Genomic DNA, 56,635 nt, shown 5'->3' with positions numbered 1-56,635 from the left:
TGCGCCCCAGCCGCCGGGGCCGGGGTTGCCCTTGCAGGCGCCATCGGTGAAGAGTTCTACGCTATCGGTCATCGGTTATTGAGCCTGAATCAAAAGAGGTTTTACGGTTCGCGCTGTTCGCGGTTGACCTTGGCCAGGGGCATCGGCACCAGCTTGGCGAGCGGTTCGCGGCGCACTTGCTGCACCGGCCGCAGCCCGACCGCGATCTTGCGCGCCACTAATAAATAGAAGCCCCCACCCGACAGTTGCCAGGCACCTGCGCGGCGTTCCCAGCCGGCGAGGCGCCCCTGCCATTTGGCGGACGCAAGCGGCGGACGATAGCACCCGAAGCGGCGTTTCTCCAGCGCGAAACCCAGCAGGTTCAGCCAGTCGCCCACCCGTGAAGGCGCGATGCAGCGCGCCTGGCGCAAACCGTCCTGGGCGAACACATGGCGCAGGCCCCAACTGCTCCAGGGGTTGATGCCGACAATCAGCAAATGGCCACCGGGACGCACGCTGCTGGCGGCTTCGCGCAACAAACCGTGGGGAGACAGGCAAAAATCCAGGCCATGCTGCAACACCACCACATCGGCGGCGTGTTCGCTCAACGGCCAGGCCTGCTCCTCGCAGACGATTTCCACACCCGGCAACGGCGCCCCCAGGCGTACATTGCGTTGTACCTGCGGTGCGCACGGCGGCGTTTCGGCCGACGGGCCGTAATGCACCAGGTAGCCACCAAAGAACCGGCCCAGCTCGTCGTCGAGCATGCGCCGCTCTTCATCCAGCAGAAATTGCCCAAGCGGCCCGGACAACCATTCGCGGGCTGCGCCGATCAGGGCCAGCCACTCAGGATCGGCCTGGGCGAACGCTTTATCAGTCATTGCATTCTCCAACTCGCCTAGACGTTCTAAGATGCACCAATGTGTTCAGCTTGGCGAATCGAAGAATGATACAGATCAGTGCCCTGCCCGCCTTCACCGATAACTACATCTGGTTGTTACAGGATGAGCAAACCCACCGTTGCGCCGTGGTCGACCCCGGTGATGCCGCGCCGGTAATCGCCTGGCTTGAGCAGAACCCGGCCTGGGTACTCAGCGACATCCTGGTCACTCACCATCACCATGATCATGTCGGCGGTGTCGAGCAACTCAAAAAGCTCACCGGCGCCAACGTCTACGGCCCTGCGAACGAAAACATCCCGGCTCGGGACGTCGACTTGCAGGACAACGACCGCATCACCGTGCTCGGCTGGGACTTCGCCGTGTACGCCGTGCCCGGCCACACCCTCGGCCACATCGCCTACTACCATCAAGGCGTGCTGCTGTGTGGCGACACCCTGTTTGCCGCCGGTTGCGGTCGCCTGTTCGAAGGCACGCCGCAACAGATGCACGCGTCCCTGGAACGCCTGGCTGCCCTGCCTGCCGACACCTTGGTGTACTGCACCCATGAATACACACAAAGTAACCTCAAGTTTGCCCAAGCCGTGGAACCGGATAATGCCGACATCGCTGAACGGGTCGCGCGAGTCGCTCAATTGCGCGCCCGTGGCGAGATGACGCTGCCGTCCAACCTGGCCCTGGAAAAACGCACTAACCCTTTTCTACGCACCTCTGAAACATCCGTTAAACAAAAAGCGGACGAACGGAACGGTCGCGACAACCGCTCTGGGGCCGAGGTATTTGCTAGCTTGAGGGCTTGGAAAGATAAGTTCTAAGCGGACGCAATCTGATACGTAATTTCTGAATGGTTGACCGGAACCGAAGCGCTTTCTAGAATCGCCCGACATTTTTGCCCGGAACTTACTTCCAGCCAATGTCGTCATCTATTCGTAAATCCATTTCTTCAGACGCATTGACCCGCCTGGCTCAAGCCGTGGCGGTGGCCGTTTCCGCAACTCTGGCGGGCTGCCAATCGACTCATTACGCTGCACAATCCACCGTGCAACCCAAACCCAATCTTGCTGCCAAGATCAAGCAAAAACCTATTTGGCTCTCAGAGAAGCCCAGCCCCGAAGTGCCCCAGGATGTCTGGGAACGCATGCGTCGGGGCTTTCAATTGCAGGACGGCGTAGGGGTCAACCCGCGCATCGAGCAACAACGCCTGTGGTTCGCCAGCAACCCGTCCTTCCTGGAGAACGCCGGCGAACGCGGCAGCCTCTACATTCATTACATCGTCGAGCGCCTTGAAGAACGCAACATGCCCCTGGAGCTGGCGCTGCTGCCGGTGATTGAAAGTGCCTACAACCCGATGGCCTATTCGCGCAGCGATGCGGTTGGCTTGTGGCAGTTCATTCCGTCCACCGGGCGCTATTTCAACCTGCGCCAGACCCGCGCCTACGATGGCCGCCGCGATATCACCGCCTCCACCACCGCCGCCCTGGACTACCTGACCCGTCTGCATGACATGTTCAACGGCGACTGGCTGCTGGCTCTGGCGGCCTACAATGCCGGTGAAGGCACGGTGAGCCGGGCCATCGAGCGCAACGAGAAGCTCGGCCTGCCGACGGACTACTGGAACCTGCCGCTGCCCCAGGAAACCAAGGACTACGTGCCCAAATTCCTGGCGTTGTCCCAGGTGGTGCTGGCCCCCGAGGCGTATGGCGTCAACCTCAACCCGATTGCCAACACACCGTATTTCGAAGTGGTTGAAGTCAAGCAAAGCATGGACCTGTCCCGGGTCGCCGCGCTGGCGGAAATCGATGAAGACGAGCTGTTCCAGCTCAACCCGGCCCTGAAACAACGCACCACCCTGGACGGCCCCCAGCATTTGCTGGTGCCTACCTCCAAGGCGCAACTGCTCTCCAGCACCCTGTCGACGATGAAGCCGGAAGAATTGTTGAGCATGCGCCCGAAAAAGCCGGTGTTCGACGAAGTCGAGACCAAGGCGGTGGCCGGGCGTACCCGCAGCTACAAGGTGCGCACTGGCGATAACCTCACGCTGATCGCCAAGGCCAACAAGGTCGATGTGCATGACCTGCAGCGCTGGAACAAGCTCAACGGCCAGGCACTCAAAGTCGGCCAGACCCTGGTGATGCAGGACACGCGTAAAGCCGCCGCGACCAAACCGGTGCAGTACAAGGTCAAGAAAGGCGACTCGCTGTACATGGTCGCCAAGCGCTTCAACGTCGAGATGCAACATCTCAAGCGTTGGAACCCACGCACCGGCCAGGCGCTGAAGCCTGGGCAGATGCTGGTGGTTTCCGGGCCGCGCTGATACCTCAAGAACACTGAAGAGCTAATTGTGGGAGGGGGCTTGCTCCCGATAGCGGTGGGTCAGTTAGCCTATGTACTGACTGGCACAAAGCTATCGGGGGCAAGCCCCCTCCCACATTGGATCTTCACTGCTCTCAGCAGCCTTTTTCCATCCGGAACAAGCTGTTACTGTACCGATCATAAAGCCCAAGCCGCCCGGATCGGATCTCTGACTTGAAGCGTTCCCTCCTTCTACTAATAAGTCTGGCCTTGAGCTTTGCTGCGAACGCGACGATTACCGAGAGTCACGGTTACGCGCAGTTCGGCACGCTCAAGTACCCGGCCAAATTCACCCATTACGATTGGGTAAACCCTGCAGCGCCGAAAGGCGGGACACTGCGGGTGATGGCCTTTGGTACGTTCGACACCCTCAACCCTTATACCTTCAAGGGCACCAGCCCGGTTTCCACTGGTAACTTCCTGCAGTACGGCGTCAATGAGCTGAACGAACCGCTGATGGTCGGCACCGGCCAGTACGCCCCTTCCGGCGATGAGCCGACGTCCAGCTACGGCCTGATTGCCCAATCGGTGGAATACAGCGAGGACCGCAGCTGGGTCGTGTTCAATCTGCGCCACGAGGCGCGTTTTCACGATGGGGCACCGATTACTGCCGATGACGTGGCGTTTTCCTACCGAACCCTGTTGACCGAAGGCCACCCGCAATACCGCACCAACCTGCAGGAAGTGGCGCGGGTCGACATCCTCAATCGCCATCGCATTCGTTTTGTGTTCAAGCGCGCCGGCAACCCGCTGCTGATCCTGCGCCTGGGCGAGTTGCCCGTGCTGCCCCAGCATTACTGGAAGAACCGCGACTTCAAGGCCACCACCTTCGAGCCGCCACTGGGCAGCGGGCCGTACCGCATCAGCAAGGTCACCCCCGGCCGCCAGCTGGTGTTCGAACGGGTCAAGGATTACTGGGGCAAGAACCTGCCGGTCAACCAGGGTTTGTATAACTACAACAAGGTCGAGGTGGAGTTCTACCGCGACAGCGACGTCGCCTTTGAAGCCTTCAAGGCGGGCGAATTCGACATTTATATCGAACACCAGGCCAAGAACTGGGACACCGGCTACCACTTCCCGGCGGTGAGCCGCGGCGAGGTTATCAAGGCACAGATCGCCCACCGCATCCCCACCCAGAGCCAGGGCCTGTTCATCAACACCCGGCGTCCGGCCTTCAGCCAGACCCAGGTGCGCGAAGCCCTGGGGTTGATGTTCGACTTCGAATGGACCAACCGCACCCTGTTCAGCAATGCCTACAAACGCGCCTTGAGTTACTACCCCAACAGCGAATTTTCCGCCACCGGCGTCCCGGTCGGTCACGAGTGGCTGATGCTCTCGCCCTACCGCGACCAACTGCCGGCCAAGCTGTTTACCCAGGCCTTCAGCCTGCCCCAGACCGACGGTCGCGGCATCCCCCGCGACACCCTGCGCCGCGCCCTGGGCCTGCTCGGCGAGGCCGGCTGGAAGCTGTCCGGCCAACGCCTGTTGAACCAGGACGGGCAACCGCTGCGCCTGGAAATCCTGCTGGTCAACCCGAACCTGGAGCGCATCCTGCAGCCCTATGTCGAGAACCTGATCAGTATCGGCATCGACGCGCACCTGCGCACCGTTGACCGTGCGCAGTACAAGCAGCGCCTCGACCAGTTCGACTTCGACATGATCCTGGTCACCCTCAACCAGACCCTCAGCCCAGGGCTGGAACAGTGGCAGTACTTCCATTCCAGCCAGGCTGCCATCAAGGGCAGCAAGAATTACGCCGGCATCGCCAACCCTGTAGTCGACCACCTGCTGGAACAACTGCTCGCGGCCCAGACCCGCGAAGAACAACTGGCCGCCGGCCGCGCCCTGGACCGGGTGCTGCTATGGCAGCACTACAGCATACCCAATTGGTACCTCAACTATCATCGCCTGGCGTACCGCAATCGGTTCGCCTTTGTCACCACGCCGCCCTACAGCCTGGGCTTGAGTGCATGGTGGCTGAAAGCTTCGGAGAAAGCCCAATGATGTCTTTGCGCAGCACTCTATTCGCCAGCCTGTTGCTGTGCAGTGCGGCCCAGGCCGCCCCGCAACATGCGCTGACGCTGTATAACGAGCCGCCCAAGTACCCCGCCGATTTCAAGCATTTTGACTATGTGAACCCCGACGCCCCCAAGGGTGGCACCTTCCGTGAGTCGGCCATGGGCGGCTTTGACAGCCTCAACCCCTACATCAGCAAAGGCGTGCCCGCAGACAATCTGCCGTTGATCTACGACACGCTGGCCATGCAGAGCCTGGACGAGCCCATCACCGAATACGGCCTGGTGGCCGGCAAGATCGAAAAGGCCCCGGACAACAGTTGGGTGCGCTTTTACCTGCGGCCCGAGGCACGCTTCCATGATGGCCACCCGATCCGCGCCGAAGACGTGGTGTTCACCTTCCAGACCCTGATCAAGGATGGCACCCCGCTCTACCGCACTTACTACGCTGACGTGGATGAAGTGGTCGCCGAAGACCCGTTGCGGGTGCTGTTCAAATTCAAGCGCACCAACAACCGTGAGCTGCCACTGATCCTCGGGCAATTGCCGGTACTGCCCAAACATTGGTGGGCCAGCCGGGATTTTTCCAAGGGCAACCTGGAAATTCCGCTGGGCAGTGGCCCGTACAAGGTGGCTGAGGTCAAGGCCGGGCGCATGATTCGCTACGAGCGGGTCAAGGACTACTGGGCCAAGGACTTGCCGGTCGCCAAGGGTTTCTACAATTTCGATAATCGCATCACCGATTATTACCGTGACAGCACCGTGTCCCTGGAAGCCCTGAAGGCCGGGCAGTTCGATTATTGGCTCGAGTTCAGCGCGAAAAACTGGGCCAACGCCTACAACATTCCGGCGGTAGCCGAGGGCCGCTTGATCAAGGAAGAAATCCCCAACGGTAACCCCACCGGTATGCAGGGTTTCGTGTTCAATACGCGCAAACCGATGTTTCAGGATGTACGGGTGCGCAAGGCCATCAGCCTGTTGCTGGATTTCGAATGGAGCAACAAACAGTTGTTCAATGGCGCGTACACCCGCACGCGCAGCTACTTCGAAAACTCGGAAATGGCCGCCACCGGCTTGCCCGGCCCGGATGAACTGGCGATTCTCGAGCCCCTGCGCGACAAGATCCCTGCCGAAGTCTTCACTCAGTCCTTCGAGCCTTCCAAAACCGACGGTAGCGGCATGATCCGTGCGCAGCAGCGCGAGGCGTATCAGTTGCTGCAAGAGGCCGGCTGGAAGATCGTCGACGACAAGATGGTCGACACCACCGGCAAACCGGTCACCATTGAATTCCTGCTGGCCCAGACCGAATTCGAGCGCATCCTGCTGCCGTTCAAGCGTAACCTGGCCGACCTGGGCATCGACCTGGTGATTCGCCGGGTTGACGTGTCGCAGTTCATCAACCGCCTGCGCTCGCGGGATTTCGACATGCTGGTGGGCAGCTTTCCGCAATCCACCTCCCCAGGTAATGAGCAGCGTGAGTTCTGGAAGTCGTCCAGCGCCGACAAACCCGGCAGTCGCAACTACATGGGCCTGAAAGACCCGGCCGTCGACCAACTGGTCGAACAACTGATCGACGCCGACTCGCGCAAAAGCCTGATCGCCCACGCCAGGGCGCTGGACCGCGTGCTGCAGTTTGGTTACTACGTAATCCCCAACTGGCACATCAAGACCTTCCGTGTGGCGTATTGGGACCACCTCGGCCATCCGCAAGTCTCGCCGCGCTATGACGTCGGCACCGCCACCTGGTGGGCCAAACCCGACGTCAAACCGGCGATCCCCCTGGACACCACACAAAGCGCCGAAGCGGCGAGCGGAGGCGATTGAATGCTGGCCTATATTGTTCGTCGCCTGTTGCTGATCATCCCCACGCTGTTCGGCATTCTGCTGATCAACTTCGTGATCATCCAGGCCGCCCCCGGCGGGCCGGTGGAACAGATGATCGCCAAGCTCGAAGGCTTTGACGGCGCCACCAGCCGTATCGCCGGTGGCGGCGCCGAAGTCGCGGTGGCCGGTTCCAGCTATCGCGGCGCACAGGGGCTGGACCCGGCGCTGATCAAGGAAATCGAGAAAATGTACGGCTTCGACAAGTCGGCGCCGGAACGCCTGTGGATCATGGTCAAGAACTATGCCCGGCTGGATTTCGGCGACAGTTTTTTCCGTGACGCCAAGGTCATCGACCTGATCAAGGAAAAGATGCCCGTGTCCATTTCCCTCGGGTTATGGAGCACCCTGATCATGTACCTGGTGTCGATCCCCCTGGGCATCGCCAAGGCCACGCGCCACGGCAGCCATTTCGATGTGTGGACCAGTTCGGCGATCATCGTCGGCTATGCAATCCCGGCGTTCCTGTTCGCCATCCTGTTGATCGTGGTGTTTGCCGGCGGCAGTTACCTGGACTGGTTCCCCTTGCGCGGGCTGACGTCGAATAACTTCGACGAATTGAGTTGGGACGCCAAGGTGCTCGATTACTTCTGGCACCTGGCCCTGCCCGTGACCGCCCTGGTAATCGGTAACTTCGCCACCATGACCCTGCTGACCAAGAACAGCTTTCTCGACGAGATCAACAAACAGTACGTGGTCACCGCCAAGGCCAAGGGCCTGACCAACCACCGCGTGCTCTACGGCCATGTGTTCCGCAACGCGATGCTGCTGGTGATCGCCGGTTTTCCCTCGGCCTTCATCGGCATCTTCTTTACCGGTTCCCTGCTGGTGGAGGTGATCTTTTCCCTCGACGGCCTCGGCCTGATGAGCTTTGAAGCGGCGATCAACCGCGACTATCCGGTGGTGTTCGGCACGCTGTTTATCTTCACCTTGCTGGGGCTGATCGTGAAACTGATCGGTGACCTCACCTACACCCTGGTCGATCCGCGTATCGACTTCGCCAGCCGGGAGCATTGAGATGAACCTGTCCCCCCTCAATCGCCGCCGGTTCGAGCGGTTCAAGGCGAACAAGCGTGGCTGGTGGTCGCTGTGGCTGTTCCTGATCCTGTTCGGGCTGAGCCTGGGCGCCGAGTTGATCGCCAACGACAAACCGCTGGTCGTGCACTTCGACGGTGACTGGTACTTCCCGGCGCTCAAGCGCTACCCGGAGACCACCTTCGGCGGCGAGTTCCCCCTGGAAGCCAACTACAAGAGCCCGTATATCCAGGAACTGCTCAAGGCCAAGGACGCCTGGACCTTATGGGCACCGATCCCGTTCAGCTACCAGAGCATCAACTACGACCTCAAAGTGCCGGCCCCGGCGCCGCCGTCCAGCGTCAACCTACTGGGCACCGATGACCAGGGCCGCGATGTGCTGGCGCGGGTCATCTACGGTTTTCGCGTGTCGGTGCTGTTTGCGCTGACGCTGACCGTGCTCAGCTCGATCATCGGCGTGATCGCCGGCGCCCTGCAGGGTTTCTATGGCGGTTGGGTGGACCTGGCCGGGCAACGTTTCCTGGAGATCTGGTCCGGGTTGCCAGTGCTGTACCTGCTGATCATTCTCGCCAGCTTCGTGCAGCCCAATTTCTGGTGGCTGCTGGGCATCATGCTGCTGTTCTCGTGGATGAGCCTGGTGGACGTGGTGCGCGCCGAATTCCTGCGCGGGCGTAACCTGGAGTACGTGCGCGCGGCCCGTGCGCTGGGCATGCAGAACGGCGCGATCATGTTCCGCCATATCCTGCCCAATGCGATGGTCTCGACCATGACCTTCATGCCGTTCATTCTCACCGGCGCCATCGGCACCCTCACCGCCCTGGACTTCCTGGGCTTCGGCCTGCCGGCCGGCTCGCCGTCACTGGGTGAACTGGTGGCCCAGGGCAAATCCAACCTGCAGGCGCCGTGGCTGGGCATGAGTGCGTTTGCCGTGCTGGCGATCATGTTGAGCCTGCTGGTGTTTATCGGCGAGTCCGCTCGCGATGCCTTCGACCCGAGGAAATGAGATGAATCAGGACAATCTGATCGAAATCCGCGACCTCAGCGTCGAGTTCGTCACCGGCGAGCATCACCATCGCGTGGTCAATAACGTCAGCTTCAATATCAAGCGCGGCGAAACCCTTGCCCTGGTCGGCGAAAGCGGCTCGGGCAAATCGGTGACCGCCCATTCGATCCTGCGCCTGCTGCCCTACCCGTTGGCGCGGCACCCGTCCGGCACCATCCACTACGCCGGGCAAGATCTGCTGACGCTCAAGGAAAAGACCCTGCGGCATATTCGCGGCAACCGCATCGCGATGATCTTCCAGGAGCCGATGACCTCGCTGAACCCGCTGCACTGCATCGAAAAACAGATCAACGAAGTGCTCGGCCTGCACAAAGGCCTCACCGGCAAGGTCGCCACCCAGCGCACCCTGGAACTGCTGGAGCTGGTGGGCATCCCCGAGCCGCACAAGCGCCTCAAGGCATTGCCCCACGAACTCTCCGGCGGCCAGCGCCAGCGGGTAATGATCGCTATGGCCCTGGCTAACGAGCCGGAGCTGCTGATCGCCGATGAGCCGACCACGGCCCTCGATGTGACAGTGCAATTGAAGATCCTGGAACTGCTCAAGGAACTGCAGGCGCGCCTGGGCATGGCGTTATTGCTGATCAGCCACGACTTGAACCTGGTACGCCGGATCGCACACCGGGTGTGCGTGATGCAACAGGGCTGCATCGTCGAACAGGCCGATTGCGAGGCGCTGTTCCAGGCGCCGCAACACCCTTACACCCAGGAATTGCTGGCGGCGGAACCCAGCGGCGGGCCGGCCACCAACGCCGCCGGGCCACCGCTGTTGGAAGTGGACGACCTGAAAGTCTGGTTCCCGATCAAGAAAGGCTTTTTGCGCAACACCGTCGATTACGTCAAGGCCGTGGACGGCATCAACTTCAGCCTGCCCCAGGGGCAAACCCTGGGCATCGTCGGCGAAAGCGGCTCGGGCAAGTCCACCCTGGGCCTGGCGATCCTGCGCTTGATCGCAAGCCAGGGCGGCATTCGCTTCGAAGGCCAGCAACTCGACCGCCTCACCCAGCAACAGGTACGCCCGTTGCGCCGCGAAATGCAGGTGGTGTTCCAGGACCCCTTCGGCAGCCTGAGCCCGCGCATGTGCGTCAGCGAGATCGTCGGCGAGGGCTTGCGCATCCACAAGATGGGCACGGCGGCCGAGCAGGAAGCGGCAATTATTGCCGCCCTCAAGGAAGTCGGCCTGGACCCGGAGTCGCGGCATCGCTACCCCCATGAATTTTCCGGCGGCCAGCGTCAGCGCATCGCCATCGCCCGCGCCCTGGTGCTCAAACCGCGCCTGATCCTGCTGGATGAGCCGACGTCGGCGCTGGACCGTACCGTGCAACGCCAGGTGGTGGAACTGCTGCGCGGTTTGCAGGCCAAGTACAACCTGACCTACCTGTTCATCAGCCATGACTTGGCGGTGGTCAAGGCGCTGAGTCACCAGTTGATGGTGGTCAAGCAGGGTCAGGTAGTGGAGCAAGGCGATGCCGGGGCGATTTTCGCCAGCCCACAGCACCCCTATACTCGGCAATTACTGGAAGCGGCCTTTCTGGTGCCCGCTTGACGTAGGAGCCCTCGCCATGTCGTTGAACACTCGCGCCCACCCTTCGCACTCGCCGCGTTTCTGGCGCGACGAGCGCTTGCCGTTCATCGAGGCGCGCACCATCGCCGACGGGCGCAAGGTGACGTACACGCGGCATGCCCATGAACATTTTTCCATTGGCGCAATCACCCGCGGGCGCAGCTATTACCAGCATGGCGCGCAGACCTTCCAGATCAGCGCCGGCACCGTGGTGTTGATGAACCCCGGCGATGTGCATGCCTGCAATCCCATCGAAAACGAGCATTGGTCCTACCATATGCTCTACCTCGACACGCCCTGGCTGACCGACCTGCAGTATCAACTGGGCTTCAGTACCGACCAGGGTTACCGCCCGTTCAACACCCCCCATACGCGGGACCCGTCGTTGTACAACGGCTTGCTGGCGTTGTACCGCCTGTTGGTGGATGAGCGGGCCGAACTGCTGCACAAACAGAGCGCGCTGGTGAGCTACTTCAGCGAGGTGCAGCAGCGCCTGAACCCTTCGCTTGCACCGGTACGGGAGGTCAATCACAGGCTGGAGCGGGCCGCCGACTACATCCGTGAACACTGCACCGAGGCCTTGAAGCTCGAGGACATTTGCCAGGCGGCAGAACTGTCGCCGTCTTACCTGATCCGCGCCTTCAAGCAGTATTACGGGCTCACGCCCCATGCCTTTCTGGTCAATCGCCGTATCCAGTTCGCCCGCACCCAGCTGCGTAATGGCGAGCTGATCGCCGACGTGGCCCTGGCCGCAGGCTTTGCCGACCAGGCGCATTTCCAGCGTGCGTTCAAACAGCATTTCGCCGCCACGCCCGGGCAATACCGCGAAATACTCAAGCCATCAGCAAATAACCCACACTGGCCACCAGCAACGCGGCCATCGAGCGGTTGAATACCCTGACACCCTGGGGATTGTGCAGGTAGCGCCGCAGAAACGTTCCGGCATAGGCCCAACACGCCACCGACAGGTAGCAGATCACCAGGTAGAGGCCGGCGAACAACCAGACTTGCCCGGCATCGCCGTCCGCCGCGAACAGCCCCATCCCCGCCACACAGGCCAGCCAGGCCTTGGGGTTGAGCCACTGCATGATCGCGCCGTATACCATCGATGGCGCCGTGGCGGCGCCATCGGCCTGCAATTGGCCATCATCCACGGCGAGCTTCCAGGCCATGTACAGCAAAAAGGCCACCCCGCCCCACTGGATCAACTGGGTCAGGATCGGCCAGCGCAGCAGCACCTCGTGCAGGCCCAGGCCAATCAGTATCAACAGCAGCGTGAAGCCAAGCGCAGCGCCGAACAAGTGCTTCTGGCTGGCGGCAAACCCGAAGCGCGCGCCGCTGCTCAGGGCGACCACGTTGACCGGCCCTGGCGTAATGGAGGTGGCGAGGGCGAAGGCAGCCATGGAAATGATCAAGCTCATTGCGGTTCCTTTTCGTGATGCCAGACGGGATGGCATCACGCTATAGGCTGGAGCGAACTCGGTATTGAACAAAACGCCCCTCAAGCTGCGCGAGGCATCCAGGCTCAGCGCTGCGCGGGGATCCGGATATCACCGCTGCGGCACTGGCTTTTCACACTGCGCGGGCAACCGGCGAAGGCCAGGTCCTTGGTCAGGCATACCCGCACTTCAGACAGCACTTTGCCTTTGCAGATGACGGCCATCCCGTGATTGCCCATGCGTGGGTTGCTGTCGCGAAACAGCGCCTCGATCTCGCTGGCCGCTAATGACGGCGGCGTATTGAACGGCTGCAGTTGTGGCGGGATGACCACCGCCCCCAGTGCCGTATCGGTTTTCTCCAGGTATTCCAGCGGCACGAGCCCGCTGCAGGTGCCGTGCTTGGCCCATTCATGCTTGAGCAGAGCACGGGTGGGAAACAGCGTCGCGCCCTTGCGCATTTCCTCGTTGGTCAATCGCACGTCAGGGGCACAGGAGGCCGGCCACCCGCCTCGCGCGTACTGCGGCCACAAGCCATGCAGGACAAACCCATAGCCCTTGCCCGAACACTGTTCATTGTCCGGGTGTGTCAGGCAAAACGTCGGCGACCATGACAGCGACAATACATAGAAATCAAATTCCCCTGGCTGCCCTTGGCTGCGCGGCGCTGCCGTTGCCCCGGTGACGATCAGCAGCCACCCCACCATCCAGTATTTCATCGCGATATCCGTTTAAACAAAGTGAGTCACCACGCTATCGCAACGGCTAGGGATGTTGAGAGTAACGTTGCAGCACCTTGTCCAGGATTCGATCCGTCTTCAGCGCCTCGATTGCCAGCGAAGGGTGCTTGGCTTCCCCCCGGATATGGGCATTCATCGCAAGCACGTGGTGCCATTGGATGTGCGCATGACAAGGCACTTCCAGCACCTCGTCAACCGCCCCTTCAAGACGCAGCGGCTGGTCTTCGAATACCGAGAACGTGATGCGCCCATGACTGCCGATCAGCTCGACCCGGTCTTCGCGGCGGTCTGCCACGAAGTTCCAGCAGCCCATGCCCAACGCACCGCTGGCAAAGGTCCAGCAGGCGGTTACTGCATCTTCCGCCGCGTAACGCCCGGCCTGCCGCGCGGTGAAGCCCGAGACTTCGACGATATCTCCCGCCAGGTACTGGAACAGGTCGAACCCATGGCTGGCCAGGTCAGCAAAATAACCGCCGCCGGCAATCGCCGGATCCGTGCGCCAATTGGCGGGATTGGTGTCGGCCTCCGCTGCGGGCTTGCATAGAGTCCAGGTCAAGTGGCGTAGCTCGCCGATACGGCCTTCCTGCAACCAGCTGCGCACTTGCTGGAAGCGTGGCAATGAGCGCCGATAGTAGGAGACGAACAGGTGCAGCCCGGCGCGCTCGAAGGTGCGTTGCATCAATGCGCTCTGTTCGGCGTTCAACGACATTGGCTTTTCGACGCAGCAATGCTTGCCTGCCGCCGCCACCATCAAGCTGTACTCGAGGTGGCTGTCGGGTGGCGTGGCGATGTACACCGCGTCCACCTCGGGGTCGTCGATCAGGGCCTGGGCGTCGGTATAGAAGCGGGCAATGCCATGGCGTGTCGCATAATCGCGCACGGCGTCCTCGCGCCGCCCCATCACGGCCACCAGGGCAGAGCCTGGCGCTTTGTAGAAAGCGGGTCCACTCTTCAATTCAGTGACACTGCCACAGCCGATCATGCCCCAACGTACGGTGCTCATCTGCTCTCCTCGTTCGTTTATGTCAATCGGGCAGTATCCACATACACGCCCTGGCGCGCCATAACCACTTAGCATGACAATTGCATTACACTTTTATGACAGAGATTTCGTTACGGGCACAGATGATGAAAATACGGGCCACGGTCATATGCGAACACGAGGGGCATATCCTCTTTGTGCGCAAGGCAAGATCGAAATGGGCGTTGCCGGGCGGTAAGGTCGAACGCGGCGAACGCCCAGTGGGCGCGGCAGAACGCGAGCTGGAAGAAGAGACCGGGTTGAACGTTGATGGCTTGCTGTACCTGCAGGAGCTGAAGGCCCGCGACACCCTGCACCATGTGTTTGAGGCCTCGGTGGTGAACATCGACGAGGCGCGGCCGTGCAACGAGATCGTCGACTGCCAGTGGTACGCCTACAACGCTCTCGATGAATTGGACACGACTGACGCCACACGGCACATCGTCAACTCCTTCCTGCGCCGCCTCTGACGCGACGGCCTTGCCGACGCTGTTGTGCCAAATTCCAGGCAAAAAAAATCCCAAGTAGCTGATGGAAACTTGGGATTTAAAAATGCATAAACCGTGGGAGGTGAACGCACGGCTATAGTAGCGATTGCAAAAACACGTCACAAGATTGTTTTCTTCCTTTCGTCGGATTGGAAGCGTCGTAAGTCATTCAATAACCACATGTTTTTTAAGGAAAGAGGCTAATTTGTGCCACTTTTTGGTGCAAGTTAGGGGCAAGGCTTTGAACTTAATCCGCTTATAAAAAAGGGTTATTAGTTATTCCACTTTCACAGTTTTCAATAACGGGTTGTTCAATCGCCTGCATGCGCGCTGCAGCGCCCAACACTCCAGCACGAAGTTGCGCAAGCTGTCAGCTAATCGGGGCTTAGGCGCTCATGAAGTCAGTATGCCCTGCTTTTTTCGTAGCGAACGTCATCACCCTCAACACGGCCGGCCCTCAGCCACCCCAGGCGCTGATAGAACCCATTAGCGCGGACTTCATCGCGGCCATCAGTAACCAGGTACACGCGCTCGTGATGCACAAACAACGCGGCCTCGGCCACTGCCATCAACCGCCGGCCCAGGCCCAGGTTCTCGTGGGAAGGTAAGACGAACATCGCGAACACCTCGCCGGTCTCAAGATCGACCATGGAAAAGGCCGCTGCCTGGCCGTCCACTTCTGCGACCCATGCGCACGGAGCTGCGCGCAGCGCGTCGGCCAGTACCTGCGGCGTAATCCCCAGATCAGCCATCTGTTCAACGCTCAAATGGTTTTGCACCACCGAGGTACGAATTTTAATGAGCGTGTCGAGGTCTTCGGCGGTCGCCACTCGAATAAGCACTTGCATATATGCCTCCTGATCAAGCACGCGATTGTATGCAAATACTTACATAGCATTTGTCGTGGATCTGTAAACCACTCGGCAGCACGGTAGGAAAAACGCTTATTTACGCGCCACTTTATACCGCACGCAATCCTGGTAAAAACTCTGGCGAATCGCCTCGGGTTTGAGCCGTGAACGGCTGTCATAGGTCTGCTCGGTAATACCCATGGCCATCATGCGCATCCACGATTTGTTGAATTTGATGGTCTGGATCTTTTGCCGCGCGGCGTACAGCGACACCCCCGAAAGCTTCAGCTCCTGAGCCCTGGCAGCCGTGCCTGCGCCCCAACTGCACATATATTTGTCGCCCTCGCGCAACTCCCGAGCCTGCGCGGCTGCCGCGCCGCCGGCCAGGGAACAGGCAATCAGCATGATTCCAACAGTGCGCATTAGCTTCCTCACCTAACCACCTGAAATAAAAGTGATTCTGGCGAGAATTTTGTTACAGAGGGGCCATCAGATTGCCTTATCTCAGGCCCATGCCACTACCAACAGGCCAGCGCCCAACACCAGACACAGCGGCGAATAAAAGTAGGTGTCCAGCCTGGCGAACCTTGAGCCCACCACCTTTTTGAAAAAACCCACCAGCTCCGAATCGCCGATCGCCCTGGCAAACATCACCACAGCAATCGCACTGATCCCCCATTGCAGCGCCCCATGGGACACCGGCGAAAAATACAGCCCGGCGCGCAGACAGACGAGCAGCGCAATCGCCACCAGCCCCATGGCGACCAGAAAGGTGCCCAGCGCCGAGGGTTTGAACGCCGGCCTTGGCCCGCTGGCGAATTCGCCCGGTAATTGAGGAATGGCGGCCAGGCTGCCGAGTTTGCCGCCCGCGGCCCAGTACAGATGCACCATGCTGATGCAGGTGAAAATTGCGACGATCCAGCGCGCAACGACGAAGCTCATGGCGGGCGTCCCCAGAAATGGTGGGACTGAGCATAGACGCCCTGATATTTTTTGCAGGTATTTCGTCGGCAGCTGATGTTAAAGTGCCGCCCCATGAAACTTGCCCGAATCGACCGCTCGCTCATTGCCTGGATGCTGTATGGCTGCGTCCTATTCAATGTGTTCGCCTGCAGCATCGGGCACGGGCAAATGGTCGGGATGCAGCTCAACGGCATCAGCGGTCAGTTCTGTACGGTCGACCCGCGCACGCAGGCGCCCGTGCAATCAAACTCTACCGATGAGAGCCTGCCAACACTGTCCAAGGCGTTCGGTTGCCCCCTGTGCTCCACCGGCGGCATGGGCCCCGCGCTCAGCAGTCACCTGAATGTAGCGGTGTTGCCACAGCCGCACGCCCCGCCTGCGGCCGTGGTACTTGCCGCTGACATCCCCACCCGTCTCACCTGGCCCACAGCCCACCCGCGCGCGCCGCCCGCCTTCGCCTGATCCCTGCGCTGTCCCTGCGCACAGCCCCCTGTTTCCATCCGGAAATACGCGCGGTCGTGCGTCGTTTTCACGCCAAGTTTTCAGGATTCAACCATGAAACACTTACCCTTGCTGGCGGGCCTGTGCGGCTGCCTGCCTGTTTGCGCCCCAGCCCTTGAGCTGGCCCCGACCACCATCGAAGGCGAGCAAACCGTCGATCCCGGCCTGGCCCTGGATCAACCCAGCGGCATGGCGTCGCGGCTGGGATTGAGCGTGCGCCACACCCCGGCGTCGGTGGCCATCGCCACGCGCAACGACATCGAACGCCATGGCGCCAAGACCTTTCGCGATGCGGCCAATACCCTGCCCGGCGTCAACGCCAGCGCGCCACCGGGTTTTGGCGGGTTCGTCTCATACCGTGGGTTCACCAGCAGCCAGATCACCCAGATGTTCAACGGTATCAACGTCGCCACCGGCCTCGCGCGACCGGTGGATGCGTGGATCTACGACCGTGTCGAACTGGTCGGCGGTCCCTCCTCCCTGATCAATGGCGCAGGCTCCGTAGGCGGTTCGCTGAACTACGTGACCAGGCTGGCCAGCCGTGAGGAGCACGCCGTCGAAGGCCAGTTGACCTATGGCAGCCATGACACCGCCGGCCTGGCGCTGGGCCTCAACCATGCGCTTACCGAGCCTGGGGCCGCCGTGCAGCATTACGCGCGCCTGGATGTCAGCCGCAACACGCAGCACAGCTATATCGACCGCGATCAACGCGAAGCCTGGAGCGTGGCGTTTTCCCTGCTCAGCGACCTGACCCCGGACCTGTCCCATACCCTGGCGCTGGAATATCAGGACGAGCACGAAGACAGCCCCTACTGGGGCACTCCCGTGCTCAACCCCAAGGCCGGCGAGTTGAAGATCGACAGGCACAACCGCTTCAACAACTACAACGTCGCGGACGGTCGCTATGAACAGCGCACACGCTGGGCACGTTCAATCATTGACTACCGGATCAACGACAGCACCACCCTGAAAAACACCCTCTACCACCTCGACAGCCAGCGCGATTACCGCAACCTGGAAACCTACCAGTACAACGCCGACAACAGCGCGGTGAACCGCTCCACCGCCTATCAGGTGCGGCATCAGGGTGAGCAGAACGGCAACCAGTTCGAGCTGCGCCATGAGGACACCGTCTTCGGCCTGGCCACCACCTGGTCCGCAGGCTTCGAATACAAGGTCAACAGCACCACCAACAGCCCGTTGAACTTGCCGGGCAACAGCACAGTCGAGCCGAACGGCTATCAGCCCGGCCATTTCTACGACATACCGGGCACCCGACCCGGTTTCGTCAAAGACAAGACCAGTGCAGTGACTACAAAAGCGCTGTTCGTGGAAAACCGCTTGGGCTTGACCGACACATTGTCGCTGCTCACCGGCCTGCGCTACGACGCCATCGACCTGGACGTGACCAACCACAGAACGGTGACAGCCGCCAACCCAAGGCACCTCCAGCGCAGTTGGGAACCGGTGACCGGGCGCGTGGGTTTGACCTACCAGTTCGTGCCATCCGCCAACGTCTACGTGCAATACAGCACCGCCGCCGAACAGCCGAGCACCACGACTCAGGTGTTCGACGTATCGACCGGCAAGCAATGGGAAATAGGCAGCAAGTTCGACTACCTCGAGGGTCGTGGCGCCGCGACGCTTGCCGTCTACAGGATAGAGCGCAAGGACTTTGCGGTGACCGACCCACTGGACCCCACCCGCAGCATTCGCGTGGGTGCGCAGTCATCCAGGGGCATCGAACTGGCCAGTTCGCTGCGCATCACCCCCCGATTGCTGGCTGAAGGCAACGTCGCCTGGGTGGACGCGCAATACGACGACTTCAACGAGAAAACTGCCAGCGGCTCCGTGGTGTCGCGTCAAGGCAATACACCGACCAACGTGCCCAAGCGCGTGGGCAATCTATGGCTGACCTATGACTTTTCAGAAAATTGGCAAGGCGGCGTAGACGCGCGCCATGTCGCCCAGGTGTATGCCGACAATGCCAACACCCAGACGGTGCCGGCCTACACGCTGTTTGGCAGTTTTCTGCGCTATAAAGTGGACACACACACCTCGATAACTGGCCGGGTGCGCAACCTGACCAATGAGGTGTATGCCGAATTCGCCCACGTTTCACCGGCGTATTACCTCGGCTCACCGCGAACGTTCGAGGTTGCTGTACAAACCCGATTCTAAAGCTGGAATACAAGCAATGTGGGAGGGGGACATCCTGGTCGGCCCAGAAGCCGCCATCGGGGGCAAGCCCCCTCCCACATTTTGATCTCCATCAGGTAGCAATACTGTCGATCACTTGAGGGCCGACTCAACCTTGAGTGCCACATCCTCTGCCAACCACGCCTTCCACACCTCGGGATGAGCCTTGAGAAACGCCTGGGCCACGTCCCGAGGTGGCGTATGGTTCTCACTCATTTTCGCCAACGCCTGATTAAGCGGCTCAATAGGAAACTCAACCTTCTCGAAAAACTGCGCAATCTGCGGATGCTCCTTCTGGAACGGCGTAGACACGCCGATGCTCAATTTCGAGGCCAGCGAGCGCGTCGGCTTGGGATCAGGATTGTCCGCATCCGTCAGCGTCTTCCAGGCCTCGGCGTCGAACGGCGGCTCCTGCAGCTGAATCAATTTATAGCGGCCCATCAACGGCGTGGGCGACCAGTAGTAGAACAGCACCGGCTTGCCCCGGCGGATCGACGACGCAATCTCGGCATCCAGTGCCGCCCCCGAGCCGCTGCGAAAGTTCACGTAGCTGTCGTCCAGGCCGTACGCCTTGAGCTTTTGCTTGTTGACCACTTCCGAGGTCCAGCCGATGGGGCTGTTGAGAAAGCGCCCTTTGCCGGGAGACTCAGGGTCCTGGAACACATCCTTGTAGCGCGCCAGGTCGTTTACGCTTTTCAGGTCAGGGGCCAGGGGCTTGATGTTTTTGCTCGGGTCTCCCTTGACCACGTATTCCGGCACCCACCAGCCTTCGGTGGCGCCCTTGACCGTATCGCCCAGGCCCACCACCTTGCCTTGCGCCTCGGCCTTGACCCAGACGGGGCTGCGGCCCGCCCACTCTTCACCGATCACCTGGATATCGTTCTTGGCCAGGGCGGTTTCCAGGGTGATGGTGGTACCGGGCAAGGTATCGGTGGGCAAGTCGTAGCCCTTCTCGACAATGAACCGCAGCACCTCGGTGATCAGGCTGCCACTTTCCCAGTTCAGGTCGGCAAAGTGCACCGGCGCCTGGGCAGCCGATACCGGCACTGTCGCCAGCGACAGGCCCAGGGCCGTCAACGATGCAGCCAGCAGTGTTCGTATTCCTTTCATCCCCTCGCACCTCGCGATATCGCAGCCATCAGCGGACGGCTTTGCTGCTATGCGCGAAGCCTCTGAATAGTTAAGTCAACTCAACTGTAGTAGAGGTTCCGGAAGATAAAAGAAGTTCGCCGTGTCGATATTTATTCACTGGCCTTGAACGTCACCAGTTCGCCCTTGCGCCACTTGGCGGCTTTGCCTGTTACGGCCTTGAGGGTTTTGGTCAGGCCTTCCTGCAATTGCTCGTGGGCAGCAAATACCAGCATGACGCTATGGCCTTCCTTGAACACAATCCCCTCGCCCTCGGCCGATGACACAAACGCGTAGTCGCCCAGGCCATATACGGTCAACTTGATATCGCGGAATTTCAGTTCGAACTTGCCACCTTCGCGGCTGGGCAATACCGCCGCGCGAAAATGGTCGCCGACCTTGAGTTCCAGGCGTGGCTTGTCGTCCACCACCAACGCCGCTTCGGTATCGATCTCAGCGATGTAGATACCTTCCGGTGTCTGCTCGGTGACGTAGACAAAACGAGATTGAAACTGCTTGACCAACTTTGCGCGCAAATCACCCAGCACGAATAACGCGTGCATATCCAGATTACTGACTGCCAAGGAAACGCCCCCACATCGAAATAGCACTGACCGCTTGAGCGGGCAGCACAAAAAAACGGCCGTTACGGCACGATCACAGACTCGTTAAAAACCTGAAGAAACCCCATAAGACCCGTACAGATAAGCGCGGTGGCCCTTATGCGAGGTCATCCGGCAACACAGCAAATCACAGGTTCAACGACCCGAGAATACGGGTCGAACAACTTCAGAGAATAACCCGATTAAAAACGCAGTTTTCCGACACGCATCACAAAAGAAAACACCTGGACATGGAACCAGGCGCGCGCCGCCAACGACAATACTAAAACAGTAACACTAGTCAAACCACCCGAAACGTGGCGGCTATATCAACAAGGTCGATCGACAGGAGCTGAGCATGCTACGACGTCAACACGACGATACGTCCTTCCACTCGCATTCATCATGTCCAGGCGAACCGCAATACTACTGCTTACCTACGCCCGATGGGTACTCCCATTCCGTGCTTTATCGCGTTGTGCCGGCCGGAAGGAATTTTTTCCATATCCAGGAAGTGACCAGCGGCAGGATAAAAGGCTTTCGCAGCGATCACACCAAGGCCTGTGCACTGGCCAAAGCCCTGGAAGCCAATTTGTATAGTCTGCACGGCACACTCGTTTCGTCACCTGGCTGACTTTACTGCACAGCGGCCCTTCAACAACTGCCATACTGACCCGTCCATTGGAGTTTGCCCCGTGCGGGTCAGGTTTCATCAGTGCAGTTACCTTGAAGAGAAGCCTATACGTGACGGAATTTGATATTGGCGAATTTTTTATCCATGGCGATGCCAGGGAAGTAGACGGTGAGTTTCAAGCGGTCATCATCATGCGGGCCAAACCGCCGTTGACCACAGTTACAACGCATCAGGTAGAGAAAGACCGCTGGTTCAAAACCGTCGACGCTGCGGCCATCGCAGCGAAAGAGGCCGCCAAGGAGCTGAAAGCCGCCGTGGATTCAGGCGCACTCAGTTCTTGATAATCCGATAGAACTCTGGCGTGCCATACCCCTCACATGCAGGACGATGATCAGCCCGCATGGAGAATGTTATGGACACCACCACCCCGACACTTGAAACCCTGTTCGAACAACTAGGCCTGGATTCCAGCCAGGAAGCCATCGAACGCTTCACCGCCGAACACCGTTTGCCGGATGACGTCAAACTCATCGACGCGCCGTTCTGGAGCGAGCAACAAGCGGCCTTCCTCAGGGAACAATTGCATATCGACGCCGAATGGGCGCCTGCGGTCGATGACCTCAACGCCCTGCTGCACGAGTCTCCCAGCGTTTGATGCAATGCAGGCTGTCTGCTTGCTCCGGGCGCAACAGCGCTTGCCAGGCAGCCTTGCATTCCTGCGTTATCGCCCTGACTTTGCACCTTGCGGCTTGTAGCCCAGGCGCAAACCACCCCAATGGCGCCCCTGGACCATGATTGGCACCGACAAGTCGTGCATCAGCTCGCCGGTATCGCGCGTGTAAGTCTGCAGCAACATGGGCTGTTGATGGCTACCGCAGCGTATGCCGGTACGATCGTCAAACTTGCGCTTGGTGCGGTTCTGCACTGCATCCACTTGGTCATCCCCGGTCAAGGCGTGGGAAAACGCTTTGTTATGCGTCGGCACGTAGCCCTGTTGGGTGCAGGCGATGGCAAACACCAAGCCTTCATGACGTGGCAACAGCGCCTCTTGAATGGCGGGCAACACCTGGTCGGTGTAAGCGTCAAACCGGGTTTTATATTTGCTCGGGCGCGTGTTCGCAATCAGCGTGTAGTTGCGGTCAAACAGATCCTCGAGGCTGATCCGGCGGCCCAGCACATCCGCCTCGAACTGTTCGGCAATGCGCCTGGCGCCTTCGCGTGCCAAGTCGTAGATACGCTGGTGATAGTCATCCAGGCCGACTTGCGCCAGGCGCTCGCTGATGGTTTCCGCCTGCCCTTCCATTTGCACAGCGGCGTCGGCGAGCTGGCGGGTTTGCTGATCGCTTACCGCAAGGTCGCTGCGCATCTGCTCCACGGCGTGGAACAGGCTGTCGAGTTGCGTGCGATTGGTGTCGGTGCCCTGGGCGATTTCACTGACTTGGGTTTCCACATCCGCTGCCAGGCTGGCGATGCTCGCCAAGTGCTCGCCGGCATGTTCCACCTGTTCAACACCGGTGTGCAGGTCCGCCGACAGTTGGCGAATCTGCTCCACCACCTGGGCGGTACGTTGCTGGATGTCAGCGACCATCACCCCAACTTCATCCGTGGCCGTGGCCGTACGGCCAGCGAGGCCGCGTACTTCATCGGCGACCACGGCAAACCCACGCCCATGTTCACCGGCCCGCGCCGCCTCGATCGCCGCGTTCAGCGCCAGCAGGTTGGTCTGGCTGGCAATAGACTGGATCACCAGCGTCACACGCTGGATTTCCTCGCTGCGCTGGCTCAAGGCTTCGATCAGCTCGCGGCTGGCATCGGCACGCTGGCTGAGTTGATGCATGCGGGTGATGGACTGCACCAGCACTTCCCGGCCTTCGCTGCTGCGCTGATGAGCTTGGCTGGCCGCGCCCAAAGCCTGGCGGCTGAGCTGGGAAGTGACCTGTTCGGTGCTGATCATCACTTGCGCGCTGCTGACGATCTGTTGGGAGGCGCCCAGCTGCGACTGCAAACGCGCCGCCAGTTGCTTGACCGAATAGGCCACGCCCGCAGCGGAGAGTGCGTTATGGCTGGTGGTATAGGACAGATCGCGCGTCAGCTCGCCAATCGCATCGCTGGCCGCAGCGTGCGCCACCCCAGGTTTGGGACTTTTCAGGCGGGGTAGCCAGATCACCAGCAAGGCCAGCGGCAGGCACACATAGAGTGGCAAGCGGGTAAACGCCAGGCCCAGCAGTAGCAGCACCAAGGCGGCGCTCTGCGCGAGCGGTGTGAGCCAGCCGGGCAGCACGCGCGCCACCGATTGCGGTGGCACTGCTGCGCCCGTCAGAGATCCGTCTCCAGCCATTGTCGTTACCCCGCTGCTTGTCGTTATTGTGTCTGCATTAAACGCCACTATCGGGCCATTATCCATGGGCCTTTAGTGCAAGTGCATGCAGTAGATCAATAACCAGGGCGTAACGAATAATTCTTTGGGGAGCCGGGCATGCGGCCCCCCGCGCAGCACATCAGGCTTGACGCTGGTGCTTGTCGATCTGCTCGTGGCGCTCTTGCGCTTCGATGCAGTATTTGGTGGTGGGGCTGATCAGCAGGCGCTTGAGGCCGATAGGCTCGCCGCTGTCATCACACCAGCCAAAGGAATCTTCCTTGATACGTTCCAGGGCACGCTCCAGTTGCGGCAACATGCGCTGGTCGCGGTCGATGGCATTGACCAGCCAGGTGCGCTCTTCTTCCACGGAAGCAGCGTCAGCCGGGTCGGCAGGCGTGTCCAGGCTTTCAATGGCGATACGGTTCTGTTCAATGCGCTCGTGGTGTTCCACTTTCATGTCTTGCAGCAACTTCTCAAAAAAAGCGTGCTGTTCGGCATTCATGTAGTCATCCGCCGGCATGGCCAGCAACTTTTCCTTTGTCATTGATTTCTCTATAAAAAATACGTGCATTAAGGCGAATAAGGGAGCGTTCCGGCCGACCTCTGCAGGTCTCGGAAAGGCGCCATCCGTTCCAAGCGCCACCCGGCACTCAATTTACGAGGGGCGGCAGTCTAAGGCCGACTTGAAGGCGCAGCAACTGAAATGACAGGCATTTTTCCCGATCAACCCCCAAAAGCACCAGGACGGGCTTGGCGAACGGTCATCGGAGTGCGTTTATAGCAAGAAATTCAGTCCAGGTGAGCTATATAGAAGACAAACGGTTGAACAAGCTGGCGCATTACTCAATGTGGGAGGGGGCTTGCTCCCGATTGCGGAGTGTCAGTCGCCATCTGTTTGACTGAGCCACCGCAATCGGGAGCAAGCCCCCTCCCACCCTTGATCTGCTACAGCCATTGAATTCAGCGCTTGAGCTTGCGCTTGTTGCGGTATTGGTCGATCACTACCGCCACCACGATGATCAGCCCCTTGATGATGTCCTGGATGTACGCATCCACCCCGACAAAGGTAAACCCACTGGCCATCACGCCTAGGATCAGCGCGCCGATCACGGTGCCGGTGATGCGCCCTACCCCGCCCGCCAGGCTGGTGCCGCCGATCACTGCGGCCGCGATTGCGTCCAGCTCATAGGACATGCCCATGCCGGCCTGGCCGGTCGCCGCACGGGCCGAGGCCACCACGCCTGCCAGGCCTGCCAGGAGGCCGGCGATGCTGTAAACGATGATCAGGTGCCGCTTGACGTTGATCCCCGAAGTACGCGCCGCCTGCATGTTGCCGCCAATGGCGTAGGTGTACTTGCCGTACTTGGTGTAGCGCAGGGCGATATGGAAAATCACCGCCACCACCAGGAAGATGATCACCGGCATCGCGCCATGGCCGATGGCCGTGTACGAATCCGAGAGCATGCTCACTGGCTGGCCTTCGGTGTAATAACGCGCCAGGCCACGGGCCGAGACCATCATGCCCAGGGTCGCAATGAACGGCGGGATACCGGTCACCGCGATAATACTGCCGTTGATCGCCCCCGCCAGCAGCCCCACGCCAAGGCCCATCGCCACCGGGATCCACACCGGCAAATCGGTCAGGGACGGAAACACCGCACGGGAAAAATCGGAAGTCTGCGCCAAACTGGCAGCGATCATCGCGGACAAGGCCAACACCGAGCCGGACGACAGGTCGATGCCGGTGGTGATGATCACCTGGGTCACGCCGATGGCCAGCAAGCCGATGATCGACACTTGCAGGATCATCAGCACCAGGCGCTGGGAGTTCATCAAAAAGCTCTGGTCGCGCACGATCCAGCCGAACAGTTCAAACACCAGGCCGATGCCGATCAGCACCAGGAAGATGCTCAATTCAGTGGGCATGCGTCGACGGTTCTTGACCGGTGCCATCGCCGGCTTGTTGTCTGTTATTGCGTTCATAGCCAATTACCTTCTTATTCTGGAGTCAGTGGACCACGGTCATACCGGAGGCCAATTGCATGACTTTTTCCTGGGTGGCCTCAGCCCGATCCAGGGTGCCCATCAATTCGCCTTCGTGCATCACCATCACCCGGTCGCTCATGCCGAGTACTTCGGGCAGTTCCGAGGAAATCATGATCACCGCCATGCCCTCGCTGGCAAGAAAGGCGATCAGGCGGTAGATCTCGGCCTTGGCGCCCACATCGATGCCACGGGTCGGCTCATCGAGGATCAACAGCCGCGGGTTGGTCATCAGCCAGCGCGCCAGGAGCGCCTTCTGCTGGTTGCCGCCGGACAAGGTATCGATGCACTGTTCCAGCGAGGGGGTTTTCACTCGCAGCTTCTTGCACATGTCTTCGCACAAGGCGCGCAGGGCTTTCTGCTGGATGAAACCGTTGCCCGAATAGTGCGGCAACACCGCCATTTCCATGTTCTCCAGTACCGACAGGCACGGGAACAGGCCGCTGAGCTTGCGGTCCTCGGTCAACAGCGCAAAGCCCTTCTCGATGGCCATGTGCGGGTCGCTGATGCGCACCGGTTTGCCGTCGAGGGTGATCTGCCCGCTGCTGCTTGGGGTGATGCCGAAAATGGTTTCCGCCACGTTGGTGCGGCCCGAGCCCATCAACCCGGCGATGCCGAGGATTTCGCCGGCGTGCAGGTCAAACGAAACGTCCGTGAACACGCCGTCCAGGCTCAGGTTGCGCACCGACAGCAACAAGTCGCCGATCGGCGTCTCGCGTACCGGGAACAACTGGCTCAGCTCACGGCCGACCATCATCGAGATCAGGCTGTCGCTGTTCATCGTGTCGGCACGCTGCAAGCCGATGTACTGGCCGTCGCGAAACACCGCCACTTCATCGGCGATGGCGAACACTTCGTTCATTTTATGCGTGATGTAGACGATGCCTTTGCCCTGGGACTTGAGGTCGGCAATGATCGAAAACAGGTGGGCGACTTCCTTCTCGGTAATCGCCGAGGTCGGTTCATCCATGATCAGGATGTCGGAGTCATAGGACACGGCCTTGGCGATCTCGACCATCTGCCGCTCGGCGATGCTCAGGTTGCCGACCTGTTCTTCCGGGTCGAGGTTGATGCGCAGGCGCGCCAGCAGCTCGGCGGTACAGCGGTGCATTTCGCGGTGGTTGACCATGTGCAGGCTGTTGAGCTGCTCACGGCCGATCCAGATATTCTCGGCGATGCTCATATGGGGCATCAGGTTGAGTTCCTGGTGGATCATCGCAATCCCGGCCTTTTGGGCCGCCAGGGGCGTTTCAAACACAATCGGCTTGCCGCGCAGGCGAATTTCGCCGGCATCGGGCTGATAGATGCCGGCGATGATTTTCATCAGCGTCGACTTGCCCGCACCGTTCTCGCCCATCAGCGCCAGCACCGTGCCGGGGCGCACCCGCAACTGCACATCGTCCAGGGCCACGACGCCGGGAAAGCCTTTGCTGATGTTGAGAATTTCCAGCAGGTAGGGTTCGTCCTGCGCCAGCGGCTGGATACCCGGCGGCTGCGAGACAGTGGCATGAGCGAGCATAGGAAGGTACTCCATCTGCAGGGCGGCCGTGACCGCCCTGCCGGCTTAGGGTTGTGAGGTCAGGGCTACTTGAAGTCTTTGACGTTGTCCGGGGTGATGAGCTTGAACGGGATCACCACGTTCTGCTCCACCGGCTCGTTCCTGGCCATCTTGCGCGCCGCTTCCACCGAGCCCACGGCCTGGCCCTTGGCATCCTGGAACGCCGAGGCGGCCATCTCACCCTTGGTGATTGCGTTGAGGCCGTCCGGCGTGCCGTCGACCCCGGCAATCAACACGGTGCCGGGCTTGGTGCCTGCCGATTTGAGCGCCATGGACGCGCCGATAGCCATCTCGTCGTTGTTGGCCAGTACGGCATTGAACTCACGGCCCTGGGTCAGCCAGTCGTTGACCAGGGTCATGCCCCTGTCGCGCAACCAGGTACCCGTCTGTTCCTGCTCGATCTTGATGCCCGGGTAGTTGGCCAGCACTTCCTTTACACCCTTGGTGCGGTTGGTGGTGGAGTTGTTCGCCAGGTCGCCGAGCAGGATCACGATCTTGCCCTTGCCGCCGAGTTTTTCGGCGATGTACTGCATTTGCAGCTTGCCGGCTTCAACGTCATCGGACGTCACCGCGACCACGTCCTTGGGCAAGTCTTTCTGGTCGGGACGGCGGTTGACGAACACCAGCGGAATTTTCGCGGCGGTGGCGGCCTTGATGATGTTGGCTGTCGAGGCGGTATCCACCGGGTTGACGATGATGGCGTCGACTTTCTGGCTGATAAAGTTCTCGACCTGGCTCAGTTGCTTGACCACATCGGCGCGGGCGTCTTCGAACTGCAGTTGCACGCCGTCGCCCTTGGGATAGGACTTGGCTTGCTTGTCCATGTCTTCGCGCAGGTAGGTGAGGAAGGTGTCATCGAAGGCGGACATGCTCACGCCCACTTTGATGTCGGCGGCCGTGGCGACGCCACTGGCGAGCAGCATCGACAGGGCCAGCGCGGTAAAACGGATCGGGGTCTTCATGAACGGTCTGTCTCCACTTTCTTGTTGGTTTTATGGACGTTGCGTTTATCAGCGCTCGGCGGGCACCCGCACCACCGGCGCGCCTGGAATGCAGCAGACCAGCGCGCCCTGGTTTTCGACGCACAGCACATTGAGGAAGGAGAAGTAGAACGGCCGGGCGCGGGGCAGTGCGCGTGGCGTGTGGGCAGGGCGTAAAACTCGCAGTACAGCGTTGAAGATTTTCATCTGACGGTACCTGGTTGTTTTTGATCTTGTTTTTGTTGAGTCGCCGGGGTCGAGCCCAAGACGTACTTTATGCAACCTGGAAAAGACTTTATTGGAAAATAATTTCCATATCAACCTGTTTTAGAATTTTATTCTATTTTTGTTGAAACCACCTGCTGGCGCTCGGCGCTCAGGCGTGCGGCGTCCAATATACGGGTGGTTTCCAACGCGTCATAGGCGTCCACGGGCAATGGGCCCTGGCCTTGCACCGCCGTTTGCAATTGCCGATAGAACTGGGTCCAGCAGCCTTTTTCAGAGGGCACTCGCTCGCGTTCCGGCCCCTGTTCGAACCAGCCCCAGCGTCGATGTTCTTCTGCGCCCCAGTGCTCGCCTTCGGTTTTCGGCGACTTGCCGGCCATCAGTGCTTCTTCCTGGCCATCCAGCCCGTCCACGGTGTAACAACCCAAGGTGCCGCTGACGCGAAAACGCGGGGCCTGGCAGTTCTGCAGGGCGTTGCCCCACAAATGGGAAACCACCCCGTTGGCGTGGGTCAGGGACGCGAAGAAGCCGTGATCGACGTTGGGGTGCTCAGGGGTGAATTGCAATTGCGCGAATACCTTGTCCACCGGGCCGAACAATTGCAGGGCCTGGTCCACCAGATGGCTGCCGAGGTCGCGCAACCAGCCGCCGCCGCTGGCATTGCCCACTGCCTGCGGGCTGTAGCGTTCGACACGGGACTCGAAACGGGTGATCTCACCCAAGGCACCGGCGTCGATGAGTTTGCGCAGGGTCAGGTAATCCGAATCCCAACGTCGGTTCTGATAGACGCTGAGCAGCGTGCCTTGGCGTTCAGCGGCGGTGATCAAGGCCTGGGCCTGCTCGGCGTTGGCGGCGAAGGGCTTGTCGCTGACCACCGCCACGCCGTGTTCGATGGCTTCCAGCACCAGCGCCGGGCGGCCCTTGAGTGTGGTGGAGATGACCAGGGCATCGACGCCGGCTTCGACGATCTGGCCGATGCTGTCGAAGGCCTTGACCCCTGGCAGATCGGTATTCAGTTGCTGACGCCGCTCGGGTGAACGGGTCACCACCCCCACAAACGTGGCGCCCGGCAATGTTGCAATCAGCGGCGCATGAAAAAAGCGCCCTCCATGGCCATAGCCGACCAGTCCGATTCGCATGATTTATTCCTTCTTTGAAGTGCAAACCCAATCAAATGTGGGAGGGGGCTTGCTCCCGATGGCAGTGTGTCAGGTACAGATTTAGTGACTGATACACAGCTATCGGGAGCAAGCCCCCTCCCACATTGACCGAGTGTTAGCCGTAGAAGTGTGGGCGGTTTGGCAGGCTGACCTTGACAATCTGCCCACTGCCCTGCGCTTCAATACACGCATCCGCCGCCACCGCTGCCGCATAGCCATCCCACGCCGACGGCCCACCCACCTGCCCGGCCCGCACGCTGTCAATGAACGCCTGCAATTCCACGTCATAGGCGCCGATAAACCGGTCCTTCCAATCCATCAGAATCGCATTCGACAGCTTGGCCTCGCTGCGCAGTTGCACCTGGGAAGGCTCGGGCAATTTGGCGATGCCGCTCTCCCCCACCACTTCGCACTGAATGTCGTAGCCATACTGGCAGTTGACGAACACTTCGACGTCGATGCGCGTGCCCTTGGCGGTTTCCAGCAGCACGATCTGCGGGTCGCGCAGGTGGGCCAGGGCTTTGCTGGTCTTGCGCGGGAACACTACCTGCACCGAGACGTAGTCGTCGTTGAGCAGCCAACGCAGTACATCCAGTTCGTGAATCAGGGTGTCGGTAATCGCCATGTCGGTCTTGTAGTTTTCGCCCACCGTCGGGTTGCGATGCGCGCAGTGCAGCATCAGTGGTTCGCCGATCTGGCCGCTGTCGATCACGGCCTTCAAGGCGCGATAGCCTTCGTCGTATGGGCGCATGAAACCGACTTGCACCAGGCGTTTGCCGTGCGCCACTTCGGCCTCGACGATCCTGCGGCAGCCGTCGGCGGTCACGGCCAGGGGTTTCTCGCAGAACACCGGTTTACCGGCGGCGATGGCGGCGAGCACGAACTCCTCGTGGCTCGGCCCCCACGAGGTCACCAGTATGGCTTGCACCTGCGGCGAGTTGATCAGCGCGTGACCATCCGGGTATACCTCGGCGTCCAGCTTCAACTCGGCCACCACCTTGGCCGCCTGTTCCAGGTTGATATCGGTAACCGCCACCACCTGGCTGTTGAGCAGGGTCTGGCTGCAACGACGAATATGGTCACGGCCGATGGCACCGGTACCGATCACTCCAAGCTTCAACGACATACAAACACTCCTCTTGTTATTAGTACTGCCGGGCCTTGGCCAGGTGTTCATTGAGTTTTTTCGCGGCGGCGTTGGTGCGTTCGCTGGTGGACACCTGCGCCACGCCCACCCGCCACCACGACAGGTAGCCATGGACCATGGTCTTGGGCAGCACCTTGATATCGAACAGGGTCGACACGGTTTGAGTACGCGCATCGGCCAGAGCCGCTTCAAGCTGTTCCACGCTGCTGACCTTGTAGGTCTTGCAGCCGTAAGCCGCCGCGCTCATGGCGAAATCCACCGGTACCAGGCCGCCGTCGAGCTTGCCGCTCTCAGGGTTGCGATAGCGGAACTCGGTGCCGAAGCTGTCCATGCCGTTGCCGATCTGCAGGTTGTTGATGCAACCAAAGGCCATGTTGTCGAGCAGCACCACGTTGATCTTGCGGTGCTCCTGGATCGAGGTGGCCAACTCCGAATGCAGCATCATGTAGGAGCCATCGCCGACCAGCGCGTACACCTCTTTGCTCGGCTCGGCCAGCTTCACACCAAGGGCGGCGTTGATCTCGTAGCCCATGCACGAATAGCCGTACTCGACGTGGTAGGTGTTGACGCCCTTGCTGCGCCAGGCGCGCTGCAGGTCGCCGGGCAGGCTGCCGGCGGCGGCGACGATGATTGCGTCATCGGCGAGCGTCGCATTGAGCACGCCGAGCACACGGCTTTGGGTCAGGCACGAGCCGGTCAGCTCGATGAATTCGCGCAGTACGGCGCGGTCGAGGTGGTCGTCAACTTCCGGCACGAAGTCGTCGCCGTGGTATTCGACCTGATGCACGCGGTCCACTTCGGCATCCAACTGCGCCTTGGCGTCAGCAATCTGCTCGCCCCAGCCGGAACGGTAATCACCGAGGGCATCGGCCAACGCTTCGAGGGCAACCTTGGCGTCGGCCAGCACTTGCACGCCGTCGAGTTTCAACGCATCGCCAGGGCAGATATTGAGGTTGAGAAACTTCACCTCGGCGTGCTTGAACAGCGATTTTGACGACGTGGTGAAGTCGGTATAACGCGTGCCGATGCCGATGATCAGATCCGCCTCGGGCGCCAGCAGGTTGGCCGCCAGGCAGCCGGTCTCACCGATGCCGCCGACGTTCAGCGGGTGGCTTGAAACCACCGCGCTCTTGCCGGCCTGGGTTTCGGCGAAGGGAATATCGAAGCGCTCGGCAAAGGCCTGCAACGCGGCATTCGCGCCGGAATATTTAACCCCGCCACCGCAGATGATCAATGGTTTGCGCTTGCCGCTGAAAGCCGCCAACGCATCGCCTAGCATCGCAGCGGTGGCTGGGCGACGTTCGATACGGTGCACGCGCTTTTGCAGGAAATAGTCGGGATAGTCCCAGGCTTCGGCCTGCACGTCCTGGGGCAGCGCCAGGGTCACCGCGCCGGTTTCGGCGGGGTCGGTGAGCACGCGCATGGCCTGGATCGCCGCCGTCATCAGCTGCTCAGGGCGGTTGATGCGGTCCCAGTATTTGCTCACGCAGCGGAACGCATCGTTGGTACTGATGCTCAAGTCGTGGAACTGTTCGACCTGTTGCAGCACCGGGTCCGGTTGACGGCTGGCATAGACATCGCCCGGCAACAGCAGCAACGGAATACGGTTGGCCGTCGCGGTCGCCGCAGCGGTGAGCATATTCGCCGCGCCGGGCCCGACCGATGCGGTACACGCGTAGATCTTGCGCCGCAGATGCTGCTTGGCGAAGCCGATGGCAGCGTGGGCCATGCCTTGTTCGTTACGGCCCTGATGCACCACCAGGTCGCCGCTGTCCTGCTCCAGCGCCTGGCCCAGGCCCAGCACATTGCCGTGGCCGAATATCGTGAACACCCCGGCGACGAATTTGCTCTGCACGCCATCGACTTCGATGTATTGGTTATCCAGGAACTTCACCAGGGCCTGGGCCATGGTCAGTCGGGTTGTGGTCATGTCGCGCCCCTTAACGTTTTTGCAGGTGGGCGATGCTTGCCCCCAAGGCCTGCTGGATATCCGCCAACTCATGCACGCTTGTGGCAAACGGCTCGAACGACAGGTAGCCGCTGTAGCCAGTGCTGAGCAAGGTGTCGATCTGCGCGGCGTTACCGAGGATGTCGCCCTCGCCCACCAGTACGCGGTGGCCGTCGCGGATCGAATTGAGCGGCGCCTCGGCATCTTCCACGCCGGAGATGTGCACCAGCCCGGTCAGCTCAGGGAAGAACTCGTGCTCGCCGGCCAAGTGATGATGGAAGGTGTCGTGCACCAGGCGGAACACATCCAGGCCGCCGATGGACTGGATCGCGTCCACCGCTACGCGCTTGCGGCGCATGGCGCATTCTTCGAAGCCCAGCGGTTCGATAAAACCGAGAATCCCGTGCTCGCGCAGGATCGGCGCCAACTCGCTTAACGCCGTGCGCAAACCGGCGGCGCGCTGGGCTTCGTTGCGGGTGTCGCCCGGCTCGTTGAACGGGCACATCACCAGGCCTTGCGCGCCACATTCCCGGGCATAGGTGGCCAGCTCGATCGCTTGGGCATGGCGCTCGTCGTTCCACACATCAAAGGGGTATAGCGCGTTGATCGACAGCACCGTGATGCCCTGGGCCGCGCACAATTGGCGCACGCGGCTGGCCGGGGCGCCGTATTCGATCTGGCGGTCCTTGAGGTCATTGCGGATCTCGATGGCGTCGCACTTCAAGGCCACGGCCAACTGGATGAAATCCGGCAGGGACAGGTTGGGCGCGACCATGCGGTTAAGGGCAAAACGTAACGGCGACTTCATTGTTGTTGTTCTCCGTGCAAAACCGTTCAGAGGTCCAGCAGCCAACTGTGCTGCGGGTCGTTATGGAAGTGCCAGGCACGCTTGGGGCCGGCCATGACGTTCAGGTAATACGACTCGTAGCCGTACGGCACGCTGACCGGGTGATAGCCCTTGGGCACCACCACCAGGTCGCTGTTTTCCACGGCCATGGCCTGGTCGATACTGCGATCGTCGGTGTACACCCGCTGGAACACGAAGCCCTGGGGCGGGTTGACCTGGTGGTAGTAGGTCTCCTCCAGAAAGCTCTGGTGCGGCAGGTCATCAAGGTCGTGCTTGTGCGGCGGGTAGCTCGACGAGTGCCCGGACGGCGTGCGCACTTCCACCACCAGCAGCGAATGGGCCGGCTCGCTGTCGGGCAGGATGTCGCACACGTAGCGGGTATTGGCGCCCTTGCCACGCACGCTGCGCTTGCACTGCTCCGGGCGGATCAGGCGCGGTGTGTAACCGCTCGCACCGGGAGCGGCGCAGACAGCGATCTGCACGTCACTCAAGGCGCTGACCTGGGCCTGGGTGCCCGGCGGCAGGTAGGCGGCGAACGGGGATTTGTCCTCGAATACCGATTGACGGTCCCCCAGGTTCTGCCAGTCGAAGCCCTCGCCTTCGATATTCACCCGGCCGCTGAGCAGCACCAGGCATAGCTCCTTATCACCGGCGCTGACCGGCAAGGTTTCGCCCAAGCTCAGGCGATAAGCACTAAAACCCACGTACTCCAGGCGCCCGGCTTCCAGGGCGACCATCGTCTGCCCACGTTTATTGCTCTTGACCAGCAAGCTCATGGTTAAGTCCTCTCGTTGAGCAGCGCACGCAAGGTGTCATAGCCCTTTTTTGCATAGATGTAGCTGGGCGCCACGGCCGGGTCCTGCTCGGCCTCGACCACCAGCCAGCCCGCGTAGTTGGCGGCCAACAGCACATCGAGCAATTCGGCAAAGTCGATATCGCCATCGCCGGGTACGGTGAAGGTGCCGTTGACGATGCAGTCGGGAAAGCTCCACATCTGGTTGCGCGCCAGTTGCACCACGGGTTTGCGCACGTCCTTGAAATGCACATGGCAGATGCGCGCGATATGTTTGCGCAGCACCTCAAGGGGTTCGCCGCCGCCCATGTAGCAATGGCCCGAATCGAACAGCAGGCCGACTTCCGGGCCGGTGCGTGCCATCAACTGATCGATATCCTCGGGGGATTCGACATAGGCGCCCATATGGTGGTGGTAGGCCAGGCGCACGCCCCGTGACAGGGTGAACCGCGCCAGTTCGGTGAGCTTATCGGCGTAATCCTGCCAGGCCTGTTCACTGTGAAAGCGTGGGCGTTCGATCAGGCGGATACGCGAGCCCTGGATCGAATCGGCCACTTCGCCATACACCAATACGCTCGCGCCGTTCTGTTTGAGCAACTCGACGTGGCCGGCGATGGCCTCGATTTCTTCAGCCACCGAACGCCGCGCCAGGCGGCTGGAATACCAGCCGGACACCAGCGCCAGGTCGTAGGGGCGCAGTACGTCGCCGACCCCTTTGGCGTCCTTGGGGAATTTGCCGTTGAGTTCAAAACCTTCGTAGCCGATTTCCTTGCCTTCGCTCAAGGCGGTGCTCAGCGGCGTTTCACCGCCGAGGGCCGGCAGGTCGTCGTTGCTCCAGGAGATCGGGTTGATGCCAATTCGGATTGCGGGCATGGCTGCACCTTATTGTTTTTCAAAGTTGCATGAGATCTGCTCTATGTGGGAGGGGGCTTGCTCCCGATAGCGGAGTGTCAGGCAACACTTCTGTAACTGAACTATCGCTATCGGGAGCAAGCCCCCTCCCACATTGGAATTGCATTGCACATTTAGACCTGTGATCAGGTTCGGGCACTGCGCCAGGCGTTGATGAGTTGTTCAAAGGTAGCCTGTACCTGCTGAATCAAGCTCTCATCATCGATCTCCCCCGCCATCCACGCACGGCTCGGTTCCTGGAAGATCGTGCGGCCCACGGCAAAACCTCGGCAGGTCGTACTCTGGCTGGCTTGCCGGAAGCCGTCGGCGAGGCATTCGGCCGAGGCGTTCAGGCCCAACAGCACCACGCCCCGGCAGTACGGGTCACGTTCTTCGATCAGTTCGTCGAGTTTTTTCCAGTCCTCGGCCGACTGCGCCTCGATCTTCCACCACGCCGGGTAGATGCCCAGGTTGTACAGGCGCTTGAGGCTGCGGTAGAGCACGTCGGGATAGGTCGAGGGGTGATCCTTGGGCGGGATGACCTCCAGCAGCAGTTCATGCCCGCTGACAATCGACGCCTCGTACACCGCCTTGAGCTGCGCTTCCTGTTCCAGGCGCAGCAGCGGCGCGTCATCGGGATGAAATTGCACCAGGCACTTGATGATCTGTTCCTGAGGCCAGGCGATCAGGTTGCTGCCGATGGAGCGGCCATGTTCGAACGCCAAGGGCCGCGAGTTCTGGACTTCCACCGGGCGGGCGATCCACCAGCCCCGGCCGCTGGCCGCGTTGAGCGCGTCCTGGCCGAAGCGCTGGTCGGCGAGCAGGCCGACGTCGGCTTCAATGCCTTGATCAGCCAGTTTTTTCTCGACGCGTTCGATGGCCTGAATAAACAGTTGCTTGGCATCACTGATGCGCGCCAGATCCTGGCCGCCGCGTTGGGCCAGGTCGACCAACTGCCAGCGGTGGTCGAAGGCGAACACGAACAGTTGCTTCCAGGTCTTGCGCGGCACGCTGGCGCGATGCAGGCGTTGCAGGGTCGCGTCCTGGTCCGGCCGGGTAATCGGCACCGGGCTGTTGAACAGGTATTCCAACTCGACCGGTGTGGGCATGGCCGGCGCGCAGGCGTGGCGCGACACCACCAGGCCGCCGCAGGCATTGGCCAACTGGCTGCAACGCTCATCGGTTGCATCGTTGAGCCAGCCACTGAGGAAGCCCGACATAAACGCATCGCCGGCGCCCAACACATTGAGCACTTCCACGCGCACGCCGGGGTAGATCGCCCCGTCTTCCAGGCGCTCTGGGATAGCGCCATGGATCACCGTGCAGCCCTGTGGGCCGAGCTTGACCACCAGGGTGGCGGGGGTCAGTTCACGCACTTTGCGCAGTGCGGCGAGCAAGTCTTCACTGCCGCCGGCGATCAGAAACTCTTCTTCCGTGCCGACGATCAGGTCGAAGCGCGGCAGGATCTTCTGTACATGCTCGCTGACCTGCTGGTCGGCGACGAAACGGGTCTCGCCATCAGCCTTGCCGGCCAAGCCCCACAATACCGGGCGGTAATCGATGTCGAGCACGCGCTTGACGTTGTGCCGGGCCGCGCAATCCAGCGCCTGAATGCTGGCCTTGTACACGCCATCGGTAGAGAAATGCGTGCCGGTGATCAGCAGCGCCTTGCTGGAAGCAATGAAGGTTTCGCTGATGTCTTCGGCGCGCAGGGCCATGTCGGCGCAGTTTTCGCGGTAGAACACCAAGGGGAAGGTTTCACGGTCCTTGAGGCCAAGCAGCACCAGGGCGGTGAGGCGTTCCGGGTCGACTTTGACCGCGCTGACGTCGCAGCCTTCACGGGCCAGGGATTCCAGGAGGAAGCGGCCCATGTGGTCGTCGCCCACGCGGCTGAGCATGGCCGACTTGAGCCCCAACCGCGCCGTGCCGAAGGCGATATTGGCGGAGGAACCGCCGAGGTATTTGGCGAAACTGGACACGTCCTCAAGCCGCGCCCCCACTTGCTGCGCATAGAGGTCGACGCCCAGGCGTCCGAGGCAAATCAGATCCAATTGACGCCCACTGGCAAAACGAGTCTGGCCCATGCTGGCTCCTGTTATTTTTATCAGCCTGCGTTGTGCCGCCGTGGCGACGGCAAACGCTCTTGGTGGGAGCAGACTAGAACGTCCGGCGGCCGCAATCAATATTTATTCCATAATTATTTTTAGTGGAATATTTTTTCCAATAAGCCAGCATAATGCTGCGATAGCCGTCGTGCATCGTTTCAGCAGCCCAGGCGGGCCGTGATGCCGAGGTATTTTTTTGCGCCTACCCTGTAGACTTGCGCCACCCATCAGCGCACCAGACGAACACGCCAGAAGGATTGCCCATGTCCCGCACCGATCCCGAGACCCACCTGGAAGATACAATCGCCAGCCCTCCGATCAATGCCGAACGCCTGTTGCAGCTGATCACCGACGAATACGAAAGCCTGCCGCGCCAACTCAAGCGCATCGCCAGCTACATGAGCCAGCAGAGCGACCGGATCATGGTCGACCGCATCAGCGACATCGCCCGTGAATGCGAAGTGCATCCCTCGGCCATCGTGCGCTTCTCCCAGCGGTTCGGTTTCAGCGGGTTCAGTGAGATGCAGGCGCTGTTTCGCGAGGCGTACACCCACAAGACCACACCGGTGCAGAACTACCAGCAACGCATCCGCAGCATGATCGCCAACAAGTCGCAGAAGGCCAGCGGCGGCGACCTGGCGCGTGAATGCGTCAACGCGACGCTGTCGGGCATCGAACGCCTGGGGATGGAGCTCGACGACGTGGCCTTCGACAAGGCCGTGGACCTGGTGGTCAATGCCGACAATATCTACGTGGTCGGCGTGCGCCGCTCATTCGCGGTGGCCGACTACCTGGTCTACAACCTGCAGCACACCAACAAGCGTATCCACCTGATCTCGGGCCTGGGCGGCAGCTACCGCGAACAGATGCGCAGCGTGCGCGCCAATGACCTGGTGATCGCCATCAGCTTCACGCCCTACGGCAAAGAGACCCAGCACTGCCTGCGCATCGCCCAGCACCATCAGGCCAAGACCCTGATCATCACCGACAGCAACCTGTCGCCCCTGGCCAAGCGGGCCAACGCGGTGTTATTGGTCAATGAAGGCTCGTCGTTCGCCTTCCGCTCACTGAGCGCAACGTTGTGCCTGTGCCAGGCGCTGTTCATCGCGGTGGCGTATCGCTTGGAACTGAAGGTGGATGAGATTCACGAGCAGGTAGGTTTCGACGACTGAAGCGGGGCTCACCGCAAACCAAATGTGGGAGAGGTCTTGCTCCCGATGGCGGTGTGTCAGTCGCTTGCAGCATCGACTGTTCCACCGCCATCGGGAGCAAGCCCCCTCCCACATGGGACCGAGTAATGCTCGGGTTTAGTGCATGAAAATCGCGATCAGGATGATCAACGGAATTGGAATGCCGAGGAACCACAGCAGTAATGAGCGCATCATGTTCTCCTTGAATTAACGAACGTAGGTTTCGGTTTCGACGTACACCACAGCATCGCGGCGGCGACCGCCGAAGGTGGCGGCGAAGCTGGCGAAGAACGCGCCGATCAGCAGGGCAACGAAGGTCCACAGCGACGTGTAGGCAGCCACTTTGGCGGCCGTGTCAGCGGCTTGCTTGGCTTTGACCTTGGCATCTTCGATGGCTTTGCGGGCATCGCCATACACCTTGTCAATACGCGCTTCGGCATCGGCCTGGCTGAGGTTGGTGCGCTGGCTGATCAACTGGGCCAGGTAGGTACGGTCTTCCGGTGCGAGTTGGCCATCATTGCTCAGGGTACGAGCGAAGATGCGACCGACCACGGCATGGGCGGCGTCATCGCTGACAGCTGCAGGGCGATCGTCGCGGAACAGGCTGTCGACGTAGTAGCCGAAATCACCGCTGTGTGCGCCTTTTGCTGCGTTGCCGGCGGCTTGAGTCATGCTGCTGGCGGCACCCGAGGCCACGCTGGCACCGGCTTTCACGCCGCCGCTGACCACACTGCTGACCGAACCGACCACCAGCATCGCCGTGATCAGCGTCGCCACTGCCCAGGCCAGGAAACCGTGGGCGGTGTCGCGAAAGTACACTTCATCGCCATGCATGTTGGCCCACTTCACGCGCAACCGGCCGGCAATGTAGCCGCCCAGGCCCGACGCGACGATTTGGGTGAAGGCCAGCCAGACAATCGTGGAAATGCCAAGCCCCTTGGCACTCATGCCGCTGTCGGCCCACGGCGATACCGCCGAAAAGCCCAGGCCGAAGCCCAGCAGCACCAGGATCAGGGACAGTGCAGCCGCCGCAGCGGCACCAGCAAAAATCGCCCCCCAGGAAACCCCGGAGAGCGCGCTCGACTCTTGCAGCGTGGATGAGGATGTGATCATTGTTGTTTTGCTCCAGGCATGAAAAATAGTGTTACAAGTCTCAAAAAGGACAGTGCAGGCAGCGTGCCAGCGCAAACAAAAAATAAAATCCTTATATTTCAGCAAGTTAACTAAATTGAACTTCCTAAAGTCATGCAAGTTGCAAGAATTGCCTATAGAGAGCGGGCGTTATGCATTCCCTGTGGGAGCAGGCCCCTCCCACACTGGAATAGGTCGCAGTTTTGGTTAGATGAAGTTTTATTTAGGAAACATTCAGCAACTTCTTGGCAAAATGTCCGCACTTCTAGTGTGAACGCTCACCAGGTAATCCTATGACCCGCATTTTGACCATCGAGGATGACGCCGTAACGGCCCGCGAGATCGTCGCCGAGCTGAGTAGCCATGGACTGGACGTAGACTGGGTGGACAATGGCCGCGAAGGCCTGGTCCGTGCTGTCAGTGGTGATTACGATCTGATCACCCTCGACCGCATGTTGCCCGAACTGGATGGCCTCGCCATCGTCACCACTCTGCGCACCATCGGGGTGTCGACGCCGATCCTGATGATCAGCGCCCTCTCCGATGTCGACGAACGCGTGCGCGGCCTGCGCGCCGGCGGCGATGACTACCTGACCAAACCCTTTGCGTCCGATGAAATGGCCGCCCGCGTCGAGGTACTGCTGCGGCGTAAAAGCACGGTCAAGGAATTCGAAACCGCGCTGCGCGTGGCCGACCTCGAATTGAACCTGATCAGCCGCGAAGCCAGCCGCGCCGAGCAGCCGCTGAGCCTGCTGCCCACCGAGTACAAGTTGCTGGAATTTCTGATGCGCAACACCGGGCAGATCCTGTCGCGGATGATGATCTTTGAGGAAGTCTGGGGTTATCACTTCGACCCCGGCACCAACCTGATCGACGTGCACATCGGTCGCCTGCGCAAAAAAATCGACCCACCGGGCCTGCCGCCGCTGATCCGCACGGTACGAGGCTCGGGCTATGTCATTGCTGAACCCCTCTAAGGGCTGGCGTTCTTCCAGCAGCCGCCTGCTGGCGCTGTACAGTTCGCTGTTTGTGGCGTGGAGCTGCATCCTCATGGGGGTGCTGTATTACGAGGTGTCGGGGTATCTGAGCGACCTGTCGCGCCATTCGCTGATGCAGCGCCAGCACTTGTTCCAGCATTTCGACGGAGAAGAACTGGTCGACGCACTGACCACCAGCATGACCTTCGATATGAAGGGCGTGGATGCCTATGGCCTGTTCGACGAGCAGTTTCGTCCCTTGAGCGGGCCTATCCGCGCCGTACCGCCCGACCTGCCCCTGGATGGCAAGATCCACGCCCTGGCCAACTGCGTCGACTCCGATGACCCGAAACTGCCCAAGGACAGCTGCGACGCCGTGGCCACCCACACCGAAGACGGCCGTTGGCTGGTGCTGGTGCGCGCCAACGGTTCGTTGTTTGGGGTGACCCGGATCATCTGGCATGCCCTGCTGTGGGCCGTGTCATTGACCATCATCCCCGGCGCTGCCGGCTGGCACCTGCTGCGCCGGCGTCCGCTGCGCCGCATTCGCGGGATCCAGGCGAGCGCCGAAGCCATCGTCGCCGGCGACTTGACGCACCGCCTGCCACTGTCCGACCGACGCGATGAACTGGACATGCTTGCCGCCATCGTCAACGCCATGCTCGACCGCATCGAAAAGCTGATGAACGAGGTCAAGGGCGTGTGCGACAACATCGCCCACGATTTGCGCACCCCGCTGACGCGCCTGCGCGCACAGCTGTACCGCATCAAGCAGCAAGCGGAGGAAGACTCGGCCCATGCGGTGAAACTCGATGACGCGATTGCCGAAACCGACACGCTGATGGCACGTTTTCGCGGATTACTGCGCATTTCCGAACTGGAAGACCACCAGCGTCGTTCAGGCTTTTTGCTGATGGACCCGCTGCCGCTGTTACGCGAACTGCACGACTTCTACCTGCCCCTCGCCGAAGAAGGTGAGTTGGAACTGGTGCTGCAGACCCCGGACTCACTGCCCTGGATTACCGGCGACCGCGCCCTGTTGTTCGAGGCCCTGGCCAACCTGCTGAGCAATTCGATCAAATTCACCCCGCCCCAAGGCAAGGTGATCCTGCGCGCGGTCAATGACCTGGGCAGCACGCGGATCGACGTCCTCGACTCCGGGCCGGGCATTCCGGCCGCCGAACGCGCGTCGGTGTTCCAGCGCTTTTACCGGGTCGATGAAAGTGATCAGCAAGGCGGTTTCGGCCTGGGCCTATCGATTGTCGCGGCGATCATCAACCTGCACGGCTTCAAGCTGGAGGTCGGCACCAGCGAACTGGGCGGCGCACGGCTTGTGCTGGAATGCCGTCAGCAACTGATGCCGGAATAATTAGCTGAATGAATACAGATCCAATGTGGGAGGGGGCTTGCTCCCGATGAGGGGGTGTCAGCTGACACATTCTTGTCTGACCCACCGCAATCGGGAGCAAGCCCCCTCCCACACTACAGCACAGCCCCCATCGCCTTGATCAACACCGGGTCGCGCGCATAGATATCCGGGGCGTACACCAGGCTGCCCTGGCGATCCACTTCCACCGTCCAATAGCCCAGCAGCACCGGTACCGGCGTGGCCAGCCTGAATTCATGGGTCACGCCGGTGGCCAGCAACTCGTCGGTGCGCGTGCGCTCGGCCGGGCTGACCAGCAGGTCGCGCAATAACAACGGTTGCTCAACGCGCACGCACCCCGAGCTGAACGCCCGTGGCCCCTTGGTAAACAGCGGCTGGCTCGGCGTGTCGTGCAGGTACACCGAATACGGGTTGGGAAAGCGCATCACGATCTTGCCCAACGGGTTACGCGGCCCTGCCTCCTGGCGCAGCAAAATATTGCCAGGGTGAGCCCAGTCGACCTGCTCGGGTGCCAGCGGGTGGCCTTCGGCGTCGAGCACTTGCAGGTTCTGCTGGCGCAGATATTCCGGGTTGAGGCGGATGGCCGGCAGCTTGTCCTCGCGCATGATGGTGGGTGGAATGGTCCACGTGGGGTTGAGGGTCAACCGCGTGATACGCGACTTGAGCAGCGGCGTCTGGCGCTCGGCGCGGCCGACTTGCAGGCGGGTTTGCCACACCGGAATGCCGCTCTGGTACACGCTCAATTGCGCGGCCGCGACGTTGACCACCACGCCTTCGGGCTCCAAATCCTGGGCCAGCCAGCGGAACCGCTCGAGGTTGATGCGCAACTGGTCGCGGCGCATCGCCGGGCTGATATTCAGTTCGGCCACGGTGCCAGCGCCGATCACCCCGTCGGACTGCAAGGAATGGCTGAGCTGGAAGGCCTTGACCGCAGCGACCAGTTCGGCTCGGTACTGCTTGGCGCTGCCCTTGGGTTCCTGGGTCAGGTAACCGCCGCTGTAGAGCCGACGGGCCAGTTCCGGCACCCGTGGGTCTTCCATGCCAGGGCGCAACAGCGGCCCGTCGCCGACCGCCTCCCAATGCGGCAACGGCTGCTGGCGCACGCTGGAATAGGCGTTACGCAAGCTGCGATACAAATCCGCGCTGGGCCGCGCCTGGTCGAACGCCAGGGCCATGTCCTGCAGGCCGGTGGCGGCGAAGGCAAGCAACGCGGTGTTTGGATCGACGGCCGGCGGCTGGGCGTGCCACAGCGGTTCGAAGCGCGACTGCTGCAGGCGCCCGTAATGCAAGTCCTGCAGGGCTTGCAGGTATTGCTGGCTGACTGCGATATCGCTGCACAGCACATTGGCCGTGGCATCTGCGGTGGGCAAGCTATAGTGGGTGGGGTCCAGGCCGTCGTCGGCCAGCATCAACAACTGGCTGTGCAAGGCTTGCCGGCGCGCATCATCCGACCACAGCGGCGTGTCGCCCTGCTGCTGGTAAAAGGCTTGCAGACGCAATTGCGCGGTGGCGTCGATACGCGGCGCGAGCTGCGGGCAGACACTGGGCAACTGCGCCAGCGCCTGTTGCAGCGGCGCCAGGTCAACCGGCGCAGGCGTCGTGACCGGCAGGGGTTCCAGCGGCAGCGTTTCGGCTGTGGCGACCAGTGGTGTAACGAGCAGGCAAATGCTCAAGTAACATGCGTGTTTTTTGAACAATTGACTTAGCTCCACTCCACAGCGGGGGAATCGACTGTAGATGCTGACTTTTATCCGCCGGCTCGGCATCACCAAACTGGGCTTGATCACCGGGAGCCTGGCGTTACTGAGCAATGTTGCGCTCGCCGCCAATGGCCCCCCGCCTTCTTTGTATAGCAGCCTGGCGCGCTCGGCTCCAGAACTCAATCCCATCGTGCTCAAAAGCGCCTTGAACGCGGTGCAGTGCGCGGTCAGTAATGGTGAGGAACGTTCCGATCGCCTGGCAGTGATTGACTACTCCCAGCCTTCGACCGCCCGTCGGCTGTGGATCTTCGATCTGCGCAAAAAAACCTTGGTCCTGCGCGACCTGGTGGCCCACGGTGCCAAATCCGGTGAAAACTTCGCCACCGCGTTCTCCAATCTTGAAGGCAGCCACCAGTCCAGCCTGGGCCTGTTCCGCACCCAGGAAAGTTACCTCGGCACCCACGGCTACTCGCTGCGCATGGACGGCCTGGAGCCCGGTTTCAATGACCTGGCCCGCGACCGCGCCATTGTGATTCATGCCGCCGACTACGTCAGCCCGTTGTGGAGCAAGCGCGAAGGCCGTATCGGCCGCAGCCAGGGCTGCCCGGCGGTGCGCCCGCAAGTCGCGCGCCAAGTGGTGGACAAGCTCAAGGACGGGCAGTTCATGTTCTCGTGGTACCCCGACCAGCGCTGGTTGAAGTCTTCGACCTATCTCAATTGCAAACCCCAACAGGTGGCGAGTAGTCGTACAATCCGTGGCGGATAGCCTGTCCCCACCGATAAAAGAGAGCGTCGCATGCTTCTACATAAATCCACCTGGATCGAGATCGGGCAGTTTCTGGAGCGCAGCCGCACGGTGGTGATCCCCATCGGCTCCAACGAACAACACGGCCCCACCGGCCTGCTGGGCACCGACTGGATGTGCCCGGAGATCATCGCCGTCGAGGCGCAGAAGCACGCCGACATCCTGGTCGGCCCCACCTTCAATATCGGCATGGCCCAGCATCACCTGGGCTTTCCCGGCACCATCTCGTTGCGCCCCTCCACCTTTATCGCCGCGATCGGCGACTGGGTGCGCTCGCTGGCCGGGCATGGCTTCGACAAGATCCTGTTCCTGAACGGCCACGGCGGCAATATTGCCACCATCGAAGCGGCGTTTTCCGAGCTCTATGCCGAAGCCAGCTATGCCCGCCGCCCGGCCGGCTTCGCGCTGAAGCTGGTCAACTGGTGGGATTTGGAGGGCGTCACCGACCTGGCGCAGCGCCAGTTCCCGGTGGGCCATGGCAGCCACGCGACACCGTCGGAGATCGCCGTGACGCAATGGGCCTACCCGGACTCGATCAAGTCAGCCGATTACGCGCCGAAAATCGCCAACACCGGCCCGATCCGCGAGGCACTGGACTTCCGCGCGCGCTTCCCCGACGGGCGCATGGGCTCGGACCCGGCATTGGCGACGGTGGAAAAAGGCGGTGAATTGGTGGCGTTGGCGGCGCAAGGGTTGGTCAAGGCGGTGGGCAGCTTCAGCAACGAAGCAAAACCCTGAATCGAACGCCATCCAAATGTGGGAGGGGGCTTGCCCCCGATTCGGTGTGTCAGCCATACATAAACTGGCTGACACACTGCTATCGGGAGCAAGCCCCCTCCCACATTTTGTTTGTGCAGTGGCTGAGATTACTGGCAATCCTGCGCCGCCTGCTCCAGCCGCGACGGCTTGAGTGCCGAAGCCAAGGGCTTGCGCTCATACAGGAACACCTTGGTGCCATCCTGGGATTTATAGGCTTCCAGCACATCATCGGCCGCGATCTTGCTGGTCAACAGCACCTTGGCGTGGCGTGAGTTCTGGGTCACGGTCGAGGTGATGCCGTGCTTTTCAAGCTTGGGCAATACGCATTGCACATAGCCTTCAGGGGTCTTGGTGGTTTGCAGGGTCAGCGAGGGGGCATTGGGCGCCGTGATACAACCGGTCAGCAGCAGGGAAGCAAAGGCCAGGGCCGGGGCGAAAAAAGAGCGCATAAACATTCCTGAAAATAACAGATAGGTTTGCATCGGCCCGCGTATCAACCGGCGCGGACCAAGGCTTTTAGCGACGCATCGAACTGCTTCAAGGCATCTTGTTGTACATCTCGCTGCTGCTCGATCTGCGCGGCAATCTCGAGTGCTGACTTGTCATGCACCCACACCGACGGCACCTGCTTGTCCACCGAGCCTTCGGCCTTGGCGATGTATTGCAGGTCGGCGTCATAGAACCGCGCGGTAAAGCGCGCCTCGACCACGTCATTACGCGGGGTCAGCAGCTGGCTATGGGTATCGAGCACCACCACCACGTCCGGATGCGCCTGCACCAAGTCGTCCAGGCTGGCATAGACCGTTACCGAGACAAATGTGCCTTGCAGCGAGTGCATCAGCCAGTCGATGGCCAGTTCCGGATCGGAGCTGTTGACGAACGCCTCGCGAATGCGTGCATCCAGGGCATCCTTGGCGCCATTCAGCGCCATGGCGTGGTAGCGCTCAAGGTAGCTGAGGTTGTCGCGTGTGTTTTCGCTGTACAACACCCCCACCGAATGCGCGCGCTGCAGGGAGTCTACGCTAGCAACGAGTGGCAGCAAATGGCCTGTACGCAGCTCATCGGCAATCGCCGGGTTGGCCAGCACCGCAGTGCCGAGCATCAGGGTCATCAAAGCCAGCTGGATTATTGTCCTCATCGCGCAGTTCCTTGAGCAGCGTTTCGATGAGCGGATTCTGCGCCTTTGCCATAAAAACAGAACTTGTGATCCTTGATGGTGACTATCATTTGAACCGATAGTGTCAGGCAGCCCAGCCCCATAAAACCTATAAGGACCACGCCATGAAGCCTCACCAGAAAACCTTCGACCGCATCCGCGAAGCCGTATTGCCGGAGTTTCGCGAGCGGGTCGCCGATTACCTGGTCGAATATGAAAATGTGCTGCTGAACGAGGCCAGTGGCGCCGACGAGCAAGCCTCCAGTGCCCAGCAGCTGCGTGGCTACCTGCGCGGCTTGAATACCACGCGCGTGCTGGGCATGGCGGACTGGGAAGACCTGGACCGGCGCGTCGCGCAAATCAACGAAAGCGCTACACCCCAAGGCGTGGCTGGTTGACCCACGCCTGCACCGACGGCCTTTGCCACTGACGCCGCGCGTACGCCACCAGCTCGGCGGGCACCGCGTCGCCGTTGAGGATCAGGCGATTGAGCATCAGCGCCAGATCCACGTCGGCGATCGACCAGCTGCCGAACAGGTAATCCGGGCTACCCGCCAGCAACCCCTGCGCCACGCTGATCAACTTGTCTGCCGCCGCGCCGGCCAGTGGCGACAAGGGCGGCATTTTCTGCCCGCAGAACACCACCAGCGTCGAACGCTCCTGGCGGATCGGCAGCAAGTCACTGCGCAGCCATGCTTGCACCTGCCGCGCCCTCGCCCGGTGCTGCAGATCGACCGGGTAAACGCGGGTGCCGGGGTAGACTTCGTCCAGGTATTCAGTGATTGCCGAGGATTCCGACAGAGCAAAATCGCCGTCCTCTAGCGTCGGCACACGCTGGGTCAGCGACAAAAGCGCGTATTGCGCAGCCTGATGCTGGCCGGCATCGAGGTCCATCGGCACGGTCTCGAACGCCAAACCCTTTTCGCGCAAGGCGACGAACACCGACATGGCATAGGGGCTAGTGAACAGCGAATCAACGTAAAGGCGCAGCGCACGGTGGCTCATGGACGATCTCCTTGAAATGAGACCTAACGCTACGAGATCCGGGGCGATAAAGACAATGCGCTGTTTTTATGGGGGCATTCCTGGTGGGAATAGCGGCAGTGACAACCCTCCAGCACGCAGACATTCCATATTGGACAGTTTGCCGGAAGGGTTAAAGCCTGTTCACAGTTAGGTAACAAGCAAGCACCAGCGGCGAGCCTGATCGATAAATTAACGAACGGCACTACGCCTCAAGCAGTTTCAGTTTTTTCAATATAGCTACACAAATACATGCATCCTGAAAGGCTGTCCCCACCGAAGAGAAAATTGTAGTTTTACTCTGATATTTAAGGTATTCCTGCTGCAACATCTCTGAAATTGAAATCGAGTCATAATGATAATTTCCCGCTTCTCGAATCGCCGTCTCGCGATCCTCTACCATCAGTATTGAACGAGGAACAAGTTCGATTGGAAACTCGCGCGACACTGTCGTGTGTTTTCCAATAGCGTTTACATGTACACCTTCCAGTACATCACTACTGGAAAATAAAGGCTGAGCGCAGGTTGTAGCGGTACACAGTATGTCAGCATCCTTAATTGCAGATCGTACATCTTTGCAGCGGTTGAACGTCAGATTCTTAGAAAATCTATCAACGGCACGCTCAATAAAGACTCTGACATTTTCCTTGCTGCGAGAATACACAGCGACATCCTTGATATCTCTTACGCAGAGCACAGCTTCAAGCGCGGCCATCGCTTGGGCTCCAGTACCAATAACAGCCAGCCTCTTCGAATCTTTACGCGCGAGCAGATCAGTCGCGAGCCCAGCGGTGGCACCCGTTCGTAAAGACGTTACTGTAGACGCATCAAGCAGCGCCTTGATCTGTCCATTCGATCCCTCCTGCACTACAATGACACCATTAATTGAACTTAAGCCTTTGCTAACATTAAGAATATGGTGGGATATCACTTTCACTATAAATAAATTATCAAGCCTGGAAAAAATAGGCATCACGCCAAACGTAGCACTTTGTTCACTATTTCTAATCAGTGTCCGAGGTGGATAATCCAATTCGTTAGAGCGACTATAACTTTCGCGTAACGCTGAAATGGCGTCGCTCATACCCATTACATTCCGTACAGCCGAATCATCCAGAATTTCCACATCCACCTCTTGTCTCGCATATCACCTAAGAAAGCTCGATTAGAAAGCTACGCTCATACGATAAAAACACTTCACCGGAAGCTTTAACCCCCTTCGTTCGCACCGTAACAACTCCCTGACCGGGACGGCTTTCGGAGCGTCGTTTCGCTATAACCTCACTTTCAGCATAGATGGTATCTCCCACAAATACCGGAGCCAGAAGACGCACCTTGTCCCAACCGAGATTCGCAATACCTTTGTTACTGGTGCTCGCCAAGCTCATCCCGCCCACGATCGAGAACGTGACGAGACTGGACACCAAGAGCGCACCAAATTCAGTTCCCTTCGCGTAATCCGAATTTATATGCAGAGGATGAGTATTCATACAAATTAAAGACATCCATGTATTATCAGCATCGGTAATAGTGCGACCCGGCCTATGTTCATAAGTGTCCCCCACGCTAAATTCATCGAAATTGAGGCCGTGATCTTCCCGATAAAGTCCAGGTGAAAGCTCAACTAGCTTGCTTAATGCCTTGATGGAAATATTCGCCATACTCATATCCCTCTTTTGCTTTCTTTATGCAGCACCATCTGGTGAGTGGCTAGTAGCTTCTTCGCTAAAACCGCAAAGGGCGGCCCTATCATTTCTCCGTCGATAGAAGCTATGGCCGTCGATAGCTCAGACGATTCCAAACCGTTAACAATGGCTTTGGCTTTTTCCAATTCTTCTTGCGAAGGAGAGAACAATGTGTTGATTATACTTACCTGTGAGGGGTGGACTGCGATTTTGCCTGAATAACCGAACTCTTTAGCCAATTCAATTTCAGCCTCCAATTGCTTGTCACACTTTAAGTTAAAACACGGAGTATCTATAACTTTCAGGCCTGCACTCAGCGCAGCGAGGGCAACCTCGCATTTTATTTGCATCATGGCTGACTTAGACATACGAAAACTGATCTCAGATGACAAATCTGCACCTCCCAAAATCAGCCCGCATAAATTTTCAGACTCCTTAATAATTGCATCAATACCTCGCAGCCCTTTTAGCGTCTCAATAATACCAAAAGCCTGTGTACGCGACCCTGCGACGGACATTAACTCCCCGACTATCCGCAACTCACCAGAAGTCTCCACCTCTGGGATTACCAAAAATTTCGGAACAATGTTATTGTTCATTAAAAAGACCAAGTCCCTGATGCCTTCCGGCTTGGAGAGCGAGTTGACCCTAACTGCCAGAGGACACTGATTCCATATTGAGCGATCCAATCTTAAAAGCCGGTCACGCGCAATCTGCTTCTTGTAAGTGGGGATGGAGTCCTCCAAATCCAACAACACGACATCCGCTGCAGATTGAATAATTTTCTCTTCAAGCCCTTCCTTCAAGGCAGGAATACACAACCAACTTCTAGCCAGCATATCCATATCAGCTCCTCTTTATTGACAGGCGAATAGCCACTACCGCACCACAGCTACCTAAACCAATAGCCAGCCATGCTACACCGTGCATTCCAAACGGAATGGCCACTGTCGCTAGTGCCCCAAACAACAGTGCTACAAACTGCTGCGAAAAGCTAAACAACATCATTGACTCTATACCTGCACTTTTTTTTACAGCCATAGACGCGACACATGGGTACATGACCGCTTGCGCATACCAAATTGCAAAATATGACATGACCACAACATGCCGCCCCACGTACTCTAATATTGCTAATAAAAACAGCAAAACTGCTAAAGCCATCACACTGACGCCTAGCAACGTAACAGAATATGTACCCATCCACCTTAATGCCAATCTCACAGACAACGCCCCAAAAAAATAAGCTATGCCTAACCCAACGCCAAAAAGTCCGTACTCGGAACTGCTCCACCCCAACATCAAATCAAATACATATACTCCCATACCTTGATAGATGACAAATAACCCATAACTACATCCGCCCACTATCACCGGCAAATAAAAAGAGCGCTGAACTATTATATGCGCGTAGCTTGAAGCACATACACGCCGTCGACCCCGAGCATCCAGCAATGATAATCTCTCTCTCACAGGCAGCAGCAGACACATAATTACGATCGAACCAACAATCACAATCAAAGAGAGAATTTTCCAATGGAAAACCGAGACAAGATAGCCACCTGCAACCTGGCCGACAATTAACGAAAAAACAAACGCATAGGATAGTAGCGACAAACTTTTCGCCAACGCTATCCCCGAATAAATCTCAGACAATAATGCCCGAGCTATCAGGGCTGCACCTCCTCCCCCCACTCCTTGCAGAAGTCTGGAAATATAAAAATCCGTAGAATCGGAAGCCCATATACACAAGAGGCTTCCACCGAAAAGCGTACAACAAAAACCTAGCAATACGATTGCACGACCGAAAGCGGCAACAATACGAGCGGCAAATACAAGTGGTACTACTGCGCCTCCCAAGTACATGAGCATGGAAGTATAACCTTGCGATTCGCTCATATAGAGCGATTCAACGATATCTGGAGTAGCAGGCAAATAAAGCGTGACCCCTAACTGAGCTACCATCGTTGCACTGCACGCCAGCACTTGCACCCTAGTATCTGACCGCACTTTAATCTCTCCAGAGCAATTGACGTAAGTAGAATAATCAAAGTACTGACTTCACTGCGGTACAGAACCTCACTAGATCAGCATCTTGAAGATTGGCTCTCAACATGATTCGCAAACCGGGCGCATTCTTCGCGACAATTGGATAAAATAGTGGTGACGTGTAAAAACCCTGACGCATCAGTTCTGCAGCAGCTGAAATCGCGTGGCGTTCGTCAACCATTGGTATTAGCCGTATGGGAAGTCCATCTCCAAGTGCCGAATTCGGCATAAGCTCATCAAACCTGGCTATTTTTTCGGCCAGCTTATTTTGGAGAATATTTATCTCATTGGACGCATGTATTCGAACAGAAGCCAATATAGCGCCTAGACCAGCCGTATTGATCCGCTGAGACCATGAGAGAGGTCCACCAAACCTCAATAAGCTTGAGCTTTTAATCGTGTCATCAAAAAAAATGACGCCTCCAGAAGCACCAAATCCCTTATTCAATGAAGCAATGATCATTGTATACGCATTTACCCCGCCCATTTCCTCAAGGACCACGCCTCGCCCATTGCGTCCTTTGATAGATAATCCGTGCGCTTCGTCGTAGAAAACGAACAAACCATACTTATCTTGCAAACCCATCAGGTCCTTTATTTTTGCAACGCCTCCAGTGCTGTAGACGCCATCTGCAACATAGGCAACTCGTGAATTTCTTTTGCAGCAGTCTTCCAGGAAGTTCAGGTCGTTATGGGGAGCAGTCAGAACCTGCGTTTCATCGGCACAAATAGGCTTCAGCAGATTCAAACAAAAATGTGCAGAACGATCAAAAACCATTACTGGCGGTTCATTCCCTGTAAAAAAACCTGCCGCTAATAAAGGCAGCATTGCAGATGCCGCCGAAGCACAAGATGACGTCGTCAGCGCATTGACTGAAAACAACTCCGACAACGAAGCTTCTGCCTCTTCGAGCAGTGGCAGTTTGATTCGCACTCTGGAAGTAGAAGAATTCAGCACCCGCGCGCTTCTTAGTGCTGACAGACTTCCTTCTAAGATATTCGGATTTGAATCCAAGCCTAAATATGAGTAAGAACACATATTTATAAAACGCTTTCCGGCGATCTCCATTACACCACTACCAATATTTTCAGCAACGATACCACTCATACCAGCTTCTTGGGTGCTTTCCCAAAAAGGTTCTCCCGCTGAAAAAATTTTTTTAATATTAGAATAACTGTTCATACATCTACCTATCCGTGTTGAGGATGACAAGTCGGTAGCAATACTTGAACACGTGGAAATATTTTACAAGCGGGCAAGATATAGGATACGACTCAAATTCCTGTAGGCAAATTCCTCAAATAACAATATTAACGTTCGAGATGATAGTTAGGGCTCCATGACACACTCAAACCCAATCCCGAGTCGTTATCCAGAACTCGTTTTACGCGTACAGTCGCCCCCACATGAAGGCGCGACCGTTCTCGATGAATAATTCAAAACTCAGCAGCGTATTTCCCCCGATACCTACCCCGCAAACCCGCCCTCATCCAAAAACCCTTGCTCCGCCGGTGTGTTCTCCCTCCCCAACACCCTATTACGATGTGGAAATCGCCCAAACCGCTCGATGATCTGCGCATGTTCCTTGGCCCAGTAAAAAGTGCTGGCACCCAAAGGCTGATTAAGCGCGATGGAGCGTTGCTGGTCATCAGGGTCTTCCGAGTGCTCAAACGGCAGGTAACAGAACGCACGTAGCTCGGGTTCGATCAATTGGTCCAACCCGGCGGCCACCATCTGCTGCGCATACAGGCGCGCCAGCGGGTCGGTGGCAAACATATGTGCCGTGCCGCAAAAAGCATTACGTGGGTACTGGTCCAGCAGGATCAATAAGGCCAGCGCGCCGTGGGGTGAGGCCAGCCAATCCTCCAGCTCGCGTCGCGCCGCTTGCAGGTGGGTGGCATAGAAAATGTCGCGAAAGCGCGTGTCGAACTTATCGTCCTTGGCAAACCAGCGCTTTGGCCCCGCCTGTTTCCAGAACTTGATCACGACCTCGGCCGATTGTGAATTTACTCGTGTCATGGGTGCCTCCGAGAACGCACCTGCGCGACGCGGCAAAGTGCTGATTAATGTTATAGAATAACAATTCTTTCCGCCCCGTCTTGTGAACCGCCCCCCATGCCTGACGCTGTTGCGCTACGCCCACGCCTGCTTTCCATTGACGCCCTGCGCGGCCTGGTGATCCTGTTCATGTTGCTCGACCACGTGCGCGAAACCTTCCTGCTGCACCGCCAGGTGGGCGACCCGATGAGCATCGACGCGACCGAGCCGGCGCTGTTTTTCAGCCGTACCCTCGCCCATCTGTGCGCGCCGGTGTTTGTGCTGCTCACCGGTTTGTCGGCCTGGCTGTATGGGCAGAAATACCAGGGCCGGCGCGCGGTGTCGGCATTTTTGTTCAAGCGGGGTCTGTTTCTGGTGGTGTTGGAGTTCACGCTGGTCAACTTCGCCTGGACCTTCCAGTTGCCGCCCAGTGTGATTTACCTGCAGGTGATCTGGGCGATTGGCGTGAGCATGCTCGCCCTCGCCGCGCTGGTGTGGTTACCGCGCCCGTTGCTGATCACCCTGGCGCTGGCGATCATCGCCGGGCATAACTTGCTCGATGGCGTGCATTTCGCGCCCGGCTCGGCCCTGCAGGTTGTCTGGTCGATCCTGCATGAGCGCAGCTGGATCGAGGTGTCCGATACCCTGCGTCTGCGCGTGACGTACCCGGTGTTGCCGTGGATCGGCGTGATCGTCCTGGGCTACGGCCTCGGCCCATGGTTTGCGAATGCCGCCCTGCCCGCCGTGCGCCAGGGTTATTTGCTGCTGGCGGGTGCCGGTGCGTTGCTGGGTTTCGTGCTGTTGCGGGCGGCCAACGGCTATGGCGAAAAACCCTGGCAGGCCTATGACAGCGGCGTGCAGACAGTGATGAGCTTCTTGAACATCACCAAATACCCGCCTTCGCTGTTGTTCCTGGCGCTGACGCTGGGCGTCGGCCTGCTATTGCTGCTGGCGTTCGAACGGGCCGGGCAGCAACGCTGGATCAGCATCCTTGCGGTATTTGGCGCGGCGCCGATGTTCTTTTATCTGTTGCACCTGTATGTGCTCAAACTGTTGTATGTCGCTGCCGTCTCGGTGTTTGGGCTTAACCACGGCAATTACTTCGGTTTCGACAGCATTGGCGCAGTGTGGCTGGCGGCGCTGGCGCTGCCTCTGGCGTTGTACGTGCCGGTGCGCTGGTTTGCCGGGCTGAAGGCGCGGCGCAGGGATATCACCTGGCTCAAATATCTTTGAGGCAATGACTCAGGGTCGTTCGAATTGGCGGCGTAGCGCCTCGATTTGCTCACGGCGAACGCAACCCTGCAGATGATCATTGACCATCCCCATCGCCTGCATCAACGCATACATCGTGGTCGGGCCAACAAAGGTCCAGCCACGTTTCTTCAGCGCCTTGGACAGTCGCACCGAAGCCGGTGACGTCGGGTTGGCCGTCCAGTACGCCATGTCCACCAGCGCCGGGCGCTCCTCGGGGCCGGGCTCGAAAGACCACACCCAGCGCGCCAGGGAACCGGTCTCGCTGACCAGCTCACAGGCGCGGCGCGCATTGTTGATCGTGGACAGGATCTTCGCCCGGTTACGCACGATACCGGGGTCGTTCATCAAGCGTTCGATCTGCGCCTCGCCGTACTGTGCCACCTTGTGAAAATCAAAACCGTCAAATGCCTGCCGAAACTGCTCGCGTTTGCGCAAGATGGTGATCCACGCCATACCCGCCTGAAAACCTTCCAGGCAAATTTTCTCGTACAACTGGATGTCATCCGCCACGGGCACGCCCCACTCGTGGTCGTGGTACTGCGGGTATTGCGGCGCGGCGTTGCGCCACGCGCAGTGGGTGCGCCCGGTTTCGTCCGTTGTCAGCCCTGATGGGTCCATTTATCACCTCGCATGCCGAGCGCGGATGATACGCAAAAAAATTTGCGCCCCGTCAACCGCTCAAGCATCGCGGTTGCAGGCGCACTGGTCAGACCGGCACCCCTCGACCGCCGAATATTTGCTTGTGGTTTGAAAAAAACCGAGCGTAGACTGGCCGCGCACTGGACTTACCGGTAAGACCACAACAATTAAGCCCTGGTACCACCAGGGCACCGAATAGAGATCCTTCCCATGCTCAGATGGTGCTCGCGTTCGATTTTCCTGCAAGTCGTGATTGGCCTGATACTCGGCGTCATTTGCGGCCTGGCCCTTCCCGAATTCTCCTCGCAACTCAAACCCCTGGGTGATGGCTTTATCAAGCTGATCAAAATGCTGATCGGCTTGATCGTGTTCTGCGTAGTGGTCAGCGGCATTTCCGGCGCCGGCGACTTGAAGAAAGTCGGGCGCATCGGCTTGAAGTCAGTGATCTACTTTGAAGTGCTGACCACCGTCGCCCTGGTGCTCGGCCTGATCATGGCCTTCAGCACCGGCATCGGCAGCGGCGCGAATATTCATCTGGAGCAACTGTCCTCCGCTGGCCTGAATGAACTGGCCGACAAGGGCCAGCACATTCGCGGCACCAGCCAGTTCCTGATGGACCTGATTCCCAACTCAGTGATCGGTGCCTTTGCCGAGAATAACGTGCTGCAGGTGCTGTTGTTCTCCGTGTTGTTCGGCAGCGCGCTGAACCTGGTGGGTGAAGCGGCTTCCGGGATCTCTCGACTGATCAATGAATTGAGCCATGTGATCTTTCGCATCATGGGCATGATCGTGCGCCTGGCGCCGATTGGCGTGTTCGGCGCCATCGCGTTCACCACCAGCACCTACGGCCTGGACTCCCTGCAACACCTGGGCAGCCTGGTGGGCCTGTTCTACCTGACCTGCTTTGCCTTCGTCGGGCTGATCCTGGGCCTGGTGATGCGCCTTTCCGGGCTGCGCATGCTGCCGCTGCTCAAGTACCTGCGCGAAGAGCTGCTGATCGTGATGGGCACGGCGTCGTCCGACGCGGTGCTGCCGCAGATCATGCGCAAGCTGGAGCATCTGGGTATCGGCAGCTCCACCGTTGGCCTGGTGATTCCTACCGGCTACTCGTTCAACCTGGATGGTTTTTCGATCTACCTGACCCTGGCCATCGTGTTTATCGCCAACGCCACCGGTACCCCGCTGTCGATGACCGACTTGCTGACCATCCTGCTGGTCTCGTTGATCACCTCCAAAGGCGCCCACGGTATTCCGGGCTCGGCGCTGGTGATTCTGGCGGCAACGCTTACGGCGATCCCGGCGATTCCGGTGGTCGGCCTGGTGCTGGTCCTCGCGGTGGACTGGTTCATGGGGATTGGCCGCGCCTTGACTAACCTGATCGGCAACTGCGTCGCTACCGTGGCGATTGCGCGCTGGGAAAAAGACATTGATATCCAGC

Annotated in this window: 57 protein-coding genes (2 of these 57 only partly in view); 22 read left to right on the top strand and 35 right to left on the bottom strand. The window is 59.5% G+C overall.

Annotated features, from left to right (window positions below; genetic code table 11):
• Together rnhA and C4J86_RS12500 are read right to left on the bottom strand one after the other, a co-directional pair.
• Positions 1-72: the 5' end (the start) of a ribonuclease HI gene (gene rnhA, locus C4J86_RS12505; protein ID WP_057725161.1), read on the bottom strand. It extends 381 nt beyond the left edge of the window; 72 of the gene's 453 nt are visible here — the first part of the coding sequence; the start codon lies at positions 70-72; its stop codon lies off the left edge, out of view.
• A gap of 29 nt (positions 73-101) precedes the next feature.
• Positions 102-860: a class I SAM-dependent methyltransferase gene (locus C4J86_RS12500; protein ID WP_124370610.1), complete on the bottom strand. Its 759-nt coding sequence runs from the start codon at positions 858-860 to the stop codon at positions 102-104.
• Positions 861-925: 65 nt separating this feature from the next.
• Here C4J86_RS12500 and gloB point away from each other — a divergent pair, with 65 nt between their 5' ends.
• From gloB to C4J86_RS12460, 8 genes are all read left to right on the top strand, one after another.
• Positions 926-1,693: a hydroxyacylglutathione hydrolase gene (gene gloB / locus C4J86_RS12495; RefSeq protein WP_124370609.1), complete on the top strand. Its 768-nt coding sequence runs from the start codon at positions 926-928 to the stop codon at positions 1,691-1,693.
• 98 nt (positions 1,694-1,791) lie between these two features.
• Complete coding sequence (locus C4J86_RS12490; RefSeq protein ID WP_124370608.1) at positions 1,792-3,192, top strand: transglycosylase SLT domain-containing protein; 1,401 nt, start codon at positions 1,792-1,794, stop codon at positions 3,190-3,192.
• 212 nt (positions 3,193-3,404) lie between these two features.
• Complete coding sequence (locus C4J86_RS12485; RefSeq protein ID WP_124370607.1) at positions 3,405-5,234, top strand: extracellular solute-binding protein; 1,830 nt, start codon at positions 3,405-3,407, stop codon at positions 5,232-5,234.
• A complete protein-coding gene (locus C4J86_RS12480) occupies positions 5,231-7,069 on the top strand; it encodes an extracellular solute-binding protein (RefSeq protein WP_124366920.1) in 1,839 nt (612 codons plus the stop codon). The genes C4J86_RS12485 and C4J86_RS12480 overlap by 4 nt, the downstream gene beginning before the upstream one ends.
• Entirely contained in the window at positions 7,070-8,143 is a 1,074-nt protein-coding gene (locus C4J86_RS12475) for a microcin C ABC transporter permease YejB (RefSeq protein ID WP_124370606.1), read from the top strand.
• Between the two features lies 1 nt (position 8,144).
• Positions 8,145-9,164: an ABC transporter permease gene (locus C4J86_RS12470; RefSeq protein WP_124370605.1), complete on the top strand. Its 1,020-nt coding sequence runs from the start codon at positions 8,145-8,147 to the stop codon at positions 9,162-9,164.
• A 1-nt stretch (position 9,165) separates the two neighbouring features.
• A complete protein-coding gene (locus C4J86_RS12465) occupies positions 9,166-10,767 on the top strand; it encodes an ABC transporter ATP-binding protein (RefSeq protein ID WP_124370604.1) in 1,602 nt (533 codons plus the stop codon).
• A gap of 16 nt (positions 10,768-10,783) precedes the next feature.
• Entirely contained in the window at positions 10,784-11,677 is an 894-nt protein-coding gene (locus tag C4J86_RS12460; protein WP_124370603.1) for an AraC family transcriptional regulator, read from the top strand.
• Here the strand turns inward: C4J86_RS12460 and C4J86_RS12455 are convergent.
• The 3 genes from C4J86_RS12455 to C4J86_RS12445 form a co-directional block, all read right to left on the bottom strand.
• The gene (locus C4J86_RS12455) at positions 11,619-12,206 is read right to left on the bottom strand and encodes a LysE family translocator (protein WP_124370602.1); all 588 of its coding nucleotides are present in this window, start codon (positions 12,204-12,206) and stop codon (positions 11,619-11,621) included. The genes C4J86_RS12460 and C4J86_RS12455 overlap by 59 nt on opposite strands.
• Positions 12,207-12,310: 104 nt before the next feature.
• A complete protein-coding gene (locus C4J86_RS12450) occupies positions 12,311-12,940 on the bottom strand; it encodes a ribonuclease T2 (RefSeq protein ID WP_124370601.1) in 630 nt (209 codons plus the stop codon).
• A gap of 46 nt (positions 12,941-12,986) precedes the next feature.
• Positions 12,987-13,964 (bottom strand): Gfo/Idh/MocA family protein, encoded by a 978-nt coding sequence (locus C4J86_RS12445; protein ID WP_124370600.1) that lies wholly within the window; start codon positions 13,962-13,964, stop codon positions 12,987-12,989.
• Between the two features lie 125 nt (positions 13,965-14,089).
• On the opposite strand from C4J86_RS12445, the gene C4J86_RS12440 reads away from it, so the two are divergent.
• Positions 14,090-14,452, top strand: a complete 363-nt coding sequence (locus C4J86_RS12440) for an NUDIX hydrolase (RefSeq protein WP_124372423.1) — start codon at positions 14,090-14,092, stop codon at positions 14,450-14,452.
• Positions 14,453-14,871: 419 nt separating this feature from the next.
• Here the strand turns inward: C4J86_RS12440 and C4J86_RS12435 are convergent, their stop codons facing one another.
• From C4J86_RS12435 to C4J86_RS12425, 3 genes are all read right to left on the bottom strand, one after another.
• The gene (locus C4J86_RS12435; RefSeq protein WP_124370599.1) at positions 14,872-15,318 is read right to left on the bottom strand and encodes a GNAT family N-acetyltransferase; all 447 of its coding nucleotides are present in this window, start codon (positions 15,316-15,318) and stop codon (positions 14,872-14,874) included.
• A 96-nt stretch (positions 15,319-15,414) separates the two neighbouring features.
• Positions 15,415-15,744: a hypothetical protein gene (locus C4J86_RS12430; protein ID WP_124362714.1), complete on the bottom strand. Its 330-nt coding sequence runs from the start codon at positions 15,742-15,744 to the stop codon at positions 15,415-15,417.
• 81 nt (positions 15,745-15,825) lie between these two features.
• The gene (locus tag C4J86_RS12425) at positions 15,826-16,263 is read right to left on the bottom strand and encodes a DUF3995 domain-containing protein (protein ID WP_124370598.1); all 438 of its coding nucleotides are present in this window, start codon (positions 16,261-16,263) and stop codon (positions 15,826-15,828) included.
• Between the two features lie 93 nt (positions 16,264-16,356).
• Here C4J86_RS12425 and C4J86_RS12420 point away from each other — a divergent pair, with 93 nt between their 5' ends.
• Together C4J86_RS12420 and C4J86_RS12415 are read left to right on the top strand one after the other, a co-directional pair.
• Complete coding sequence (locus C4J86_RS12420; RefSeq protein ID WP_124370597.1) at positions 16,357-16,746, top strand: DUF2946 domain-containing protein; 390 nt, start codon at positions 16,357-16,359, stop codon at positions 16,744-16,746.
• A 93-nt stretch (positions 16,747-16,839) separates the two neighbouring features.
• Positions 16,840-18,966 (top strand): TonB-dependent siderophore receptor, encoded by a 2,127-nt coding sequence (locus tag C4J86_RS12415; RefSeq protein ID WP_124370596.1) that lies wholly within the window; start codon positions 16,840-16,842, stop codon positions 18,964-18,966.
• A 111-nt stretch (positions 18,967-19,077) separates the two neighbouring features.
• Here C4J86_RS12415 and C4J86_RS12410 read toward each other — a convergent pair whose 3' ends face one another.
• On the bottom strand, positions 19,078-20,094 hold the full coding sequence (locus C4J86_RS12410; RefSeq protein WP_124370595.1) for an ABC transporter substrate-binding protein: 1,017 nt from the start codon (positions 20,092-20,094) through the stop codon (positions 19,078-19,080).
• 131 nt (positions 20,095-20,225) lie between these two features.
• Positions 20,226-20,696, bottom strand: coding sequence for a hypothetical protein (locus C4J86_RS12405; RefSeq protein WP_057725140.1), 471 nt, complete (start codon positions 20,694-20,696; stop codon positions 20,226-20,228).
• 762 nt (positions 20,697-21,458) lie between these two features.
• Here C4J86_RS12405 and C4J86_RS12395 point away from each other — a divergent pair.
• A complete protein-coding gene (locus tag C4J86_RS12395) occupies positions 21,459-21,689 on the top strand; it encodes a hypothetical protein (RefSeq protein ID WP_124366909.1) in 231 nt (76 codons plus the stop codon).
• 71 nt (positions 21,690-21,760) lie between these two features.
• Positions 21,761-22,003 (top strand): DUF2789 domain-containing protein, encoded by a 243-nt coding sequence (locus tag C4J86_RS12390; RefSeq protein ID WP_124366908.1) that lies wholly within the window; start codon positions 21,761-21,763, stop codon positions 22,001-22,003.
• Positions 22,004-22,069: 66 nt separating this feature from the next.
• On the opposite strand, the gene C4J86_RS12385 is transcribed toward C4J86_RS12390, so the two are convergent.
• From C4J86_RS12385 to iolC, 13 genes are all read right to left on the bottom strand, one after another.
• Positions 22,070-23,302, bottom strand: coding sequence for a methyl-accepting chemotaxis protein (locus C4J86_RS12385; RefSeq protein WP_372239267.1), 1,233 nt, complete (start codon positions 23,300-23,302; stop codon positions 22,070-22,072).
• 544 nt (positions 23,303-23,846) lie between these two features.
• Positions 23,847-24,251, bottom strand: a complete 405-nt coding sequence (locus C4J86_RS12380; RefSeq protein ID WP_003191666.1) for a TraR/DksA C4-type zinc finger protein — start codon at positions 24,249-24,251, stop codon at positions 23,847-23,849.
• 416 nt (positions 24,252-24,667) lie between these two features.
• Positions 24,668-25,690, bottom strand: coding sequence for an ABC transporter permease (locus tag C4J86_RS12375; protein WP_124362706.1), 1,023 nt, complete (start codon positions 25,688-25,690; stop codon positions 24,668-24,670).
• Positions 25,691-25,715: 25 nt separating this feature from the next.
• On the bottom strand, positions 25,716-27,269 hold the full coding sequence (locus tag C4J86_RS12370) for a sugar ABC transporter ATP-binding protein (RefSeq protein ID WP_124362705.1): 1,554 nt from the start codon (positions 27,267-27,269) through the stop codon (positions 25,716-25,718).
• 65 nt (positions 27,270-27,334) lie between these two features.
• Positions 27,335-28,270, bottom strand: coding sequence for a sugar ABC transporter substrate-binding protein (locus tag C4J86_RS12365; protein WP_124362704.1), 936 nt, complete (start codon positions 28,268-28,270; stop codon positions 27,335-27,337).
• A gap of 48 nt (positions 28,271-28,318) precedes the next feature.
• Entirely contained in the window at positions 28,319-28,495 is a 177-nt protein-coding gene (locus tag C4J86_RS26850; protein WP_163001556.1) for a hypothetical protein, read from the bottom strand.
• A 128-nt stretch (positions 28,496-28,623) separates the two neighbouring features.
• Complete coding sequence (locus C4J86_RS12360; RefSeq protein ID WP_124370592.1) at positions 28,624-29,652, bottom strand: Gfo/Idh/MocA family oxidoreductase; 1,029 nt, start codon at positions 29,650-29,652, stop codon at positions 28,624-28,626.
• A 136-nt stretch (positions 29,653-29,788) separates the two neighbouring features.
• Positions 29,789-30,799, bottom strand: coding sequence for a Gfo/Idh/MocA family protein (locus C4J86_RS12355; RefSeq protein ID WP_124370591.1), 1,011 nt, complete (start codon positions 30,797-30,799; stop codon positions 29,789-29,791).
• A 19-nt stretch (positions 30,800-30,818) separates the two neighbouring features.
• On the bottom strand, positions 30,819-32,750 hold the full coding sequence (gene iolD, locus C4J86_RS12350) for a 3D-(3,5/4)-trihydroxycyclohexane-1,2-dione acylhydrolase (decyclizing) (RefSeq protein WP_124370590.1): 1,932 nt from the start codon (positions 32,748-32,750) through the stop codon (positions 30,819-30,821).
• A gap of 10 nt (positions 32,751-32,760) precedes the next feature.
• Complete coding sequence (locus C4J86_RS12345; RefSeq protein ID WP_124370589.1) at positions 32,761-33,576, bottom strand: TIM barrel protein; 816 nt, start codon at positions 33,574-33,576, stop codon at positions 32,761-32,763.
• A gap of 26 nt (positions 33,577-33,602) precedes the next feature.
• Positions 33,603-34,391 carry a 5-deoxy-glucuronate isomerase gene (gene iolB, locus C4J86_RS12340; protein ID WP_124370588.1) on the bottom strand — a complete coding sequence of 263 codons (789 nt, stop codon included), beginning with the start codon at positions 34,389-34,391 and terminating at the stop codon, positions 33,603-33,605.
• Between the two features lie 2 nt (positions 34,392-34,393).
• Complete coding sequence (iolE, locus tag C4J86_RS12335) at positions 34,394-35,281, bottom strand: myo-inosose-2 dehydratase (protein WP_124370587.1); 888 nt, start codon at positions 35,279-35,281, stop codon at positions 34,394-34,396.
• 164 nt (positions 35,282-35,445) lie between these two features.
• Positions 35,446-37,383, bottom strand: coding sequence for a 5-dehydro-2-deoxygluconokinase (iolC, locus tag C4J86_RS12330; RefSeq protein WP_124370586.1), 1,938 nt, complete (start codon positions 37,381-37,383; stop codon positions 35,446-35,448).
• Between iolC and C4J86_RS12325 the strand changes: the two genes are divergently transcribed.
• Together C4J86_RS12325 and C4J86_RS12320 are read left to right on the top strand one after the other, a co-directional pair.
• Positions 37,382-37,585, top strand: a complete 204-nt coding sequence (locus C4J86_RS12325) for a hypothetical protein (RefSeq protein ID WP_124370585.1) — start codon at positions 37,382-37,384, stop codon at positions 37,583-37,585. The genes iolC and C4J86_RS12325 overlap by 2 nt on opposite strands.
• Before the next feature lie 82 nt (positions 37,586-37,667).
• On the top strand, positions 37,668-38,576 hold the full coding sequence (locus tag C4J86_RS12320; protein ID WP_124362695.1) for a MurR/RpiR family transcriptional regulator: 909 nt from the start codon (positions 37,668-37,670) through the stop codon (positions 38,574-38,576).
• A gap of 225 nt (positions 38,577-38,801) precedes the next feature.
• Here C4J86_RS12320 and C4J86_RS12315 read toward each other — a convergent pair whose 3' ends face one another.
• On the bottom strand, positions 38,802-39,707 hold the full coding sequence (locus tag C4J86_RS12315) for a hypothetical protein (RefSeq protein WP_124362694.1): 906 nt from the start codon (positions 39,705-39,707) through the stop codon (positions 38,802-38,804).
• 311 nt (positions 39,708-40,018) lie between these two features.
• Here C4J86_RS12315 and C4J86_RS12310 point away from each other — a divergent pair, with 311 nt between their 5' ends.
• Together C4J86_RS12310 and C4J86_RS12305 are read left to right on the top strand one after the other, a co-directional pair.
• Positions 40,019-40,702 carry a response regulator transcription factor gene (locus tag C4J86_RS12310; protein ID WP_122539638.1) on the top strand — a complete coding sequence of 228 codons (684 nt, stop codon included), beginning with the start codon at positions 40,019-40,021 and terminating at the stop codon, positions 40,700-40,702.
• Positions 40,680-42,071, top strand: a complete 1,392-nt coding sequence (locus tag C4J86_RS12305) for a HAMP domain-containing sensor histidine kinase (RefSeq protein ID WP_124366898.1) — start codon at positions 40,680-40,682, stop codon at positions 42,069-42,071. The genes C4J86_RS12310 and C4J86_RS12305 overlap by 23 nt, the downstream gene beginning before the upstream one ends.
• A 113-nt stretch (positions 42,072-42,184) precedes the next feature.
• Here the strand turns inward: C4J86_RS12305 and C4J86_RS12300 are convergent, their stop codons facing one another.
• The gene (locus C4J86_RS12300) at positions 42,185-43,786 is read right to left on the bottom strand and encodes a murein L,D-transpeptidase (RefSeq protein ID WP_124370584.1); all 1,602 of its coding nucleotides are present in this window, start codon (positions 43,784-43,786) and stop codon (positions 42,185-42,187) included.
• A gap of 40 nt (positions 43,787-43,826) precedes the next feature.
• Here C4J86_RS12300 and C4J86_RS12295 point away from each other — a divergent pair, with 40 nt between their 5' ends.
• A complete protein-coding gene (locus C4J86_RS12295; RefSeq protein WP_124362691.1) occupies positions 43,827-44,555 on the top strand; it encodes a murein L,D-transpeptidase catalytic domain family protein in 729 nt (242 codons plus the stop codon).
• A 30-nt stretch (positions 44,556-44,585) separates the two neighbouring features.
• Positions 44,586-45,332, top strand: a complete 747-nt coding sequence (locus C4J86_RS12290; RefSeq protein ID WP_124370583.1) for a creatininase family protein — start codon at positions 44,586-44,588, stop codon at positions 45,330-45,332.
• Positions 45,333-45,460: 128 nt separating this feature from the next.
• Here the strand turns inward: C4J86_RS12290 and C4J86_RS12285 are convergent, their stop codons facing one another.
• Positions 45,461-45,802 carry a hypothetical protein gene (locus tag C4J86_RS12285; protein ID WP_124362689.1) on the bottom strand — a complete coding sequence of 114 codons (342 nt, stop codon included), beginning with the start codon at positions 45,800-45,802 and terminating at the stop codon, positions 45,461-45,463.
• Between the two features lie 44 nt (positions 45,803-45,846).
• Positions 45,847-46,491 carry an ATPase gene (locus C4J86_RS12280; RefSeq protein ID WP_124370582.1) on the bottom strand — a complete coding sequence of 215 codons (645 nt, stop codon included), beginning with the start codon at positions 46,489-46,491 and terminating at the stop codon, positions 45,847-45,849.
• A 143-nt stretch (positions 46,492-46,634) separates the two neighbouring features.
• Between C4J86_RS12280 and C4J86_RS12275 the strand changes: the two genes are divergently transcribed.
• On the top strand, positions 46,635-46,907 hold the full coding sequence (locus C4J86_RS12275; RefSeq protein ID WP_124362687.1) for a hypothetical protein: 273 nt from the start codon (positions 46,635-46,637) through the stop codon (positions 46,905-46,907).
• Here the strand turns inward: C4J86_RS12275 and yfcF are convergent.
• The 7 genes from yfcF to C4J86_RS12240 form a co-directional block, all read right to left on the bottom strand.
• Positions 46,882-47,514, bottom strand: a complete 633-nt coding sequence (gene yfcF, locus C4J86_RS12270) for a glutathione transferase (protein WP_124370581.1) — start codon at positions 47,512-47,514, stop codon at positions 46,882-46,884. The two genes, C4J86_RS12275 and yfcF, sit on opposite strands and share 26 nt — an antisense overlap.
• Before the next feature lie 223 nt (positions 47,515-47,737).
• Complete coding sequence (locus C4J86_RS12265; RefSeq protein ID WP_124370580.1) at positions 47,738-48,658, bottom strand: ornithine cyclodeaminase family protein; 921 nt, start codon at positions 48,656-48,658, stop codon at positions 47,738-47,740.
• A 25-nt stretch (positions 48,659-48,683) separates the two neighbouring features.
• The gene (locus C4J86_RS12260; RefSeq protein WP_124370579.1) at positions 48,684-49,193 is read right to left on the bottom strand and encodes a MaoC family dehydratase; all 510 of its coding nucleotides are present in this window, start codon (positions 49,191-49,193) and stop codon (positions 48,684-48,686) included.
• Positions 49,194-49,195: 2 nt separating this feature from the next.
• Positions 49,196-50,062, bottom strand: a complete 867-nt coding sequence (locus C4J86_RS12255) for a CoA ester lyase (RefSeq protein WP_124370578.1) — start codon at positions 50,060-50,062, stop codon at positions 49,196-49,198.
• 1 nt (position 50,063) lies between these two features.
• On the bottom strand, positions 50,064-51,209 hold the full coding sequence (locus C4J86_RS12250; protein WP_124370577.1) for an MFS transporter: 1,146 nt from the start codon (positions 51,207-51,209) through the stop codon (positions 50,064-50,066).
• Positions 51,210-51,264: 55 nt separating this feature from the next.
• Positions 51,265-52,449 carry an aminotransferase class I/II-fold pyridoxal phosphate-dependent enzyme gene (locus C4J86_RS12245; protein WP_124370576.1) on the bottom strand — a complete coding sequence of 395 codons (1,185 nt, stop codon included), beginning with the start codon at positions 52,447-52,449 and terminating at the stop codon, positions 51,265-51,267.
• A 285-nt stretch (positions 52,450-52,734) separates the two neighbouring features.
• Positions 52,735-53,286, bottom strand: coding sequence for a DUF924 family protein (locus tag C4J86_RS12240; protein ID WP_124370575.1), 552 nt, complete (start codon positions 53,284-53,286; stop codon positions 52,735-52,737).
• A gap of 96 nt (positions 53,287-53,382) precedes the next feature.
• Between C4J86_RS12240 and C4J86_RS12235 the strand changes: the two genes are divergently transcribed.
• On the top strand, positions 53,383-54,537 hold the full coding sequence (locus C4J86_RS12235; protein WP_124370574.1) for a DUF1624 domain-containing protein: 1,155 nt from the start codon (positions 53,383-53,385) through the stop codon (positions 54,535-54,537).
• A 9-nt stretch (positions 54,538-54,546) separates the two neighbouring features.
• On the opposite strand, the gene C4J86_RS12230 is transcribed toward C4J86_RS12235, so the two are convergent.
• A complete protein-coding gene (locus C4J86_RS12230; RefSeq protein WP_124370573.1) occupies positions 54,547-55,176 on the bottom strand; it encodes a DNA-3-methyladenine glycosylase I in 630 nt (209 codons plus the stop codon).
• A 231-nt stretch (positions 55,177-55,407) separates the two neighbouring features.
• Here C4J86_RS12230 and C4J86_RS12225 point away from each other — a divergent pair, with 231 nt between their 5' ends.
• Positions 55,408-56,635, top strand: partial view of a C4-dicarboxylate transporter DctA gene (locus tag C4J86_RS12225; protein WP_124370572.1) — the 5' portion only. Its footprint extends 83 nt past the window's final position; 1,228 of the gene's 1,311 nt are visible here — the first part of the coding sequence; its start codon is at positions 55,408-55,410; its stop codon lies beyond the right edge, outside the window.

The organism is Pseudomonas sp. R2-7-07 (assembly GCF_003852355.1).
Classification (GTDB): Bacteria; Pseudomonadota; Gammaproteobacteria; order Pseudomonadales; family Pseudomonadaceae; genus Aquipseudomonas.
Note: the sequence above shows the minus strand (reverse complement) of the source record. Positions and strands in the feature narration are given on the sequence as shown.

Coding starts and splice junctions, on each gene's coding strand:
- C4J86_RS12500 (WP_124370610.1), bottom strand. CDS start 860: ATGACTGATAAAGCGTTCGCCCAGGCCGATCCTGAGTGGCTGGCCCTG.
- gloB (WP_124370609.1), top strand. CDS start 926: ATGATACAGATCAGTGCCCTGCCCGCCTTCACCGATAACTACATCTGG.
- C4J86_RS12490 (WP_124370608.1), top strand. CDS start 1,792: ATGTCGTCATCTATTCGTAAATCCATTTCTTCAGACGCATTGACCCGC.
- C4J86_RS12480 (WP_124366920.1), top strand. CDS start 5,231: ATGATGTCTTTGCGCAGCACTCTATTCGCCAGCCTGTTGCTGTGCAGT.
- C4J86_RS12475 (WP_124370606.1), top strand. CDS start 7,070: ATGCTGGCCTATATTGTTCGTCGCCTGTTGCTGATCATCCCCACGCTG.
- C4J86_RS12470 (WP_124370605.1), top strand. CDS start 8,145: ATGAACCTGTCCCCCCTCAATCGCCGCCGGTTCGAGCGGTTCAAGGCG.
- C4J86_RS12465 (WP_124370604.1), top strand. CDS start 9,166: ATGAATCAGGACAATCTGATCGAAATCCGCGACCTCAGCGTCGAGTTC.
- C4J86_RS12460 (WP_124370603.1), top strand. CDS start 10,784: ATGTCGTTGAACACTCGCGCCCACCCTTCGCACTCGCCGCGTTTCTGG.
- C4J86_RS12455 (WP_124370602.1), bottom strand. CDS start 12,206: ATGAGCTTGATCATTTCCATGGCTGCCTTCGCCCTCGCCACCTCCATT.
- C4J86_RS12450 (WP_124370601.1), bottom strand. CDS start 12,940: ATGAAATACTGGATGGTGGGGTGGCTGCTGATCGTCACCGGGGCAACG.
- C4J86_RS12445 (WP_124370600.1), bottom strand. CDS start 13,964: ATGAGCACCGTACGTTGGGGCATGATCGGCTGTGGCAGTGTCACTGAA.
- C4J86_RS12440 (WP_124372423.1), top strand. CDS start 14,090: ATGAAAATACGGGCCACGGTCATATGCGAACACGAGGGGCATATCCTC.
- C4J86_RS12435 (WP_124370599.1), bottom strand. CDS start 15,318: ATGCAAGTGCTTATTCGAGTGGCGACCGCCGAAGACCTCGACACGCTC.
- C4J86_RS12430 (WP_124362714.1), bottom strand. CDS start 15,744: ATGCGCACTGTTGGAATCATGCTGATTGCCTGTTCCCTGGCCGGCGGC.
- C4J86_RS12425 (WP_124370598.1), bottom strand. CDS start 16,263: ATGAGCTTCGTCGTTGCGCGCTGGATCGTCGCAATTTTCACCTGCATC.
- C4J86_RS12420 (WP_124370597.1), top strand. CDS start 16,357: ATGAAACTTGCCCGAATCGACCGCTCGCTCATTGCCTGGATGCTGTAT.
- C4J86_RS12415 (WP_124370596.1), top strand. CDS start 16,840: ATGAAACACTTACCCTTGCTGGCGGGCCTGTGCGGCTGCCTGCCTGTT.
- C4J86_RS12410 (WP_124370595.1), bottom strand. CDS start 20,094: ATGAAAGGAATACGAACACTGCTGGCTGCATCGTTGACGGCCCTGGGC.
- C4J86_RS12390 (WP_124366908.1), top strand. CDS start 21,761: ATGGACACCACCACCCCGACACTTGAAACCCTGTTCGAACAACTAGGC.
- C4J86_RS12385 (WP_372239267.1), bottom strand. CDS start 23,302: ATGATCAGCACCGAACAGGTCACTTCCCAGCTCAGCCGCCAGGCTTTG.
- C4J86_RS12380 (WP_003191666.1), bottom strand. CDS start 24,251: ATGACAAAGGAAAAGTTGCTGGCCATGCCGGCGGATGACTACATGAAT.
- C4J86_RS12375 (WP_124362706.1), bottom strand. CDS start 25,690: ATGAACGCAATAACAGACAACAAGCCGGCGATGGCACCGGTCAAGAAC.
- C4J86_RS12370 (WP_124362705.1), bottom strand. CDS start 27,269: ATGCTCGCTCATGCCACTGTCTCGCAGCCGCCGGGTATCCAGCCGCTG.
- C4J86_RS12365 (WP_124362704.1), bottom strand. CDS start 28,270: ATGAAGACCCCGATCCGTTTTACCGCGCTGGCCCTGTCGATGCTGCTC.
- C4J86_RS26850 (WP_163001556.1), bottom strand. CDS start 28,495: ATGAAAATCTTCAACGCTGTACTGCGAGTTTTACGCCCTGCCCACACG.
- C4J86_RS12360 (WP_124370592.1), bottom strand. CDS start 29,652: ATGCGAATCGGACTGGTCGGCTATGGCCATGGAGGGCGCTTTTTTCAT.
- C4J86_RS12355 (WP_124370591.1), bottom strand. CDS start 30,799: ATGTCGTTGAAGCTTGGAGTGATCGGTACCGGTGCCATCGGCCGTGAC.
- iolD (WP_124370590.1), bottom strand. CDS start 32,750: ATGACCACAACCCGACTGACCATGGCCCAGGCCCTGGTGAAGTTCCTG.
- C4J86_RS12345 (WP_124370589.1), bottom strand. CDS start 33,576: ATGAAGTCGCCGTTACGTTTTGCCCTTAACCGCATGGTCGCGCCCAAC.
- iolB (WP_124370588.1), bottom strand. CDS start 34,391: ATGAGCTTGCTGGTCAAGAGCAATAAACGTGGGCAGACGATGGTCGCC.
- iolE (WP_124370587.1), bottom strand. CDS start 35,281: ATGCCCGCAATCCGAATTGGCATCAACCCGATCTCCTGGAGCAACGAC.
- C4J86_RS12325 (WP_124370585.1), top strand. CDS start 37,382: ATGCTGGCTCCTGTTATTTTTATCAGCCTGCGTTGTGCCGCCGTGGCG.
- iolC (WP_124370586.1), bottom strand. CDS start 37,383: ATGGGCCAGACTCGTTTTGCCAGTGGGCGTCAATTGGATCTGATTTGC.
- C4J86_RS12320 (WP_124362695.1), top strand. CDS start 37,668: ATGTCCCGCACCGATCCCGAGACCCACCTGGAAGATACAATCGCCAGC.
- C4J86_RS12315 (WP_124362694.1), bottom strand. CDS start 39,707: ATGATCACATCCTCATCCACGCTGCAAGAGTCGAGCGCGCTCTCCGGG.
- C4J86_RS12310 (WP_122539638.1), top strand. CDS start 40,019: ATGACCCGCATTTTGACCATCGAGGATGACGCCGTAACGGCCCGCGAG.
- C4J86_RS12305 (WP_124366898.1), top strand. CDS start 40,680: ATGTCATTGCTGAACCCCTCTAAGGGCTGGCGTTCTTCCAGCAGCCGC.
- C4J86_RS12295 (WP_124362691.1), top strand. CDS start 43,827: ATGCTGACTTTTATCCGCCGGCTCGGCATCACCAAACTGGGCTTGATC.
- C4J86_RS12290 (WP_124370583.1), top strand. CDS start 44,586: ATGCTTCTACATAAATCCACCTGGATCGAGATCGGGCAGTTTCTGGAG.
- C4J86_RS12285 (WP_124362689.1), bottom strand. CDS start 45,802: ATGCGCTCTTTTTTCGCCCCGGCCCTGGCCTTTGCTTCCCTGCTGCTG.
- C4J86_RS12280 (WP_124370582.1), bottom strand. CDS start 46,491: ATGAGGACAATAATCCAGCTGGCTTTGATGACCCTGATGCTCGGCACT.
- C4J86_RS12275 (WP_124362687.1), top strand. CDS start 46,635: ATGAAGCCTCACCAGAAAACCTTCGACCGCATCCGCGAAGCCGTATTG.
- yfcF (WP_124370581.1), bottom strand. CDS start 47,514: ATGAGCCACCGTGCGCTGCGCCTTTACGTTGATTCGCTGTTCACTAGC.
- C4J86_RS12260 (WP_124370579.1), bottom strand. CDS start 49,193: ATGGCGAATATTTCCATCAAGGCATTAAGCAAGCTAGTTGAGCTTTCA.
- C4J86_RS12255 (WP_124370578.1), bottom strand. CDS start 50,062: ATGGATATGCTGGCTAGAAGTTGGTTGTGTATTCCTGCCTTGAAGGAA.
- C4J86_RS12245 (WP_124370576.1), bottom strand. CDS start 52,449: ATGAACAGTTATTCTAATATTAAAAAAATTTTTTCAGCGGGAGAACCT.
- C4J86_RS12240 (WP_124370575.1), bottom strand. CDS start 53,286: ATGACACGAGTAAATTCACAATCGGCCGAGGTCGTGATCAAGTTCTGG.
- C4J86_RS12235 (WP_124370574.1), top strand. CDS start 53,383: ATGCCTGACGCTGTTGCGCTACGCCCACGCCTGCTTTCCATTGACGCC.
- C4J86_RS12230 (WP_124370573.1), bottom strand. CDS start 55,176: ATGGACCCATCAGGGCTGACAACGGACGAAACCGGGCGCACCCACTGC.